General features: G+C 74.4%; 46 protein-coding genes and 1 rRNA gene (1 of these 47 running past the window's edge). 29 read left to right on the forward strand and 18 right to left on the reverse strand.

Annotation, left to right across the window (positions count from 1 at the left end; all coding sequences use genetic code 11):
- The first annotated feature begins 152 nt into the window (after positions 1–152).
- From rrf to PSD17_RS04160, 7 genes are all read left to right on the forward strand, one after another.
- Positions 153–269: ribosomal RNA gene (rrf, locus tag PSD17_RS04130) — 5S ribosomal RNA — on the forward strand.
- Positions 270–573: 304 nt separating this feature from the next.
- Complete coding sequence (locus PSD17_RS04135) at positions 574–1,131, forward strand: single-stranded DNA-binding protein (RefSeq protein WP_339121639.1); 558 nt, start codon at positions 574–576, stop codon at positions 1,129–1,131.
- Positions 1,132–1,222: 91 nt separating this feature from the next.
- Entirely contained in the window at positions 1,223–2,899 is a 1,677-nt protein-coding gene (gene ettA, locus PSD17_RS04140) for an energy-dependent translational throttle protein EttA (RefSeq protein ID WP_013676865.1), read from the forward strand.
- 82 nt (positions 2,900–2,981) lie between these two features.
- Positions 2,982–6,728, forward strand: a complete 3,747-nt coding sequence (locus PSD17_RS04145; RefSeq protein WP_339121642.1) for a hypothetical protein — start codon at positions 2,982–2,984, stop codon at positions 6,726–6,728.
- 72 nt (positions 6,729–6,800) lie between these two features.
- Positions 6,801–11,675, forward strand: a complete 4,875-nt coding sequence (locus PSD17_RS04150; protein ID WP_339121644.1) for an NAD-glutamate dehydrogenase — start codon at positions 6,801–6,803, stop codon at positions 11,673–11,675.
- 43 nt (positions 11,676–11,718) lie between these two features.
- On the forward strand, positions 11,719–12,138 hold the full coding sequence (locus PSD17_RS04155) for an acyl-CoA thioesterase (protein ID WP_013676862.1): 420 nt from the start codon (positions 11,719–11,721) through the stop codon (positions 12,136–12,138).
- A 73-nt stretch (positions 12,139–12,211) separates the two neighbouring features.
- Positions 12,212–12,868, forward strand: coding sequence for a hypothetical protein (locus tag PSD17_RS04160; protein ID WP_339121646.1), 657 nt, complete (start codon positions 12,212–12,214; stop codon positions 12,866–12,868).
- 128 nt (positions 12,869–12,996) lie between these two features.
- Here the strand turns inward: PSD17_RS04160 and PSD17_RS04165 are convergent, their stop codons facing one another.
- The 6 genes from PSD17_RS04165 to PSD17_RS04190 form a co-directional block, all read right to left on the reverse strand.
- Positions 12,997–14,556: a glycoside hydrolase family 13 protein gene (locus PSD17_RS04165; protein ID WP_339121648.1), complete on the reverse strand. Its 1,560-nt coding sequence runs from the start codon at positions 14,554–14,556 to the stop codon at positions 12,997–12,999.
- 68 nt (positions 14,557–14,624) lie between these two features.
- Positions 14,625–15,005, reverse strand: a complete 381-nt coding sequence (locus PSD17_RS04170) for a globin (RefSeq protein ID WP_013676859.1) — start codon at positions 15,003–15,005, stop codon at positions 14,625–14,627.
- A 61-nt stretch (positions 15,006–15,066) separates the two neighbouring features.
- Positions 15,067–16,095 (reverse strand): mechanosensitive ion channel family protein, encoded by a 1,029-nt coding sequence (locus PSD17_RS04175; RefSeq protein WP_013676858.1) that lies wholly within the window; start codon positions 16,093–16,095, stop codon positions 15,067–15,069.
- On the reverse strand, positions 16,092–18,221 hold the full coding sequence (locus tag PSD17_RS04180) for a prolyl oligopeptidase family serine peptidase (RefSeq protein ID WP_339121650.1): 2,130 nt from the start codon (positions 18,219–18,221) through the stop codon (positions 16,092–16,094). Before PSD17_RS04180 ends, PSD17_RS04175 begins: the two co-directional genes overlap by 4 nt.
- A 36-nt stretch (positions 18,222–18,257) precedes the next feature.
- Complete coding sequence (locus PSD17_RS04185; protein ID WP_041762228.1) at positions 18,258–18,929, reverse strand: pyridoxamine 5'-phosphate oxidase family protein; 672 nt, start codon at positions 18,927–18,929, stop codon at positions 18,258–18,260.
- 109 nt (positions 18,930–19,038) lie between these two features.
- Positions 19,039–19,641, reverse strand: a complete 603-nt coding sequence (locus PSD17_RS04190) for an isochorismatase family protein (protein WP_339121652.1) — start codon at positions 19,639–19,641, stop codon at positions 19,039–19,041.
- Positions 19,642–19,889: 248 nt separating this feature from the next.
- On the opposite strand from PSD17_RS04190, the gene PSD17_RS04195 reads away from it, so the two are divergent.
- The 3 genes from PSD17_RS04195 to PSD17_RS04205 are packed head-to-tail and all read left to right on the forward strand — an operon-like array spanning position 19,890 to position 24,078.
- A complete protein-coding gene (locus tag PSD17_RS04195; protein ID WP_339121654.1) occupies positions 19,890–21,029 on the forward strand; it encodes an acyl-CoA dehydrogenase family protein in 1,140 nt (379 codons plus the stop codon).
- A gap of 17 nt (positions 21,030–21,046) precedes the next feature.
- The gene (locus PSD17_RS04200) at positions 21,047–22,963 is read left to right on the forward strand and encodes an AMP-binding protein (RefSeq protein ID WP_339121656.1); all 1,917 of its coding nucleotides are present in this window, start codon (positions 21,047–21,049) and stop codon (positions 22,961–22,963) included.
- 17 nt (positions 22,964–22,980) lie between these two features.
- The gene (locus PSD17_RS04205) at positions 22,981–24,078 is read left to right on the forward strand and encodes a D-alanine--D-alanine ligase family protein (RefSeq protein ID WP_013676852.1); all 1,098 of its coding nucleotides are present in this window, start codon (positions 22,981–22,983) and stop codon (positions 24,076–24,078) included.
- Positions 24,079–24,094: 16 nt separating this feature from the next.
- Here the strand turns inward: PSD17_RS04205 and PSD17_RS04210 are convergent, their stop codons facing one another.
- Both PSD17_RS04210 and PSD17_RS04215 read right to left on the reverse strand, forming a co-directional pair.
- Positions 24,095–24,670 (reverse strand): DUF3515 domain-containing protein, encoded by a 576-nt coding sequence (locus tag PSD17_RS04210; protein ID WP_339121659.1) that lies wholly within the window; start codon positions 24,668–24,670, stop codon positions 24,095–24,097.
- Positions 24,671–24,675: 5 nt separating this feature from the next.
- Positions 24,676–24,912: an Lrp/AsnC family transcriptional regulator gene (locus PSD17_RS04215; protein WP_103382962.1), complete on the reverse strand. Its 237-nt coding sequence runs from the start codon at positions 24,910–24,912 to the stop codon at positions 24,676–24,678.
- A gap of 154 nt (positions 24,913–25,066) precedes the next feature.
- On the opposite strand from PSD17_RS04215, the gene PSD17_RS04220 reads away from it, so the two are divergent.
- Entirely contained in the window at positions 25,067–26,011 is a 945-nt protein-coding gene (locus tag PSD17_RS04220) for a thiamine-phosphate kinase (RefSeq protein ID WP_339121662.1), read from the forward strand.
- Between the two features lie 36 nt (positions 26,012–26,047).
- Here PSD17_RS04220 and PSD17_RS04225 read toward each other — a convergent pair whose 3' ends face one another.
- The 8 genes from PSD17_RS04225 to PSD17_RS04260 all read right to left on the reverse strand — a co-directional run bounded on the left by PSD17_RS04225 (position 26,048) and on the right by PSD17_RS04260 (position 35,719).
- Entirely contained in the window at positions 26,048–27,337 is a 1,290-nt protein-coding gene (locus PSD17_RS04225) for a (Fe-S)-binding protein (protein WP_339121664.1), read from the reverse strand.
- Positions 27,334–28,512, reverse strand: a complete 1,179-nt coding sequence (locus PSD17_RS04230; protein WP_339121666.1) for an FAD-binding oxidoreductase — start codon at positions 28,510–28,512, stop codon at positions 27,334–27,336. The genes PSD17_RS04225 and PSD17_RS04230 overlap by 4 nt, the downstream gene beginning before the upstream one ends.
- A 3-nt stretch (positions 28,513–28,515) precedes the next feature.
- On the reverse strand, positions 28,516–29,967 hold the full coding sequence (locus tag PSD17_RS04235; protein ID WP_339121667.1) for an FAD-binding oxidoreductase: 1,452 nt from the start codon (positions 29,965–29,967) through the stop codon (positions 28,516–28,518).
- A gap of 157 nt (positions 29,968–30,124) precedes the next feature.
- Entirely contained in the window at positions 30,125–30,829 is a 705-nt protein-coding gene (locus tag PSD17_RS04240; protein ID WP_233899137.1) for a GntR family transcriptional regulator, read from the reverse strand.
- Between the two features lie 35 nt (positions 30,830–30,864).
- The gene (locus PSD17_RS04245) at positions 30,865–31,455 is read right to left on the reverse strand and encodes a DinB family protein (RefSeq protein ID WP_339121670.1); all 591 of its coding nucleotides are present in this window, start codon (positions 31,453–31,455) and stop codon (positions 30,865–30,867) included.
- Positions 31,456–31,677: 222 nt separating this feature from the next.
- Positions 31,678–33,057: a (Fe-S)-binding protein gene (locus tag PSD17_RS04250; RefSeq protein WP_013676843.1), complete on the reverse strand. Its 1,380-nt coding sequence runs from the start codon at positions 33,055–33,057 to the stop codon at positions 31,678–31,680.
- On the reverse strand, positions 33,054–34,220 hold the full coding sequence (locus PSD17_RS04255; RefSeq protein ID WP_339121673.1) for an FAD-binding oxidoreductase: 1,167 nt from the start codon (positions 34,218–34,220) through the stop codon (positions 33,054–33,056). The genes PSD17_RS04250 and PSD17_RS04255 overlap by 4 nt, the downstream gene beginning before the upstream one ends.
- A gap of 44 nt (positions 34,221–34,264) precedes the next feature.
- Positions 34,265–35,719, reverse strand: coding sequence for an FAD-linked oxidase C-terminal domain-containing protein (locus PSD17_RS04260; RefSeq protein WP_339121675.1), 1,455 nt, complete (start codon positions 35,717–35,719; stop codon positions 34,265–34,267).
- Positions 35,720–35,988: 269 nt separating this feature from the next.
- Between PSD17_RS04260 and PSD17_RS04265 the strand changes: the two genes are divergently transcribed.
- From PSD17_RS04265 to PSD17_RS04310, 10 genes are all read left to right on the forward strand, one after another.
- On the forward strand, positions 35,989–38,205 hold the full coding sequence (locus PSD17_RS04265) for a malate synthase G (protein WP_339121677.1): 2,217 nt from the start codon (positions 35,989–35,991) through the stop codon (positions 38,203–38,205).
- Positions 38,206–38,441: 236 nt separating this feature from the next.
- Positions 38,442–40,808, forward strand: a complete 2,367-nt coding sequence (mbhE, locus tag PSD17_RS04270) for a hydrogen gas-evolving membrane-bound hydrogenase subunit E (protein WP_234027981.1) — start codon at positions 38,442–38,444, stop codon at positions 40,806–40,808.
- Positions 40,805–41,359, forward strand: a complete 555-nt coding sequence (locus tag PSD17_RS04275; RefSeq protein ID WP_041759984.1) for an MnhB domain-containing protein — start codon at positions 40,805–40,807, stop codon at positions 41,357–41,359. Before mbhE ends, PSD17_RS04275 begins: the two co-directional genes overlap by 4 nt.
- A 17-nt stretch (positions 41,360–41,376) precedes the next feature.
- Positions 41,377–41,826 carry an NADH-quinone oxidoreductase subunit K gene (locus tag PSD17_RS04280; RefSeq protein ID WP_083845478.1) on the forward strand — a complete coding sequence of 150 codons (450 nt, stop codon included), beginning with the start codon at positions 41,377–41,379 and terminating at the stop codon, positions 41,824–41,826.
- Between the two features lie 2 nt (positions 41,827–41,828).
- Complete coding sequence (locus PSD17_RS04285) at positions 41,829–43,355, forward strand: Na+/H+ antiporter subunit D (protein WP_013676838.1); 1,527 nt, start codon at positions 41,829–41,831, stop codon at positions 43,353–43,355.
- A 73-nt stretch (positions 43,356–43,428) separates the two neighbouring features.
- Complete coding sequence (locus PSD17_RS04290) at positions 43,429–43,977, forward strand: Na+/H+ antiporter subunit E (RefSeq protein ID WP_013676837.1); 549 nt, start codon at positions 43,429–43,431, stop codon at positions 43,975–43,977.
- Positions 43,974–44,240 (forward strand): monovalent cation/H+ antiporter complex subunit F, encoded by a 267-nt coding sequence (locus tag PSD17_RS04295; protein ID WP_013676836.1) that lies wholly within the window; start codon positions 43,974–43,976, stop codon positions 44,238–44,240. Before PSD17_RS04290 ends, PSD17_RS04295 begins: the two co-directional genes overlap by 4 nt.
- Positions 44,237–44,614, forward strand: coding sequence for a monovalent cation/H(+) antiporter subunit G (gene mnhG, locus PSD17_RS04300; protein WP_013676835.1), 378 nt, complete (start codon positions 44,237–44,239; stop codon positions 44,612–44,614). The genes PSD17_RS04295 and mnhG overlap by 4 nt, the downstream gene beginning before the upstream one ends.
- A gap of 9 nt (positions 44,615–44,623) precedes the next feature.
- On the forward strand, positions 44,624–45,148 hold the full coding sequence (locus PSD17_RS04305) for a gamma carbonic anhydrase family protein (protein WP_013676834.1): 525 nt from the start codon (positions 44,624–44,626) through the stop codon (positions 45,146–45,148).
- Positions 45,148–45,828, forward strand: a complete 681-nt coding sequence (locus tag PSD17_RS04310) for a uracil-DNA glycosylase (protein ID WP_339121683.1) — start codon at positions 45,148–45,150, stop codon at positions 45,826–45,828. The genes PSD17_RS04305 and PSD17_RS04310 overlap by 1 nt, the downstream gene beginning before the upstream one ends.
- A gap of 208 nt (positions 45,829–46,036) precedes the next feature.
- Here PSD17_RS04310 and rpmB read toward each other — a convergent pair whose 3' ends face one another.
- Positions 46,037–46,228: a 50S ribosomal protein L28 gene (gene rpmB / locus PSD17_RS04315; protein ID WP_013676832.1), complete on the reverse strand. Its 192-nt coding sequence runs from the start codon at positions 46,226–46,228 to the stop codon at positions 46,037–46,039.
- 139 nt (positions 46,229–46,367) lie between these two features.
- Between rpmB and PSD17_RS04320 the strand changes: the two genes are divergently transcribed.
- Both PSD17_RS04320 and PSD17_RS04325 read left to right on the forward strand, forming a co-directional pair.
- The gene (locus PSD17_RS04320; RefSeq protein ID WP_103383607.1) at positions 46,368–48,026 is read left to right on the forward strand and encodes a DAK2 domain-containing protein; all 1,659 of its coding nucleotides are present in this window, start codon (positions 46,368–46,370) and stop codon (positions 48,024–48,026) included.
- A gap of 91 nt (positions 48,027–48,117) precedes the next feature.
- Positions 48,118–50,322: an ATP-dependent DNA helicase RecG gene (locus tag PSD17_RS04325; protein ID WP_339121736.1), complete on the forward strand. Its 2,205-nt coding sequence runs from the start codon at positions 48,118–48,120 to the stop codon at positions 50,320–50,322.
- Between the two features lie 18 nt (positions 50,323–50,340).
- Here PSD17_RS04325 and PSD17_RS04330 read toward each other — a convergent pair whose 3' ends face one another.
- Complete coding sequence (locus PSD17_RS04330) at positions 50,341–51,207, reverse strand: DUF2786 domain-containing protein (protein WP_143770596.1); 867 nt, start codon at positions 51,205–51,207, stop codon at positions 50,341–50,343.
- A 308-nt stretch (positions 51,208–51,515) separates the two neighbouring features.
- Between PSD17_RS04330 and PSD17_RS04335 the strand changes: the two genes are divergently transcribed.
- From PSD17_RS04335 to rpmF, 6 genes are all read left to right on the forward strand, one after another.
- Positions 51,516–54,893: a pyruvate carboxylase gene (locus tag PSD17_RS04335; protein ID WP_339121686.1), complete on the forward strand. Its 3,378-nt coding sequence runs from the start codon at positions 51,516–51,518 to the stop codon at positions 54,891–54,893.
- A gap of 7 nt (positions 54,894–54,900) precedes the next feature.
- Positions 54,901–55,464, forward strand: a complete 564-nt coding sequence (gene rsmD / locus PSD17_RS04340; RefSeq protein WP_013676827.1) for a 16S rRNA (guanine(966)-N(2))-methyltransferase RsmD — start codon at positions 54,901–54,903, stop codon at positions 55,462–55,464.
- A gap of 22 nt (positions 55,465–55,486) precedes the next feature.
- Complete coding sequence (gene coaD, locus PSD17_RS04345) at positions 55,487–55,969, forward strand: pantetheine-phosphate adenylyltransferase (protein WP_013676826.1); 483 nt, start codon at positions 55,487–55,489, stop codon at positions 55,967–55,969.
- 124 nt (positions 55,970–56,093) lie between these two features.
- The gene (locus PSD17_RS04350) at positions 56,094–56,849 is read left to right on the forward strand and encodes a DivIVA domain-containing protein (RefSeq protein WP_339121689.1); all 756 of its coding nucleotides are present in this window, start codon (positions 56,094–56,096) and stop codon (positions 56,847–56,849) included.
- A gap of 80 nt (positions 56,850–56,929) precedes the next feature.
- Positions 56,930–57,508: a YceD family protein gene (locus tag PSD17_RS04355; protein WP_013676824.1), complete on the forward strand. Its 579-nt coding sequence runs from the start codon at positions 56,930–56,932 to the stop codon at positions 57,506–57,508.
- A 63-nt stretch (positions 57,509–57,571) separates the two neighbouring features.
- A protein-coding gene (gene rpmF, locus PSD17_RS04360; RefSeq protein WP_013676823.1) for a 50S ribosomal protein L32 crosses the window boundary here: on the forward strand, positions 57,572–57,671 show its 5' portion. The gene runs 83 nt beyond the window's last position; the window shows 100 of its 183 coding nt (coding positions 1–100); the start codon lies at positions 57,572–57,574; the stop codon falls past the right edge of the window.

The raw sequence follows: 57,671 nt of genomic DNA on the forward strand, positions 1-57,671 counted from the left end.
AATAGGCCGAGGGCTTGCCACAACGTGTTGTTCGCATCCACTGTGTGACCCTGAGCACACAACTCCCCTGATTGTGGGGTGGGTTGGTGTTCTGTCTCGGGTCTCTCCCCTGTTGTTTGGGGGTGGGGGTCGGGTTTTGTTTGGATAGTGTTGTCGGTGGTCATGGCGGAGGGGAAACGCCCGGTCCCATCCCGAACCCGGAAGCTAAGCCCTCCAGCGCCGATGGTACTGCACTCGCCAGGGTGTGGGAGAGTAGGTCACTGCCGGCATCAAATGTGGAATAGGCCCCAGCCTTGATGGTTGGGGCCTATTTCTATTTCTGCACACGGTCGCTTCCGGTGTATTCGTCATCGATCCGGACCGCTCGCGGTCGCGGGCTCGACCCGTGTCCGCATTCGATCGCCTCGCCTATACCGCGGACCCCCGACAGGACCGCTGCTGGCCGGGCCGCGCGACCGGGTGTTGTCCACAGCTCGCCCGGCTGTCCCCAGGTGCAGTGTGAGCAGCCCGGACGGTCGCTGCGGCACACGATGATCGACCTCGTCAACGAGATGGATGACGAGGGAGAGCACCATGAACGAGATTCTCACGACGATCGTGGGCAACGTGGCGTCGGCACCGATGCGCCGGCGCACCGCGGACGGGACGGAGTTGGCCAGCTTCCGCCTCGCCAGCAACGTCCGCCGCTTCGATCGCGACGCCGGTGAATGGGTCACGATCACGACCTCGTACGTGACCGTCACCGCGTGGCGCAAGCTCGGGTTGAACGTCGCGGCCTCGTTCGTCAAGGGCGACCCGGTCGTCGTGTACGGGCGGCTGTCGACCCGCGAGTACGTCGCGAAGGACGGTGGTACCCGCGTCGACGTCGAGATCGACGCCAATGCGATCGGCCCCGATCTCTCCCGCTGCACCGTTGCGGTGGCACGGACGCGCCCGGTGCAGGGCGAGGGGCTCGGGGATACCGGCGGGGGGCCGGACGAGGCTGCGGGCGGGGCGTACACCGCCGAGGACGGCGTGGCGGTCCGTGCCGAGGCGGGTCGCGACGACCTCGACAGCAGCACCGGAGAGGGCGAGGCGGCGTCGGACGACCCGTGGGGCACACCCGCCGTCGAGCCCGCGCTGGCGGGCTGACGTCGGTCGTCGGTGGTGGCCCCGGCGGTTCTGCGGGCCGCCGGGTGCACCGGACAACGGGACGGAGACGGCCGTTACTACCATCGGGACTGTGCCGGAGTTCATCTACACCATGAAGAACGTGCGCAAGGCGCACGGCGACAAGGTCATCCTCGACAACGCCTCGATCAGTTTCTACCCGGGGGCGAAGATCGGTGTGGTGGGCCCCAACGGCGCGGGTAAGTCCAGCGTGCTGCGGATCATGGCGGGCCTGGACCAGCCGAACAACGGTGACGCCTTCCTCGCGCCCGGGGCGACCGTCGGCATCCTGCAGCAGGAGCCGCCGCTCAACGAGGAGAAGACCGTCCTTGGCAACGTCGAGGAGGGTGTCGGCGAGACCAAGGTCAAGCTCGACCGCTACAACGCGATCGCCGAGCAGATGGCCACCGACTACTCCGACGAGCTCATGGAGGAGATGGGCAAGCTCCAGGAGGAGCTCGACCACGCCGACGCCTGGGACCTCGAGTCCCAGCTCGAGCAGGCGATGGACGCGCTGCGCTGCCCGCCCGGTGACCTCCCCGTCACCAACCTGTCCGGTGGCGAGCGCCGCCGTGTGGCGCTGTGCAAGCTCCTGCTGTCCAAGCCCGACCTGCTGCTGCTCGACGAGCCCACCAACCACCTCGACGCCGAGAGCGTGCTGTGGCTGGAGCAGTTCCTCAGCTCGTACCCGGGTGCCGTCCTCGCCGTCACCCACGACCGCTACTTCCTCGACAACGTCGCGCAGTGGATCCTCGAGCTCGACCGCGGACGGACCTTCCCCTACGAGGGCAACTACTCGACCTACCTGGAGAAGAAGGCCGAGCGCCTCGCCGTCCAGGGCAAGAAGGACCAGAAGCTGCAGAAGCGGCTCAAGGACGAGCTCGCCTGGGTCCGGTCCAACCCGAAGGCGCGCCAGGCCAAGAGCCGCTCGCGGCTCGAGCGCTACGAGGAGATGGCGGCCGAGGCCGATCGGCACCGCAAGCTCGACTTCGAGGAGATCCAGATCCCGCCGGGTCCGCGGCTCGGCAACACCGTCGTCGAGGTCTCGCACCTCGACAAGGGCTTCGACGGTCGCCAGCTGATCAAGGACCTGTCGTTCACGCTCCCGCGCAACGGCATCGTCGGCGTGATCGGCCCGAACGGCGTGGGCAAGACGACGCTGTTCAAGACGATCGTCGGGCTGGAGCAGCCGGACTCGGGCGAGGTCAAGGTGGGGGAGACGGTCAAGCTCTCCTACGTCGACCAGAACCGGGCGGGGATCGACCCGAAGAAGAACGTGTGGGAGGTCGTGTCCGACGGGCTCGACCACATCCAGGTCGGGCAGACCGAGATGCCCTCCCGCGCCTACGTGGCTGCGTTCGGCTTCAAGGGGCCGGACCAGCAGAAGCCGGCGGGTGTGCTGTCCGGTGGTGAGCGCAACCGCCTCAACCTGGCGCTCACGCTCAAGCTGGGCGGCAACCTGATCCTGCTCGACGAGCCCACGAACGACCTCGACGTCGAGACCCTCGGTTCGCTGGAGAACGCCCTCGAGCAGTTCCCCGGCTGTGCCGTGGTCATCTCGCACGACCGCTGGTTCCTCGACCGCGTCGTCACCCACATCCTCGCGTGGGAGGGGACCGACGAGAACCCGGCCTCGTGGTTCTGGTTCGAGGGCAACTTCGAGGCCTACGAGAAGAACAAGGTCGAGCGGATGGGGGCGGAGGCGGCGCGTCCGCACCGTGTGACGCACCGTAAGCTCACTCGTGACTGAGAGCGATCCCCGCGTTATGCGGTGATCTTGATGAGGCGAACCGGCGGGTCCCGGGGGCCTGGGTTCCTCGGGAGGCTGCTGCGTGTCGATGGTGAGGTCCGGCCCCTCGGATCAGGGCGCCGGAGCGGACCAGGCGCTGCTCGGTGCGGCGGCCGGTTCACGCTGGTCCCGGCCGGATCTCACTGCGGCCCTCGGTCGCCTCGCTGCTGAGCAGGCAGGCGACGACCGGACGTGGGCCGTTGCCGCCGGCTGGGTACTGCACGGCTGCGCCGCGATCGGCGATCCCCGCGACGAGGCCGCGGCCGTGCTCGACGCGATCGGGCCTGCGTCCGGAGCGCGCTGCGCGGTCGTCCGCGGGCCTGCCGGGGCGCGGCTGCGGGGGGAGCTCGCGGGCGTCGCGCGCGACCACGGCGCGCCCGACGTCGCCCGTCGGCTGCTCGACGAGCTCCTCGCCGACCCCGCGACGCCCACGGACGTCAGGTTCGACGCACTCGTCGCGCGGGCCCGGGCGTCACTCGCCGACGGGCCGGACCGGCTCGAGGAGCTCCTCGCCCCGATCGACGTCGCGGCGCGTGCGGTCCCGGGGCACGCGGCCGAGGCCACGGCAGCCTTGCTGCGCGCCGCCGCCGAGCGCGCCCAGGGTCGTCACCACACCGCGGCCGACCGGGCGCGGACGGCGATGGCGTTGCTGGGCTGGCGGCCCGAGCTGGCGACCACGCCGACCGAGTCCGACCACCTCACGGCTGCCCTCGCGACGCAGTGGATCGGCGCGCTGCTCGACGCGGGCGCGACGGCCGAGGCGCGGCATGCCGCCGACGAGATCGCGCCCAGGCTCGACGCCGACGCCGTGCCCAGCCGTCAGCTCGCCCAGCTCAGGCTGACGTGGGCGCGGGCGGCGTCGAACTCGGCGGGCACGGTCTCCGCGCTCGGCCGGGCGGCGACCGATGCCGCCGCCTCGGGCGCGCCCGATCTGGAGAGCGCATGCCGGGCGGCGTTGGCCGAGCTGCACGAGGCGTCGGGACGGTTCGCGTCGGCACTGGAGGAGACGCGACTGCGGATGAGCGCCGACGCCGAGGACCGCGCCCGTCGTCGGCGGTTCGCATCGGCGTCCGCGCGGCTCACCGACCTCGCCGGCACGGCGCAGGACGTCCCACAGCCGGAGACGCCGGCGCCGGGTCCCCGGACGTCCCTGCCCCCGACGACGCTGCCCGGGACGACCGATCCCGCGGGGCCCAGGACGCCGCCGCGGGGCACGACATTCGCCTCCCTCTACGACGCCGTACTCGCGGAGACGCGGTCGGCGTCGACGTCCGCGCCGACGCCGCCCGGGACGGCCTACCCGGTGCTCGCCGGCACAGTGCTCGACGCGGCGACCCCGATGCGGTACGACCCGTCGATCGGCACCCCGCTGGCGCCGCGTCACCGTCCCGCTCCCGAGGCGACACCCACGGCACGTCCTGCCGCGGCCGAGCACGGATCCGGCAGCGCCACCGCGCCGTCGTCGGGACGGCGCAGGCGCGCCGAGGAGCCGTCCGCCCCACAGGCGCGGTTCACGACGTCGCCGATGGGCGACGCGTTGCTCGACGAGCTGCGCCGCAACGGAACCCTGTCCGACCCTGACTGGGGACAGGCCGACGATGTCTCCCGGTTCCGCGCCCGCAACGGGCAGCGGGTCGGCTCCGCGCCGTCCGCGGCGGAGCCCGGCCCGGAACCACCCCGGGAGGGTCCTGCGCCGGAGTCCGGAAGCGACCGCTACGCGGCCGCGGCCGACTGGCTCGCGTCCGCGATCGCGGACATCGACCGTGTCTGGGGAAAGCCGGACGCGCCGGCAGCGGTGACAGCCGACCACGGCGGTCGTGTGCCGGAGTCGGGGGAGCGGCCCGGCGGCCGACGCCGACGCGCCGTCGAGCCGGAGCCCGCCTCTCCGGCCGGTCCCGACCCGGCGACCGGGCGCGCCGCGGGGACGACGAACGGCCACCGGCACTCACGTCCCGCATCGAGCGACGGCCCGGCCACCGGGGGGCGTCGACGGGCGGCCGCCGCGGAGCCGGGTTCCGCAATCGCCGGGTTTCCCCGCGCCGTCGACGAGGTGCCGGGCGGTGGCCGCACGGTCACGAACGACGCGTCCGGCGGACGACGCCGCAGGCTCGGCGCCCCCGCCGCCGACGCGGGCGGCCACGGCACGACGACCGGCTCCGCCGACCGTGCGGCCTCCCGCGCCCCCTGGGAGGACGGCACGCCCTCGCAGCCCGGCCGAGGCCGGCGCGGGGTGCGGGTCGTCGTCGATCTGGCCTCGGGCGACCAGCGCGTGCAGGGAACGGCCGCGGCGGTCGCGCTCCGGCGGGTCGCGCGGCGGGTCGGAGCGGTGCTGCCCGCGGGTGCCACCTCGCGGACGGGCGACGACGCCGTCGTCGTCGAGCTTCCGGACGCCGACCGGGCGGCAGCCGCCGCGTGGGTCCACTCGGTGCTCGACGACCTCGCGGCGGGTCTCCCACGCTCCGACGACCTCGACGGGGCGCTCCTGCGTGCGAGCGTCGTCGGTGCCGACGGGGTCCGCGGTGCCCAGATCCTGCAGGACCTCGTCCCGCGCCGCGGCGACCCGACGAGCCAGGCGGACCCCTCGGTGGAGCGGATCACCGCGGCGCGGGCCGTCCGCCGGGCGGCACAGGGCCGTCGCGACGACGGACCGGTTGCAGATGCCCGGACCCGCAACGGTGTCGTCGGCGACCGGGCGATCCACGCCGCGGGCGCGGCCGCGCCGGGGCCGGTCGTCGAAGGCCGCGCCCCCCGGTCGGCCGCCGGATCGACGGGGGGCCGCGGCGCCCGTCCGCCGGCCGACGGACCGGTCCCGGGCCGAGTTCCGGAGACGCCGTCGCCGGAGACCCGCGGCCGTCGACGACGGGCCGAGACGGACGCGGTGCCGCCCTGGATTCCGGGTGCGCCCCCGCGGCGCGACGAGAGTCGCCACCAGCAACCCGTCGACGGATCGGGTCGGCACCGCGGCGCGCGGGTCGCTGCGGGCTCCGCCCCCGCGGCCGACGTGGGGAGCGGGCGACATCGCGAACGGGAACGGATCGACGAGCGAGCGCCCCTGACGGGTGCACGGTCCACGTCGGCGCCGCACCGGACTGCCGGGGACCGCCCCGCGCAGCCGGTGCCGGGCGCGGTGCAGGACGGTCGCCGCGCGCGAGCCGATGCCCCGGACGACGCGTCGACCGCCACCGACGCTCGGACGGGGACCGGTGCTGCCGGTCGCAACGGGCACCGGTATGCCGATGAGTGGCCCGGTTCGCAGGCCGCTCCCGCCGCGCTGGTGACCGACGACGCCGGTTCGCACCTCGCGCTCGGGAGCGATGTTCTCCGGCTGTCGCGCTCGGCCTTCGACGCGCTCGATGAGGGTCCTCCCGACGACGCCGGTCCTCCTTCGGGCACCGCCGGTATGGACGACGCGGGCGGTCGGTCGGGCGCTGCGCGTGTGGACGCCGGACTTCCGTCGGGTGCCGCCGGCGTGCCCGACGCCGGGCCCGCGGCCGGAGCGGACGACGCGGACGACGCGGATCTGCCGGCCGCGGCCGGTGTGGACGCCGCCGGTCCTCCTGCAGTTGCCGCCGGGGCGGACGACCCGTTGCGGCCGAGCGGGCACGCGCAGCGCGAACCAGGGGGCCACGACGTCGCGACCGACGATGCCGCGTCCGAGGCCGATCCGTCCGGCGCCGCGGACCGACCGCAGGCCGAGACGGCGCCTCCGGCGGAGGAGGAGCCCGACATCGAGTCGTTGGGGCTCGCGGAGCTCCTCGCCGGGGCGATGGCCGCGTACCGGGGTATGTGACGGCGACGGGTCGGTCGCCCGTCCGGAGCTAGGGTGGGAAGTACCCTCCGACTCGACGGGAGCGTTGCCCTGATGAGCACGACCGGACCCGACACCGGGACCGTCGACCGGACCCCTGCGCTGCGTACCCCGGAGGGCGCCGACGACCTCGGCCGCTTCTACGAGCGCCACGCGACGCTCGAGAGCGACCGCGTCGAGGCGGCCGACCGACCCGGCCTCGCGCGGCTGGCGGTGCTGCACCGGGACCTGGCGTCGCGGCGGGTGACGGGCGAGCCGATCGTCAGGGTCTCCACGGGCGGCCAGCCCGTCGTCGACATCGTCACCGACGACATGCCCTACCTCGTCGAGTCGGTCATGGGTGCGGTCCGGCGCGCCGGCGGGGAGGTGGCGCGGCTGGTGCACCCCATCATCGTCGTGCGCCGCGGGATCACCGGCGAGCTGCGCGAGGTGCTCGCCGACGCCGATCCCGACGCGCCACCTGCCGACGCGCAGCTCGAGTCGTGGATGCACGTCGATCTCGCCGGTCCGGTCCGGGACCCGATCGCGCTGCGCGACGAGGTCCTGACCGCGCTGCACGACGTGCGGGGCGTCGTCGAGGACGGCGAGCGGATGACGCGGACGGCTCGCCGGGTCGCGGACTCCCTCACCGCGTCGCCCGCGCCCGCGCCGACTCCCGCCGGTTCGGCTGCCGCGGGTTCGGCTGCCGTCGGGTCGGTTCCCGCCGGCTCGGCTCCCGCCTCTTCGGTGCTCGACGGGTCGGCCCCCAACGGGTCGGCCGAGTCGGTTCCCGGCGGTTCGGCGCCCCGGACGGAGGACGGCGCGGCCGGCACGCTCGACGGGGCCCCCACCCGGACCGAGGACATCGCCGACCTGCTGCGGTGGCTCGCCGACGGTCACTTCACCTTCCTCGGCTACCGCCACCACGTCGCCGACGCGAACGGCGTCCTGCGGCCCGAGCTGGGGTCGGGCCTGGGCGTCCTGCGTGGTGACGGCGTCGGGGCGGACGCGTTCGCCGGCCGCGGTCACGACCCGCTCGTCTTCACGCGGGCACAGATTCCGAGCCGGGTGCTGCGCCCGGTGCACCCGTGCTTCGTCGGCATCCGGACGTTCGACGCGGACGGCCGCCTCACCGGCGAGCACCGGTTCCTCGGGATGCTCACGGTCTCGGCGGTGCACGAGGACGTACTCGACATCCCGCTGGTGGAGCGGCGGGTCCGGGAGGCGATCCACACCGCAGGCTTCCCGCTGAACTCGTACTCGGGCCAGCGGATGCTCGAGGTGATCTCGGGACTGCCGCGAGAGGAGCTCTTCGGCACCGGCGCGCAGGTGCTGCGCGAGATGGCGGTCGAGGTGCTGGGCGCGGGTGGCCGTCGCGGGGTGCGGGCCTTCCTGCGCCCGGACCCGTACGGGCGCTTCGTGTCCTGCCTGATCTGGGTCCCGCGCGATCGCTACACCACGGCGTCGCGGCTGGCGATGGCAGCGGTGCTGCGCGAACGTCTCGGCGGCGTCGACGTCGACTACACCGCGCGGGTCAGCGAGGCGAGCCTCGCGCTGGTGCAGTTCACCGTGCACCTGGACCCGGAGCTGCCGGCGCCGGAGCTGCCCGACGTCGCGACACTCACCGACGAGCTCGCCGAGGCCGTGCGCACCTGGGACGACCGGCTCGTCGACGCGCTGGGGCCCGTCGCCGTGCCGGAGCTGCTCGCGGGGATCCCGGAGTCGTACAAGGCCGGGGTCGACCCGGAGCACGCCGTCGAGGACCTGCGCCGGCTGCTCGCGCTGGAGCCCGGCGGGTTCGCGGTGCGGCTCTACCGCGTGGGCCAGGACCACCGCTTCACCCTCTACCTGGCCGACGCGCCCGTCACGCTGACCGCGGTGCTGCCGGTGCTGCAGCAGCTCGGCGTCGAGGTCCTCGACGAGCGTCCGGCGGAGTTCGTCCGCCCCGACGGGCACCGGTGCTGGGTCTACGACTTCGGGCTCTCGACCGCAGGCACCCCCTGGCCCGACAGCAGCGACTCGGGCCGCTTCTGCGCGGCCTTCGACGCGGCGTGGCGGAGCGAGGCCGAGACCGACCGCTTCAGCGCGCTGGTCCTGCGTGCGGGGCTGCACTGGCGCGAGGTCGCCCTGCTGCGGGCCTACGGCCGCTACCTGCGTCAGGTCGGCAGCCTCTTCGGACAGAACTACCTGGCCGACGTCCTGCTCGCGCACCCGGACGTCGCGCGCGGGCTGGTCGCGCTGTTCCGCGCCCGGTTCGACCCGCGGCCCGACGCCGACGCCCGCGCCGCCGCGACCGACGATGCACTGCGGCACGTCACATCCCTCATCGACGACGTCTCCGGCCTGGACGCCGACCGCATCCTGCGCGGCTACCTCGGCCTGATCACGGCGACGCTGCGCACCAACTGGTTCCGCGACCGCCCCTACTTCTCGTTCAAGATCGACCCGACCGCGGTGCCGGACATGCCCAGCCCGCGGCCCCGGTTCGAGATCTTCGTGTACTCGCCGCGGGTCGAGGGCGTTCACCTGCGGTTCGGGCCCGTCGCACGCGGCGGGCTGCGCTGGTCGGACCGCCCCCAGGACTACCGCACCGAGATCCTGGGCCTGGTCAAGGCACAGGCGGTGAAGAACGCCGTCATCGTGCCGGTGGGGGCGAAGGGCGGGTTCGTCGTCAAGGCGGCCCAGCCCGGCCCGGACGAGGTCGAGGTCTGCTACCGGACGTTCATCTCTGGGCTGCTCGACGTGACCGACAACCTCGTCGACGGTGCCACGGTCCCGCCGCCGGACGTGGTGCGCCACGACGGCGACGACTCCTACCTGGTCGTCGCGGCGGACAAGGGGACGGCCCGGTTCTCCGACGTCGCCAACGAGGTCGCGGCGAGCTACGGCTTCTGGCTGGGCGACGCGTTCGCCTCGGGCGGGTCCGTCGGCTACGACCACAAGGCCATGGGCATCACCGCCCGCGGGGCGTGGGAGTCGGTCAAGCGGCATTTCGCCGAGCTCGGCGTCGACACCCAGCGCCAGGACTTCACCGTCGTCGGCATCGGGGACATGTCCGGCGACGTGTTCGGCAACGGGATGCTGCTGTCCGAGCACATCCGGCTGGTCGCGGCGTTCGACCACCGGCACGTGTTCGTCGACCCCGATCCCGACCCGGCGCGGGGTATCGCCGAGCGTCGGCGGCTGTTCGCCCTGCCCCGGTCGTCCTGGGACGACTACGACCGGTCCGCGATCAGCGCCGGCGGCGGGGTGTGGCCGCGCACGGCGAAGGCGGTGCCGGTCGGACCGGAGATGCGGGCGGCGCTGGGGCTGCCGGCCGAGGTCCACACGCTCAGCCCCCCGGAGCTCATCCGCGCGATCCTGCTCGCGCCGGTCGACCTGCTGTGGAACGGCGGCATCGGCACCTACGTGAAGGCCTCGACCGAGTCGCACGCCGACGCCGGCGACAAGGCCAACGACGCCATCCGGGTCGACGGTCGCATGCTGCGGGTGAAGGTCGTCGGCGAGGGCGGCAACCTCGGGCTCACCCAGCGTGGGCGGATCGAGTTCGCGCGCGCGGGCGGGAAGGTCAACACCGACGCCATCGACAACTCGGCGGGCGTCGACTGCTCCGACCACGAGGTCAACATCAAGATCCTGCTCGACCGGCTGGTCACCGCGGGCGAGCTCGACCGGCCGGCACGCGACGCGCTGCTCGCCGAGATGACCGACGAGGTCGCCGAGCTGGTCCTCGACGACAACCGGGCGCAGAACGCGGTGCTCGGTGTCGGCCGTTCGCACGCCGCCGAGATGGCCAACGTGCACCGGCGGATGGTCGCGGACCTGGCCGAGCGGACCGGGCTCGACCGCGACCTGGAGGTCCTGCCCGCCGACGACGAGTTCGCCGCGCTGGAGGACGCCGGGCGGGGGCTGACCGGTCCCGAGCTGTCGACGCTGCTCGCCCACGCCAAGCTCGACCTCACCCATCGGCTGCTGGGCACCGAGCTTCCCGACGTGCCGGCCTTCGCCGGCCGGCTGCCGGAGTACTTCCCGACGCCGCTGCGGCTGCGCTATCCGCGACCGATCGCCGGGCATCCGCTGCGCCGGGAGATCGTCGCGACGATGCTGGTCAACGAGATGGTCGACGGCGGCGGCACCTCGTACGCGTTCCGGCTGGCCGAGGAGCTCTCGGCCGGCGTCGACGACGCGGTGCGCGCCTATGCCGTCAGCAACGCGGTGTTCGACCTGCCGGGTCTGTGGGCCGCGGCCCGCGGGGCCGACATCCCCGTCGCGCTGGCCGACCACGTCGTGCTGGAGTCGCGCCGGCTGCTCGACAGGGCATCGCGCTGGTTCCTGACCAACCGGCCGCAGCCGCTCGCCGTCGGCGCGGAGACCGCGCGGTTCGCGGCCACGGTGCAGGCCCTGTCGCGCCGGGTCGGGGACATGCTGCAGGGTCCGGAGGCCGAGGCGGTCGCGGCCCGGGCGGGGTCGTTGCGCGACGAGGGCGTGCCGCCGGAGCTCGCGCGCCGTTCCGCGGAGCTGATGCACACCTTCGGGCTGCTCGACGTCGTCGAGCTCACCGAGCTGTCCGAGCGCGACCGCGAGCCGCGCGAGCCCGACGAGGTCGCGGCGCTCTACTACGCGATGTCCGCGCACCTGGGCGTCGACCTGGCGTTGACGTCGGTCTCGGCACTCGAACGCGGCGACCGCTGGCACGGTCTGGCGCGGCTCGCGCTGCGCGACGACCTGTACGCCTCGCTGCGGGCCGTCACGCTCGACCTGCTGCGCGAGGCCGCACCCGGTACCCCGGCCGACGAGGCGATCGCCCTGTGGGAGCAGGCCAACGCGTCGCGGCTGGTCCGGGCGCGGGCGGCGCTGCACGAGATCGGCGGCAAGAAGAGCAGTGGCGCGCCGTTGGACCTGGCGACGCTGTCGGTCGTGGTCCGGCAGCTGCGCGGGCTCGCGCGCTGAGCCCTGCGACGGTCGGCGCGCGACCACCTGAGAGGGTGGACCCGTGGCTCGTTTCGTCGCGCACGTCCCGCTGCGCTGGACCGATCAGGACTCCTACCGGCACGTCAACCACGCGCGCACGGTGACGTTGCTGGAGGAGGCCCGCATCGCGCTCGTCTTCGACCGGGCCCGCGCCGCGGGCGCCACGTTCTCCGACGGGCTCCTGGTCGCGGGCCTCGAGGTGGAGTACAAGCGGCAGATCCCGTACCGGGCGAAGCCGTTGCGCGTCGTGATGTGGGTACGCGACGTGCGGGCGGCGTCGTTCACGCTCGTGTACGAGATGCACGACGGGCCCGAGGAGACCGATCCCGTCGCGGCCACCGCCCGCACGCACATGGCGCTGTTCGACCTGGACGCCAACCGGCCGCGACGGCTCACGGCCGAGGAGCGGACGTTCCTCGGGGAATGGGGTGACGACGCGTGAGGCAGCAGCAGGCGGCGCTCCGTCGGCACGACGCCCGCCCGCGGCGCCGGGCGGGCAGCGGCGGGGCAGCGCGATGAGCGCGCTCCGGTTGGCGGACAAGACCGAGCGCGACGATCTGGGCGCCTTCACCGCGCGGGTGGTGCGGCTGGACCAGTCGGCACTCGTGCGGCTGCAGTCCCGCGGGGACAAGGTCACCGCGTGGGCGGCGACGCCGTTCGACGTGCTCGCGACCCGCTCGGTGTACGGCACGTGCGAGCCCGCCGAACTGACGGTCCCGGCGCAGGCGCTGCTGACGTCGCTGGCCGTCGAGCGCGGGGAGACCGTCGATCCTGGGCCCGCCGCGGGTCTGTGGGGCGCGGAGCTCCCGCCCGACGACGGCTGGGCCCTCGTCGACCACGTGCCCGCCGCCGAGCTGGAGCGGCTCACCGAGCGCGGGCTGGCGCTGGCGCGCGAGCACGCCGGGCCGCTCGGCCCGCCCGCGTCGCTGCTCGACCAGACGGTGTTGACCGTGCAGGACGGCGCCGGGCCGCCCGTGCGGATCCCCATGCGGTGCCTGTTCGCGTTGTCGGGCATGGGGTTCCTGGGTGGTGCCGACACCGGCACCGAGTCCGAGACCGCCGGCGCCCCGGTCGTGCGGGTGTCGGCCACGGGCTCGTGGCTGCGCATCGACGCCAGGTTCGGTGCCGTCGTCCGCCGCCGCGTGACGTCGCTCCCGCTGTTCACGAGCTGACCCGGGGTCGCGCCCTGTTGCAGGAACGGCACTTTCCTGCAACTGGGCCGCGGGAAAGTGCCGTTCCTGCATCTGGAGGCTCCCCCGGGGCGCCCTGCGTCGGCGACGCCAGGAGCACCCGGGCGGGGTCAGGCGAGCCAGGCCGCGGTGTCCGGGGGGAGTTGGCCGTCCTCGGTCAGGGGGCCGCTGGTGACCAGGACGTCGCCGGGTGGCAGCGGGACCGGGGCGTCGGAGGTGTTGAGGGCGCAGGCGAGCGTCGTCCCGCTGCGCCGGAACGCCAGGCAGTCCGGAGGCGCGCCGTACCACTCGACGCGGGTGCGCCGGTCGTCGGTCGCGGCGAAGCCGGGATGGGTGTGCCGCAGCTCGAGCGCGTGCCGGAACATCGACAGCGTCGAGCCGGTGTCCTCGAGCTGCTCGGCGGCGGTCAGCGCGTCCCAGTCCGGCGGCATCGGCAGCCACGGCTCGCCGGTGCTGAACCCGTATGACGGCGCGCTGCCCTCCCACGGGACGGGGATTCGGCAGCTGTCGCGCCCGCGCTCGGTGTGCCCCGACCGTTCCCACACCGGGTCCTGCAGCGCGTCGTCGGGGACCTCGACGTCGGGCATGCCGAGCTCTTCGCCGTTGTAGATGTAGGCCGACCCCGGCAACGCGAGCACCACCAGCGCCATCGCGCGCGCCCGGGCGAGCCCCACCTCGCCCCCGCCGTAGCGGGTCACGGGGCGGGAGATGTCGTGGTTGGACAGCGTCCACGTCGGCCGGGAACCGACGGCGTCGACGGCCGCGATCGAGTGCTCGACGGCGTCGCGGATCGCCGCGGCCTCGAACGGCGTCTGCAGCAGCCGGAAGTTGAAGCCCTGGTGCAGCTCGTCGGGGCGCACGTAACGGGCGAAGCGCTCGTCGTCGCGCACCCAGATCTCGCCGACGGCCATCCGGCCGGGGTAATGGTCGAGGACGGCGCGGACCATGCGGTGCACGTCGTGCACACCGTCCTGGTCGAAGCGGGGGTCGCCGTCGGTGTTGGCCAGCAGCTCGATGCGCGCGTGCGGGTCGTCGGGCAGGCCGTCGGGCTTGGCCATGCCGTGTGCGACGTCGATCCGGAAGCCGTCGACGCCGCGGTCGGCCCAGAACCGCAGGGTCTTCTCCAGGTCGGCCCACACCTCGGGGTTGGTCCAGTTGAGGTCGGCCTGCTCGGGGGCGAAGAGATGGAGGTACCACTCCTCCTCCCCGACGCGCTCCCACGCCGGCCCGCCGAAGATGCTGCGCCAGTTGTTGGGCGGCTCGTCGCCGTTCTCGCCCTTGCCGGGCCGGAAGTGGTAGCGGGCCCGCTCGGGGCTGCCGGGGGCGGAGTCGAGCGCGGCGCGGAACCACTCGTGCTCCGTCGACGTGTGGTTGGGCACCAGGTCGACGATGATCTTCAGCCCGTGCCGGTGGGCGTCCTCGACGAGCGCGTCGAACGCGGCGAGGTCACCGAAGACGGGATCGACGTCGCGCGGGTCGGCGACGTCGTAGCCGTGGTCGGCCATCGGGGACCGGTAGAACGGGGTCAGCCACAGGGCGTCGACGCCCAGCAACTCCAGGTAGCCGAGCCGGCTGCGCACCCCGGCCAGGTCGCCCACACCATCGCCGTCGGAGTCGGCGAAGCTGCGGACGTAGACCTGGTAGACCACCGCGTCGCGCCACCACTGCACGCGCACATCCTGCCATCCGTGCCCGACGCGGAGCGTGACGATCGGCGCCTCGAAAGGGTGATCGAGCCTCAGAAATCGGCGTTGACCATGCTCGCAGCCGCGTATGTGATGTAGGTCCAGAACTGCTCGGTGTGCGCGGCGTCCATCCCCGACTCGTCGACGGCGACGCGCATGCAGCGCAGCCAGGCGTCGCGCTGCATCGGGCCGATCCGGAACGGTGCGTGACGCATGCGCAACCGGGGGTGACCGCGCAGGTCGGAGTAGGTGCGGGGACCGCCCCAGTACTGCTCGAGGAACATCCGGAAGCGCTCCTCGGCCGGGCCGAGGTCCTCCTCCGGGTACATCGCGCGCAGCATCTCGTCCTCGGCCACCTGCTCGTAGAACCGCGCGACGATCCGGCGGATCGTGTCCGGCCCGACCTCGGCGTAGAAGTTCTGCGGAGTGCTCACACCACCACTATCCCCTGTCGCGGACGGTGGCCTCGCGGCACCGGGCCCCGGGACCGAACGGTCACGTCGTACCGCCGCCCGGACCGGAGATGGCCGCCTTCGACGTGTCCGCGGCGGCCGGGTAGACGACCGGGCGGGGGATCTTGGCGTCGTCGAGCGCGCTGGTGATGGCCGCGTTGAGTGCCCGCTGCACGACGAACTGCCGCCCGGGACTCACCTTGGCCGTCAGTCGCAGGACCATGCCCTCGGCCGTCACCTTGTCGACGCCCAGCACCTGCACGGGCTGGAGCACGTCGTCCTTGACGTCGTCCTGCGCCAGCCGCTCCGTGGACACCCGCGTGACGAGCTCGGTGACCTCGTCGGTGTCGGCGGTGTGCGCGAGCGGCAGGTCGACGACCGCGACGGCGTAGCCCTGCGTCATGTTGCCGACGCGGACGATCTCGCCGTTGCGGACGTACCACAGCGTGCCCTTGACGTCGCGGATCGTCGTGATCCGCAGACCGACCGTCTCCACGGTGCCGACGGCGTCCCCGACGTCGACGACGTCACCCACCCCGTACTGGTCCTCGAGGAGCATGAACATCCCGGAGAGGAAGTCGCGCACCAGGTTCTGCGCGCCGAACCCGACCGCCACGCCGACGATCCCGGCGGAGGCCAGGATCGGGCCGAGCGCGACGTTGAACTCCGCGAGGATCATGATCGAGGCGATCAGCAGCACGACGGCCGACGTGATCGACCGCAGCACCGACCCGATCGTCTTGGCCCGCTGGGACCGGCGGGCCGTCACCGCCTCGACCGAGCCGTTGCGCTGCCGCCGCGGGGACCGGCGGGCGATCGCGCGTGAGAAGCGGTTGTCGACGGCGTTGTCGATCAGCCGGCGGATGGCCCGGTGCAGCAGCCACCGCGACAGGAGCGCGACCAGGACGATCAGCAGGATCGAGAAGGTCTTGGACACGATCACGTCGGCCGACGCGGCGAGGAAGTCGCTGTGGGTCCACTGGTAGAAGCGGGCGCACCACGTCCCCGGGTCCGCGGCGCAGATCGGCTGGTCGGGGAGCAGACCCTCGGCGAGGGCGGCGGTGGCGGTCACGTCAGCTCCAGTCCGGTGTGGGCCGCGAGGAACGCGAGCTGGTCGACGGCGAGCGCGACGGTGCGCGAGATCGAGCGGCCCGCGTGGCCGACGTCGGTCTCGCGACGGATGAGCACCGGGCGGGTGTCGGGGTCGCCCGCGGTGGCGTGCTGCAGCGCGGCGCACATCTTGCGGGCGTGCAGCGGGTCGACCCGGGTGTCGGACTCGAAGACGGTGAACAGCACGGCCGGGTACGTCGTGCCGGTGTGGACGTGGTGGTAGGGCGAGTAGGACAGCAGCCAGCCGAGCTCGGTGGGGTCGGCGGCGGTGCCGTACTCGTCGTTCCACGTGCGGCCCAGCGAGAACTCCTCGTAGCGGACCATGTCCAGCAGCGGCGCCGAGCAGACCACGGCCCGGTACAGGTCGGGCCGCTGGGTGAGCGCGGCGCCGACGAGCAGGCCGCCGTTGGACCCGCCGGTGATCGCGAGCCGGTCGGGACTGGTGACGCCGTCGGCGACGAGCCGCTCGCAGGCCGAGTGCAGGTCGTCGAACACGTTCTGCTTGTTCGCGCGGTTCCCGGCGAGGTGCCAGGCCTCGCCCTCCTCGCCGCCCCCGCGCAGCGACACCAGCGCGTAGACGCCGCCCGCCGCGACCCAGGTCAGCGCGGTCGGGGTGTAGGCGGGCTCGCGGGTGATGCCGAAGCCTCCGTAGCCGGTGACCAGCGTCGGGACCGGCCCGGCGGGTGCGTCGGCCGGCCGGATGACGAACATGCGGACGGTCGTGCCGTCGGCGGAGGCGAACTCGACCTGCTCGGTGTGCACGTCGGGGACGTCGACCTCGCCGGGCGCGGCCTCGGCGAGCACGGTCCGGCCGGTGGCGCGGTCGTAGCGCTGCACCTGGTAGGGCGTGACGAGGTCGGTCCAGCCGATCCACAGCCTGCCGTGCTCGGCAGGGGTGTCGCGGTCGGCGACGGTCAGCCCGGACACCGAGCCGGTGCCGGGCAGCGGGACGGTCCCGCGCGGGGTGCCGTCGAGGGCGTGCAGGGCCAGCTCCGCGACCGCGTGCCGGGCGCGGGCGAGCACGAGCAGCGGCTCGCCGCCGGGGTCGTCGGGTGCGGGTTCGAGCCGTCGGACCGCCTCCAGCACCGACTCCGGGTCCTCGGGCACCAGCTCGCGCCAGTGCTCGCGCTGCGGCCGTTCGGGCTCGGTGACGCACAGCCGCCAGCGCGGGGCGCCGTCGGTCGTGAGGACGTAGAGCAGCCCGTCGCGCTCGACCCACGGCACGGCCTGCACGTCGTCGTCCTGGGTGAGGAGCGGGACGAGCTCGCCGGTACCCCTGCCGTCGAGGGAGGCGATCCACACGCTGTCGCGGCGCGCGGTCCCGACGTTCGCGGTGACGACGAGCCAGCGCCCGTCGCGCGAGACCCGCACGCCGTAGTAGCTGTGCCCCTCGTAGAGCCCGGGGCCATCGAGCAGCACGTCGGTCGAGGTGTCGGTGCCGATGCGGTGCCGCCAGATGCGCCGGTGCAGGTTCTCCTCGCCGGCCGGCACGTCGTCGTCGGCGACCTTGCGCACGAAGACGATCTCCTCACCGCCGGGCAGCCACGCGACGTCGGCGTAGCGGCACCGGTCGATCGGCTTCTCGACGAGTTCCCCGCTCGCGACGTCCATGACGTGCAGGACCGAGTTCTCGTCACCGCCACGCGAGACCTGGTAGGCGAGCCGCCGGCCCTCGAGGTCGGGCACCCAGGCGTCGAGCGTCGTCAGCCCGTCGGGGTCGAGCGCGACGGGGTCGAGCAGGACCCGCTCGACGGTCGTGCCGTCGGGGCCGGGCTCGCGCACGAGCACGACGGCGTGTTCCTGGCCGGGCGAGCGGCGCACGAGGAAGGCGCGCCCGGCGCGCCAGAGCGGCGCGGACACCGAGCCGGCGTCGAGCAGCCCGCGCAGCCGCGTCGCGAGCGCGTCGCGACCCGGCAGCGCCGTCAGCCGGGCGGCGGTGAGCTGGTCCTGCGCCGCCGACCATGCGACGGTCCGCGGATCGGCCGGGTCCTCCAGCCAGCGGTAGGGGTCCGCGACGTCGTGGCCGTGGAGGCGCTCGACGAGGTCGAGCCGCTCGGCGGGCGGGTACGGGGAGTCGGCACTGCTCACGCGCGCCGAGGTTACGGGAGCCGTCCCGACGTCCCGTCACCCCTCGTGAGCAGCGTGGACCCCCGGTCGTGGCCGCGCGGAGACGTGGTCGGGGGTCGGGGTGCCGGGCGCGAGGTCGGGCGCGGGCTCGGCCTCGCCCCAGACCATGCGCACCGGCAGCACCCCGGCCCAGTACGCGGGGTTCGCGACGTCCTCGGCGTCGTCACCCGGCGGACCGGTGCGCACCTTGACGCTGGCCTCGGCGAGGTCGAGGGCGAGCACGGTGGTCGCGGCCAGCTCCTTGCGGTCGGGGAGCCGGGCGTGGGTCCACGACCCGGGCGCCAGCTGTTCGACGAGCGCCCGCAGCCCGTCCAGCCGCTGCTGCTCGTCGGTGACCAGCCGCGCCGTGCCGTGCACGACCGCGCTGCGGTAGTTCATCGAGTGGTGGAACACCGAGCGGGCGTAGACGACCCCGTCGAGGTGGGTGACCGTCACGCACACCGGGATACCGGTCGCCGCCGCGCGCAGCGTCGAGGCACCGGTGGAGCCGTGCAGGTAGAGGGTGTCGCCGTCGCGCCCGTAGCCCGTCGGGAGCACGACGGGCGCGCCGTCGAGCACGATCCCGAGATGGCAGACGAGCCCGGCGTCGAGGACGGCGTAGAGGTCGGCGCGGTCGGTCCGGGCGCGCTCGGACAGCCTGCCGAGCGTGCTGCGAGGGGTGGACGACAGCGGGACCTGCGACGGCGGGACCTGCGACGGCGGGACGTGCGACGGCGGGGTGGACGAGGAGGCGCTCACCCGCCGATCCTGCCTGCGGGCCCGGGCGCGACGGAAGCCCTCATCCGGACAAACGGGCGAGCGCCTCGCCGAGATCGACCACGTCGGCGCAGGTGGCGGCGATGTCGGCGAGGTTCCCCTCGTGCAGCCCGACGGTCCGGTCGGTGCACGCGTCCCGCACCACCAGCGGCCGGAAGCCGGCGGCGCGCGCGTCGGCGGCGGACGCGCGGACGCAGCCCGACGTCGGCACCCCGCACACGACGAGCGTGGCCACCCCCGCGGTCGCCAGCGCCGGTGCGAGGGTGGTGCCGAGGAACGCCGACGCGTACCGCCTCACCACGACCGTCTCACCCGGCACCGGCGTCAGCGGCGGCGCGATCGCGCCCCAGTCGCCCGTGGCGCCCTCGGCGAACACGGCGCGCGCGGGCACCTTGCGGACGAACAGGCCGCCGTCGGCGAGGTCCGCCGGGTACCGCACGACCGCCCACACGACGGGATGCCCGCCCGCGCGCGCGGCGTCGACCAGCGCGCCGCACCCGGCGAGCGCGGGGCCGGGGTCGGGCAGGGCGAACGGCCCGTCGGGCTCGGTGTAGGCGCGCACCATGTCGACGACGAGCACCGCAGGTCGGGGGACCCGGCCCGACCGCGGGGGGATGCCGGTCATCGCGCCTCCAGTGTCCCCCGCACCGTAGATCGCGCGGGCCGCGGGCCGCGACGGACGTTCGGCGCCGCGGCCGCGCGGCCCGGGTCCGCAGGCGCGCCCCGGCCGGGTGGCTCGGACCCGGCGCGGCCGTGTCCCCGAGCGGAACGGTCCGAACCGTGCGACACGGGTGATCCGGACAGGACCGCGCGCCGCGGCCTCGGACGTCGTACTGTCCGATCGACCGACGATCTTCCTCGGGGGTGCCGACGATGTCCTGGGAGCTCGACGACGAGCACCGCGAGTTCCGCGACGTGTGCCGCGGGTTCGTCGACAAGGTGGTGCGCCCGGCCGTCGACGCCGCCGAGGCCGCCGGCACGTTCCCGGCGGAGCTGTGGAAGCCGTTGGGCGACGCCGGGATGCTCGGCCTGGTCACCCCGCCCGAGTTCGGCGGCTCCGACGGCGACGCGCTGGCAGTCGCGATCTTCGCCGAGGAGATCGCCCGCGCGAGCGGCGGGATCGCCGTCACCGCGCTGGTCAGCGCCTACATGGCCGGGACGCACCTGGTGCGCTACGGCTCGCCCGCGCAGCAGGACCGCTGGCTCGCGGCGATCGCCTCGGGCGAGGCGGTGGCCGCGATCGCGGTGACCGAGCCGGACACGGGATCGGACGTCGCGCGCATCCGGTCGACCGCCCGCCCCGCCGACGACGGCTGGGTCCTGGACGGCCGCAAGATGTTCATCACCAACGCCGGCATCGCCGACGTGCTCGTCGTCGCGGCCCGCACCGGCGAGCCGGGTCGGCGCGGCGTCACCCTGTTCGAGGTGCCCGCGGGGACGCCGGGCCTGTCGTTCAGCAGGCCGCTGCCGAAGATGGGCTGGCACTCCTCGGACACCCGCGAGGTCGTCCTCGACGGGGTCCGGGTCCCGTCCGACGCCGTGGTCGGGGCCGTCGACCGCGGCTTCTACCAGATCATGGAGGGCTTCCAGCTCGAGCGGATCGCGTTGGCGGCCATGGGTCTCGGGCACGCGCAGGAGTGCCTGGACCTCGCGCTCGGGTACACCCGGGAGCGGGAGGCGTTCGGCGCGCCGCTCACCCACCTGCAGACGATCCGGCACCGCCTCGCGCTCATGGAGATCGAGCTCGACGCCGCCCGGCTGGTCACCCACCAGGCCGCCGCCCGGCTCGACTCCGGGCACCCCGAGGCCGGGCGGTCCGTGGCCCGCGCCAAGTACCTCGCCGCAGTGGCCGCCAACCGGATCGTCGACGACGCCGTGCAGCTCTTCGGCGGCGCCGGGTTCGTCGAGGAGTCGCCCGTGGCCCGGCACTACCGCGACGCCCGCATCCTGCGCATCGGCGGTGGCACCGACGAGATCCAGCTCGAGATCCTGACCCGCGGGATGGCGGGATAGAGACCAGGAGGACGACGATGTCCGACGACAGCCTCGCGCAGCTGCTCGACACCCCGCTGCGACCGCTCCCTCCGGGGTGGACGGTGGCCGACCGCGTGGAGTCGCTGGCGAAGGCCCGTGCGCTCGAGCCCGACGACTACTGGGAATGGGTCGCGCGCCAGCAGCGGTGGACCCGGGAGTGGGACACCGTCCGGACGGGCGGCGTCTCCGATTTCCGGTATTTCGAGGGCGGTCTGATCAACGTCGCGGACAACTGCGTCGACCGCTGGGCCGAGGACCCCGCGACGGCCGACCGTGCCGCGATCGTGTGGGAGGGCGAGCCGGGCGAGGTCCGCACCGTCACCTACGCCGAGCTCGCCGACGAGGTCTCCCGGCTCGCGGCCGGGCTGCTCGACCTCGGCGTCGGGGAGGGCGACGTCGTCGCCGTCTACATGCCCAACCTCGTCGAGGCGTTCACGACCATCCACGCCTGCAACCGGATCGGCGCCGTCTACACGGTGCTGTTCTCGGGGTTCGGCGAGGAGGCGGTCGCGTCGCGGCTGCAGGCGGCGCGGGCGGCGGTGGTCGTCGTGGCGGACGCGTCGTACCGGCGGGGGCGCCGGGTGCAGTTGCTGTCGACGTTGCGCTCGGCCCTCGCGAGGTGCCCGAGCGTCCGGGCGACCGTGGTCGTCGACCGGACCGGCGACGGCGTCGCCCTGCGGGAGGGGGAGCGCTCCTACGCCGACGTGCTCGCCGCCGGCGCGGGCGGGACTCCCGCCGTCCCGTTGGACCCCAACGCCCCGTCGTTCCTGATCTTCACCTCCGGCACCGAGTCGCGGCCCAAGGGCGTGGTGCACTCGGTCGGCGGTTTCCTGCTCGGGTCCTGGGCCAACGCGCACTGGCAGGTCGGCCGCGAGGACGGCGACGTCTACTGGGTCGCCGCCGACGTCGGCTGGCTGACCTTCCCGATCCAGGCCGTCGTCGGGGGCCTGGCGTGCGGGATGACCGTCGCCTGCTTCGAGGGCGCGCTCGACACCCCGACCCCCGCGCGGTTCTACGAGATCTGCGAGCGGCACGCCGTCACCAAGATCCTGGCGGCGCCGACGCTGATCCGGATGCTGCGCAAGTTCGGCGACGACCTCGCCGCGGCCCACCCGCTGCCCGGGCTGAAGCTGATCACCGCGCAGGGCGAGCCGCTCGACGGCGACACCTTCGCCTGGGCCACCGACACCTTCGACGTGCCCGTGATCAACGCCTACGGCCAGACCGAGACCGGCTCGACCTGGACCTACCCCGTCTACGGCGTCGACCCGCTCAAGGCCGGCTCCGCCGGGACGCCGGTGCCCGGGCACACGTTCGCGATCGTCGACGACTCCGGTGAGCCCGTGCCCCCGGGCGTCAAGGGCAACCTCGTGCTGACCGGCCCGTTCCCGACGTTGTGCCGCACGGTGTGGGGCGACCACCAGCGCTACCTGGACACCTACTTCGCGAAGTTCCCGGGCAGCTACGCCACCAACGACGAGGCCGTCCTCGACCACGACGGGCACATCTGGGTGCTCGGCCGCGCCGACGACGTCATCAACGTCGCCGGGCACCGCATCTCGACGATGGAGATCGAGGCCGTCGTGACGTCGGACCCCGACGTCGTGGAGGCCGCCGTCGTCGGGGTGCCGGAGGAGACGAAGGGGACGGTGCCGATCGCGTTCGTGACGCTGCGTTCGTCCTCGGACGACGGGGTGGCCGACCGGATCCGCGCCCTCGTCGCCGGGGAGATGGGCGGGTACGCCCGGCCCGACCGCGTCTACGTCACCCCGGCCATGCCGAAGACCCGCACCGGCAAGACGATGCGCCGGCTGCTGCGCGACGTCGTCGTGCACGGCGGGCCGACCGGCGACACGTCGGCGATGGAGGACCCGGCGGCGCTGGAGGCGGTGACCGAGGTCGTGCGCGGGTAGCCCTACGCTCGTCCCTCATGGGTGAGCGCAGGACCAGGGTCGCGGTGGTGTTCGGTGGCCGCAGCTCCGAACACACCATCTCGTGCGTGTCGGCGGGCAGCGTGCTCGCCCACCTCGACCGCGACCGGTTCGACGTGGTGCCCGTCGGCATCACGCCGGACGGCGCCTGGGTGCTCGGCACCGACGACCCCGCCCGGCTGCGCATCGACGGCCGCACCCTGCCCGTCGTCGACGGGACCGGCGCCGCGCTCGCCCTGCCCGGCGACCCGACCCGCGGCGGCCTCGTCCGCCTCGACCGCGACCGGGCGGGCGAGGTGTTCTCCGGTGTCGACGTCGTCTTCCCCGTGCTCCACGGACCCTTCGGCGAGGACGGCACGATCCAGGGGCTGTTCGAGATGGCCGGGCTGCCCTACGTCGGGTCCGGCGTGCTCGCGAGCGCCGCGGGCATGGACAAGGAGTTCACCAAGAAGCTCCTGGCCGCCGAGGGGCTCGCGGTCGGGTCGCTGGTGGTGCTGCGGCCGGGCACGCAGTCGCTGACCGCGGCGCAGCAGGAACGCCTCGGGCTGCCGGTGTTCGTCAAGCCCGCGCGCGCCGGGTCGTCGGTCGGGATCACCCGCGTCACCTCCTGGGACCGGCTCGACGAGGCCGTCGCGGCCGCCCGCGTGCACGACCCCAAGGTGCTCGTCGAGGCCGCGATCGTCGGTCGTGAGGTCGAGTGCGGCGTCCTCGAGTACCCCGACGGCACCGTGCGGGCGAGCCTGCCCGCGGAGATCCGGCTCGTGTCCGGGTCGGCGGAGTTCTACGACTTCGACGCCAAGTACCTCGACGACGCGTGCGAGTTCGACATCCCCGCCAAGCTCGACGACGACGTCACCGAGCGGGTGCGCGACCAGGCGGTGGCCGCGTTCCGGGCGCTGGACTGCCAGGGCCTCGCGCGGGTGGACTTCTTCGTCGGCGACGACGGCGCGCCCGTCGTCAACGAGGTCAACACGATGCCGGGGTTCACCCCGATCTCGATGTACCCGCGGATGTGGGCCGAGACCGGTGTCGACTACCCGACCCTGCTCGCCACGCTCGTCGACACCGCGCTGGCCCGCGGCACCGGGCTGCGCTGAGCCGCGGCGGTCGCCGTCAGCGGACGGCGATCGGCGTGGCGGGCATCGTCGCGGTGATCGCGTCCGAGATCGCCTGCAGGGGACCGCTGCCGACCGTCGCGGGCGTCGTCACGGCGACGTAGGTCGGGCGGTCGACCGCCACCCAGCTGGACTGCACGGGATCGGGGACGTCGTCGGGGAGCTGCAGCCAGCTCACCCCGTCGACGACGACGAGCGCCGAGGTCGGCGTCAGCTCCGCGGGCCGGGGGAGCCCGCAGCGCAGGACGACGGGGCGCGACGGTGCCGCCCAGGCGCGCACCCCCGCCGGGGCGGGGTCGGCCAGCGGCCGTGTGGCCAGTTGGCCGTCGCCGCCGGGGAGGGTCGCGGGCAGCGCGGCGAGCAGGGCCGTGCACTGCGGGCCGCTCGCGTCGGGGGCGTCGACGGGAGCCGCGGCGAGCGGGGTGGTGTCCGTCGTGGGGGGTAGGGGCTTGCCGGCGTCCCGGTTGACGATCGCGAGGACGGCGACCGCGACGGCCAGCAGCACCGGCAGCGCCACGGCCACGACGACCGCGGGCGAGCGCGGTGTCCGGACGTCGGTCCCCGCCTGCCGCACGACGCTCAGCCCAGCTTGACGACCGGGCAGGTCAGCGTGCGGGTGATGCCGCTGACGCCCTGGACCTGGGCGACGACGAGCTGGCCGAGCTGGTCGACGTCCTCGGCCTCCGCGCGGACGATCACGTCGTACGGCCCCGTGACGTCCTCGGCCGACACCACCCCGGGGATGCCGGCGATGGCGCTCGCCACGGAGGCCGCCTTGCCGACCTCGGTCTGGACCAGGATGAAGGCCTGAACCACGGCGTGCTCCTCTCGGGTGCGCGCTGCCGGGCAGCGCAGCCGCGCCGCACGGGCGCGACGGGTCGTGTCGAGCTGGAAAGTCGGAAGTCAAACCGTACCGGAGGTAGCCGCAGTGCCCACATCGTCGGCCTCCCCGTCAGAGGGAACCGAGGCGATGAACACACTTCGCGACGTCGGCGAGTTCGGCCTGATACGGCGCGTGACCGCGGACCGGGTGCAGCCCGGTACCACGCTGCTCGGGCCGGGCGACGACGCCGCGGTGGTCGAGGCGCGGGACGGCCGGGTCGTCGCCTGCACAGACGTCCTGGTCGAGGGCGTGCACTTCCGGCTGGACTGGTCGGCGCCGGACCACGTGGGGCGCAAGGCCGCCGCGGCCAACCTGGCCGACGTGGCGGCGATGGGCGCGGTCCCGACGGCGCTGCTCGTCGGGCTCGCCTGTCCCCGCGACACACCGGTGGAGACGTTGGAGGGCATCGCGTCCGGGCTGTGGGCGGAGGCGTCGTCGGCGGGCGCGGGGGTCGTCGGCGGGGACGTGGCCGCCGGGCCCGCGATCGTGCTGTCGGTGACGGCGTTGGGCTCGCTGGAGGGCCGTCCGCCGGTGACGCGGGCGGGCGCGAAGCCGGGCGACGTCGTCGCGCTGTGCGGGCGGATCGGCTGGGCGGCGGCGGGGCTCGACGTGCTGCACCGCGGGTTCCGGTCGCCGGTCGCGGTCGTCGGGGCGCACCGGGTTCCGGAGCCGCCCTACGCCGCCGGACCGCAGGCGGCGCGGGCGGGCGCGACGTCGATGATCGACGTGTCCGACGGGCTGCTCGCCGATCTCGGGCACCTCGCCGCCGCGTCCGGCGTGACCGTCGACGTGTCCACGTCGGCGCTGGTCGTCCCGCCGCGGCTCGTCGAGGTCGCGTCCGCGCTGGGTGTGGACCCGCTCGAATGGCTGCTGACCGGCGGTGAGGACCACGCGCTCGCGGCGACCTTCCCGCCCGGTGCCGTCCCCGAGGGCTGGACGGTGATCGGCGGGGTGACCGAGGGGGACGCCGCGGTCCTCGTCGACGGCGCCCCGCACGAGGGCGCCGCCGGCTGGGACCACTTCGCCGGGTGACCTCGTGGGTGGCGTTCCACCGGCCGGGGGCGCCACTCACACGGGGTCGCAGCCCCGGATCGACGCGTCGACCAGCTGCACCGGGTGCAGCACCGGGATGCCGGCGTCGAGGAAGCGGCGGATCTGCAGCAGGCAGCCCGCGTTCGCCGTCACGACGACGTCCGGTGCGACGGCCTCCAGGTTCGCCGCCTTGCGCTGCCCCAGCTCCTCGGCCGTCACGGGCTGCACGAGGTTGTAGATGCCCGCCGATCCGCAGCACAGCTCGGCCTCGGCGACGTCCTGCAGCTGCAGGCCGGGGATGGCGCGCAGCACCGCGCGGGGCTGCTCGCGGACGCGCTGGGCGTTGGCGAGGTGGCAGGCGTCGTGGTAGGCGACGCGCGCCGCGACGGGGTGTCGCGGGGCCTGCGGGGGGAGCTCGGCCAGCAGCTCGGTGACGTCGCGGACCGTGGCGCTGAACGCGGCCGCGCGCTCGGCCCAGGCGGGATCGTCGGCGAGCAGCGCGCCGTACTCCTTGAGCGTCGACCCGCACCCGGCGACGTTGGCGACGACGACGTCGAGCCGGTACCGCTCGAACATCTCGATCGTCGCCCGTGCCCGGGCCAGGCCCTCGTCCTCGCGCCCGGCGTGCACGGACAGGGCGCCGCAGCACTGCACGTCGCGGGGGACGAGCACGTCGCAGCCCTCGGCGGCGAGCACGCGCACGGTGGCGGCGTTGACGTCGCCGAAGAAGACCCGCTGCGCGCAGCCGGCCAGCAGCCCGACGCGCAACCGCGCCGCGCCCGGCGGCCGCGTCCGTTCCGGGGTCCGGGCCAGCAACGCGCGCACGGTGACCGGCGGCAGCAGCGACTCCAGCGCGCGCAGCCGCGCGGGCAGCCGGTCGAGCAGCCCGAGCCGGCGCACGAGCGCGCGCAGCCCCGACCGTTGGTAGACCAGACCGCCGAGCGCGGCCACCCGCAGCCGGTTCGGGTACGGGAACAGCGCGAAGACGAGCCCGCGGAACAGCCGGTCGGCCCGGCTGCGCGCGACGTTGCGCTCGACCTGCGGGCGGACCGACTCGATCAGCCGGTCGTACTGCACACCCGACGGGCACGCCGTCACGCACGCGAGGCAGCCGAGGCACGAGTCGATGTGCTCGCCGAAGGCCTCGTCGACCCCGATCGTGCCCTGCGCGGCCAGGTCCATGAGGTAGATGCGCCCGCGTGGGGACTCCGTCTCGGTGCCCGTCACGGCGTAGGTCGGGCAGGTCGGCAGGCAGAAGCCGCAGTGCACGCAGTCGTCGAGGACCTCGCGCTGCGGCGGGCGGCGGGCGTCGAACGACGTGCTCACGCGGGGACTCCTTCGGTGGCGGGGACGTCACGGACGGGGGCGAGCCAGGGGGAGAGGCGACCTGCGCCGAACCGGCCGGTCGGGTCGAACCGCTGCTTGACCGCCCGCAGCAGGGCCACCGCGGCCGGCGGCGGCCCCCACAGCGGGGCGTCGGGGTCGAGCCCGTCGTGGCGCAACACCGTGACCGCGGGTCCGGCCGCGGCGTGCGCGGCGGCGAGGACGGCGGCGTGGTCGCCCCCGGTGAGCGCGACGGTGTGCACACCGGTGCCGACGCCGCTGCTGACGGCCAGGTCGGCCCCGGCCCGCGCGGCCGCGGCGGCCAGCGTGGCGACGAATCCCGGCCCGTCCGAGGGCAGCGTGCCGGCGCGCAGCACCGTCGTCCCGGGCGCCGCGGGGTCGGCGACGGCGTCGACGCCGGCCCACGCCGCGACCTGCGCGTCGTCGGACAGGATGGTGCCGCCGACCGCCTCGACGGCCCCGGCCCGTGCCAGGACCCCCTCCTCGGTGCCCTCGAGCCGCACCAGCAGCCCGGAGTCCGGCGTCCACTCCAGCGCGGCCGGCTCGATGCCGCGGCCCAGCAGGTCCGTGCCGGTGCGGGTGGCCTCCTCGGCCGGGCCCGGGACCGCGACGGTGACGACGTGCCGCGGCAGCGGGTGCAGCCGCAGCACGACCTCTGCGACGACGCCCAGCGTGCCGAGCGAGCCGTGGAACAGCTTGGCGAGGTCGTAGCCTGCGACGTTCTTGATGACGTGCCCGCCGGAGTGCGCGACGGTGCCGTCGGCGAGCACGACCGTCGCCCCGATGACGAGGTCGCGCAGCACCCCGAACTGCTGACGGGCGGGACCGCCGTCGGCCGTGGCGAGCAGCCCGCCGACGGTGGCGCCACGGCGGCCGCGGGCCGGGTCGAACGCGACGCGCTGCCCCGTCAGCTCGGCCTGGACCTGCGTCAACGGGGTGCCGGCGCGGACGGCGACGGTCATGTCGGCCGGGTTGTAGCGCAGCACGCCGGACAGCCCGGTGGTGTCGACGACGGCGTCCGCCGGGTCGGGCCTGCCTCCGGTGGTCGCGGCCGTGCCGGCGCCCTCGACGAGCAGCCGCGCGTGCGAGGCGGTGGTGTCGGCGAGGACGGCTCGCAGCTCGTCGACGTCGGACGGGGTGAACCGGGTCGTGGGCATCGGTCAGATCCGCTCGATGAGGCCCGCCGCCTCCAGCGGGTGCGGACGATGGGGGCCGGGACGCTCGCCGCACAGCCGAGGGGTGGGCAGCAGCTTGCCGGGGTTGCAGACGTCGTCGGGGTCGAAAGCCCTGCGCAGCAGCGTCATCGTCGCGAGGTCGGCGTCGTCGTACTGGCGCGGCATCGAGCACGCCTTGTCGGTGCCGATGCCGTGCTCGCCCGAGAGCGACCCGCCGAGGTCGACGCACAGCTCTGCGATCGACGACGACAGGTGCTCGGCGCGCTCGTGCTCGCCGCGCGCCTCGCTGTAGAGGACCAGCGGGTGCAGGTTGCCGTCCCCGGCGTGGAACACGTTCGCGACGCGCAGGCCCGCCTCGTCGGCCAGCTCACCGATCCGGGTGAGCGCCTCGGCGAGGCGCGTGCGCGGGACGACGCCGTCCTGGACGAAGTAGTTCGGGCTGATCCGGCCGACGGCCGCGAACGCCGCCTTGCGCCCCTTCCACACCGCGGCGCGCGCCTCGGGGGTCGGCGCGACGTGCACCTTCGTCGTGCCGTGCTCGTGGCAGAGCCGTTCGACCTCGGCGAACTGCGCGGTGACCTCGGCGGGCGGGCCGTCGAGCTCGACGATCAGCGCGGCCGCCGTGTCGCGCGAGTAGCCCGCCGACACCGCGGCCTCCACGGCCTCGATGGCCAGCGCGTCCATCATCTCCACCGCCGCCGGCACGATCCCGGCCGCGACGATCGCGGTGACGGTGTCGCCCGCCTGCTCGACCGACGGGAAGTCCGCGACGAGCGTCCGCACCGCCGCGGGCCTGGGCAGCAGCTTGACGGTGATCCGGGTGACGATCCCGAGCGTGCCCTCCGACCCGATGAACGCCCCGAGCAGGTCGTACCCGCCCTGGTGCGGCGCGGGCCCGCCGAGCGTCGTCACGGTCCCGTCGGGCAGCACGACCTCGATCTCGTGGATGTGGTGCACCGTGAACCCGTACTTGAGGCAGTGCGCCCCTCCCGAGTTCTCGGCGACGTTGCCGCCGATCGTGCACACCTGCTGGCTCGACGGGTCGGGGGCGAAGTAGAGCCCGTGCGCCGCAACGGCTCTGCTGATGTCGAGGTTCGTCACGCCCGGTTCGACGACGGCCCGCCGGTTCACCGGGTCCACCGAGACGACCGCGCGCAGCCGCTGCAGGGAGATCACCACACCGTCGGCCACCGGCAGCGCCCCGCCCGACAGGCCGGTGCCCGCGCCGCGCGCGACGAACGGCACCCCGTTGCGGGCGCAGACCCGGACCGCGGCGGCGACCTGGGCGGTGTCGCGCGGGAGCACGACGCACGCCGGGACCACCCGGTAGCCGGTCAGGCCGTCGCATTCGTAGGCGCGCAGCGAGACCGGGTCGGCGAGCACGGCGTCCGCGCCCAGTGCGGCGACCAGCTCCGCCTGCAGTGCCACGCGGTCCATCGAGCCTCCTGCTCGTGCACAACTGAGATACAAGTTGTGTGCGACGGTAGCCGGACGGTCGTGCGGTGGACAAGACCCTGGTGACGAGGGGCCGTCGCGGCGACGCGCGAGGGCCGTGCGGGCACCTCGGGGCGCGCTCCCGCGTAACGGGGCCCGGTCAGTCGGCGGTCAGGAGCGTCGGGTCGGGGGAAAGGCCCAGTGCCATGACGGTGCCCGAGAGGTGCGCGCGGACGCCGTCGAGCAGCGCGTCGGCGTCGCCGTGCCCGACCGCGGCCGCGATGCGCTCGTGCTCGGTGACGATCGTCGCCGTCCGCCTCGGGTCGCGGACCGCGGACTCCCCGATCATCCGCAGCTGCCTGTCACGCAGCGACGAGTAGACGTCGGCCAGGATCGGGTTGCCCGCGGCCTCGACGATCACGGTGTGGAAGGCGCGGTCCGCGTCGAGGAACCCGCGCAGGTCGGCGCCCGCGGCGCGCTGCCGGTCGAGCTGGACGCCGAGGGCGGTGACGACCTCGGCGCGGGCGGTCGCGTCGCGTCGGCAGACCGCGCGGGCGGCGAAGTGCTCGATGACCAGCCGGGCCTCCATCACCGCCCGGACCTCCTCGGGCGAGACCGGGACGACCAGCGCCCCGCGCTGCGGGTAGAGCCGCAGCAGCCCCTCGGCCTCCAGCCGCAGGAAGGCCTCCCGGACCGGCGTGCGCGACATGCCCAGTGCGGCCGCGACCTCGCCCTCGCTGATCAGCTCGCCGCCGCGGAAGTCACCGGTGAGGATGCGGTCCTTGACGTACTCCAGCGCCCGCAGCTTGGCCCCGCCACGGCGCGGCGCGGGGTCGTTCGCTGCGGCGCCGACCGCCACCCGCACCACACTCCTGCCGCTGCTTCCCGGTGCCGCGGACCCTACCGCGCGCGCCGGCCGCCGCCCTCGCGCCGCGACCGGTACAGGTCGCGCAGCAGCAGGACCTCCGCGGCGTGGTGGATCGCCTCGCGGTTGATGTGCAGCACCAGCTCCGACATCGTGTGCTCGGCCCACATTCCCTCGGCCGGTCCGACGGGGCGCGCCAGCGCCGCGTCGTCGAGCCCGCCGACACCGGCCGACCAGCCCGCGTGGACGTCGTCGAGCTGTGCGAGCGCCTCGTCGGCGGTGCCGGCGTACGGGAAGTCGTCGTACCCGATCGGCGGGCCCCCGAAATGGCTCGCGACGCGCATCCCGAACACCCCGACGATGACGTGCGCCAGCCGCCAGCCGATCGTGGTGACGGGCGGCGGATCGGGCTCGGGGAACTCGAAGTCGACGGTCCACGGCCCCGAGCCGGGCTGGGGCGCCTGCGCCGCGGGGTCGCGCCGGCGGACGTTCCAGCAGTTCGGCGCGGGCTCCCACAGGTACTCGTCGTCGGTCAGCCCCGCCAGCCTGGGCCGCACCAGGTTCGTCCAGTGCCGGTCGAGCTGGGCGAGCAGCTGCGCGGCGAGGTCCGGTCTCGTGGCGGGCACCCGCCGACCGTAGGGCCCCACGCGCGCCCCCGCCCGCAGGAGCGCCGGTCCGTGCCCCCACCCGGGCGCAACCTCACCGCTCTCCTCGGCGCTTGGGGCGACGGTGGGGTTGCGCTCGGGCCGGGGTGCGCAACCTCGCTGCTGTCCCGGGCGCGCGGGGCGACCGTGGGGTTGCGCTCGGCGTCCGGGTGCGACGTCGGCGCCGGGTGCGCGGGGGTGACGTCAGCGGCGGGGCAGCGGGACCCCGCGGATGCTCGCGTCGAGCAGCTGGACGGGGTGCAGCAACGGGACCGCGCCGTCGAGGTGCTTGCCCATCTGCAGCAGGCAGCCCGGGTTCGCGGTGACGACGACGTCGGGCCGCACCGACCGCACGTTGGCGGCCTTGCGGGCACCCAGCTCGTCGGCGGCGTCCGGCATGACCATGTTGTAGATCCCCGCGGATCCGCAGCACAGCGCGGCCTCGGGGATGTCGACGACCTCGACGCCGGGGACGCTGCGCAGCACGTCGCGCGGCTGGACGCGGACGCCCTGGGCGTGCCCGAGGTGGCAGGCGTCGTGGTAGGCGACGCGCGCCTGGACGGGGTGCCGCGGGGCCCGGGGCTCGTCGGCGAGGAGCTCGGCGAGGACCTCGTGGACGTCGCGCACGGAGTCGGAGAACGTCCGCGCGCGCGAGGCCCACGCCGGGTCGTCGGCCAGCAGGTGCCCGTACTCCTTCATCGACGACCCGCACCCGGCGACGTTGGTGACCACGTGGTCGACCCCGGAGGCGAGCAGCCGCTCGAAGGTCTCGATGGTGCGGCGGGCGCGGGCCAGCGCGGCGGGCTCGCGCCCGGCGTGCAGCTCCAGCGCCCCGCAGCACTGCTGGTCGCGGGGGACGATGACGTCGGCACCCTCGGCGGCGAGGACGCGGACGGTGGCCTCGTTGACGCGGTGGAAGAACACGTCCTGCACGCAGCCCGACAGGAGGGCGACGCGGGCGCGGCGCTCGCCGACGGCCGGGGTGACCGCGGGCAGGGTGGCGAACGCGTCCTTCACCGTCACCGGCGGCAGCAGCGACTCCAGCGCCGCGAGGCGGGAGAACCGGGTGCCGCGCAACCGTTGCGTACCGCCGTCGACGAGCTTGCGGACGGCCGGGACGCGGGCGAGCCGCTGGTAGAGGGCACCCGGCAGGGCGGCGGCGCGCAGCCGGCGCTTGTAGGGGAAGAGCGCGAAGACGGCGTCGCGGAAGAGCTTGTCGTCGCGGTCCCGTGGGACGTTGCGCTCGACCTGCGGGCGCACCGACTCGAGCAGCCGGTCGTACTGGACCCCCGAGGGGCACGCGGTCACGCAGGCCATGCAGCCCAGGCAGCGGTCGATGTGCGTCGCGAACGAGCCCTCGAGCGCGATGTCGCCCTTCTCGGCGAGGTCCATCAGGTAGATGCGCCCGCGCGGGGAGTCCATCTCCTCGCCCCAGAGCTGGTAGGTCGGGCAGGTCGGCAGGCAGAACCCGCAGTGCACGCAGTCGTCGAGCAGCTCGCGCTGCGGCGGGCGCTGCTCGTCGAACGCGCTGGGGCCCGTGCGCGGCAGGTTGGTGTCGGCCGAACCGGCCGGGGTGGACGTCATCGGGAGTTCTCCAGTGGCCAGGGGGCGAAGCGGCCCGGACCGAGCCGGCCGTCGGGGTCGAAGGCACGTTTGACGTTGCGCAGCATCGCGATCGCCGACGGCGGCGGACCCCAGGCCGGGCCGCCGAAGCCGGCGGGCCGGTCGCGCAGCACCGACGTCCCACCGGCGGCGTGCACCGCGAGGTGTGCCGACTCGACGGCGTCGGCGTCGGCGGGCAGCGCGACCGTCGCGACGCCCGTCCCGAGCCCGACCGTGACGCCGGCGCCGGGGCCGTCGGCACCCGGGAGCGCGCCGACGATCCCGCCGATCCGCGACGGCCGTGCCCCGATCCGCAGGACCGCCTGGCCGGGACGGCCGCGGACGGTCGACGCGTGGGCCTCCCACTCGCCGGCGTCGGCCTCGGCGGCACCGGGCCCGAGCGTGTCGACGAGCCGCTCGACCCGGGCCGGCAGCGCCGCGGCGGTGCCCTCGATCCGGGCGAGCAGCCGGCCGTCGGAGGTCGCCGGGCCCGAGCCCACCGAGCACCACTCCAGCGCCGCGGGTTCCAGCGGTCGCGCGAGCACCCGCGCGGCGTGTGCGACGGCCTCGTCGAGCGGGCAGTCCAGCACGACGGTCGCCGACGCCGCGGGCACGGGGTGCAGCCGCAGCACGACCTCGGCGACGATCGCGAGCGTCCCGTACGACCCGTGCACGAGCTTGGCCAGGTCGTAGCCGCTCACGTTCTTGATGACGTGCCCGCCGGTGCGCGCCACGGTCCCGTCGGCCAGCACGATCGTCATGCCGATGACCAGGTCGCGCAGCGTGCCGTGGACCAGTGCGCCGGGCCCGGCGTCGGCCGTGGCGACGAGCCCGCCGACGGTCGCGCCGCGGGCCACGCGGGCGGCGTCGAACGAGACCTGCTGGCCGTGGCCCGCGAGCTCGGCGGCGAGGTCGCGCAGCGGGGTGCCGGCCTTCACGGCCACGGTCATGTCGCCGGGGTTGTGGACGACGATCCCGGAGAGCCCGCTGACGTCGACGACGGTGTCGACGTGCTGCAGGTCGCCCGCCCACGCGGCGGCCGTGCCCGCGCCCGCGACGGCCAGCGGCCCGGCGGAGTCGAGGACGGCGGCGCGCAGCGCGGCGAGATCGGTGGGGCGGACCGTGGTGGGGGTCGCGCGCGTCATCGGGGCAAGTCCTTCGAACGAGACGGTCGGAGCGAACGGGACGGTCAGAGACGGTCGATCAGGCCCGACTCCTCCAGGGGGTGCGGCCGGTACTTCCCGGGCCGTTCCCCGCACAGCCGCGGCGTCGGCAGGACCTTGCCGGGGTTGCAGATGCCGTCGGGGTCGAACGCGGCGCGCACGCGGCCCATCGTCGCCAGGTCCTCCTCGCCGAACATCCGCGGCATCGAGCACGCCTTGTCCGTACCGATGCCGTGCTCGCCCGACAGCGCCCCGCCGAGCTCGACGCACAGCTCCGCGATGGAGCCGGAGAGGTGCTCGGCGCGCTCGGTCTCGCCCGCGGCGGCGTTGTAGAGCACCAGCGGGTGCAGGTTGCCGTCGCCCGCGTGGAACACGTTGGCGACGCGCAGCCCGGCCTGCTCGCCCATGTCCGCGATCCGGGCCAGCACCTCGGTGAGCCGGGTCCGCGGGACGACGCCGTCCTGCACGAAGTAGTCGGGGGAGATGCGGCCGACCGCGGCGAACGCGGCCTTGCGCCCCCGCCAGATCGCGGCCCGCTCCTCGCCCGAGCCCGCGATGTGCAGCCGGGTGCAGCCGTGCCGGTCGCAGATCGCCTTGACCTGCTCGAACTGCACGTCGCACTCCTCGGCGGGCCCGTCGAGCTCGACGACGAGCGCCGCGGGCACGCCGACCGTGTAGCCGGCGTGCACGGCCTCCTCGGCGGCCTCGATCGCGAGCGTGTCCATCATCTCGACGGCGGCGGGCACGATCCCGGCGGCGACGATGTCGCTCACGACGTCGCCCGCCGCGGCGACGGACGGGAAGTCGGCGAGCAGCGTGCGGACCGTCTCGGGGACCCGCAGCAGCCGCACGGTGATCGACGTCGCGATGCCGAGCGTGCCCTCCGACCCGAGGAAGACCCCACGCAGGTCGGGACCCGCCTGCTCGGCGGAGTCGCCGCCGAGCGTCACGACCGAGCCGTCGGGGAGCACGACCTCCATCGCCAGCACGTGGTTGCTGGTGAACCCGTACTTGAGGCAGTGCGCGCCGCCGGAGTTCTCGGCGACGTTGCCGCCGATCGTGCACACCTGCTGGCTGGACGGGTCGGGGGCGTAGTAGAGGCCGTGCGCCGCGGCGGCCGCGGTGATCTCCAGGTTCGTCACGCCGGGCTCGACGACCGCGCGCCGGTCGACGGGATCGACGTCGAGTACCCGCTTGAGCCGCGACAGCGAGATGACGACGCCGTCGGCGACCGGCAGCGCACCGCCGGACAGCCCCGTCCCGGCCCCACGGGCGACGAACGGCACCCGGTGCTCGGCGCAGGCCCGCACGGCGGCGGCGACGGCCGCCGCGTCGCGGGGGAGCACCACGAGATCGGGGACGACGCGGTACCCGGTGAGCCCGTCGCACTCGTACGCGCGGCGCCCGACCGGGTCGTCGACGACGTTCTCCACGCCGACCGCCCGGGCCAGCGCGGCCCGCGCCGCATCGTCGAGCGCCATGGGGCCTCCTCGCGTCCGATCGCCGCCCGGCGGCCCCCGTCGGGACCGTCGGAACGCCACGGTAACGCCCGCCGCGACCACGTGCCGTCACCGCACGAGCGCGATCGCCCGCGCGGGGCCACACTGCTGAACCGGGCGTGCAGTGCCCGAACTCACACCAGGAAAGGGATCGCGAAACTTCCGCGTTGCGGAAGCGGGAATCCATTGTTAGACCCGTTGACGACGAGTTGTCGACGACGAACTGGACGTGGCGACAGAAGGGCGGACCCATGGCCGCAACACCGACCGCTCGCGACACCGGCCGGACGGCCGGGGCGCAGGACGCGGGCCTGCAGGTCGACCCCGCACTGGACAGGTTCGTGACCGAGGAGCTGTTGGCCGGTCTCGACGACATCACCCCGGCGCGGTTCTGGTCCGCGCTCGCCGAGCTCCAGGCCGACTTCGCGCCGCGCGTGCGTGAGGTGCTGGAGCGCCGCGACGCGCTGCAGGCCCGGATCGACGGCTGGCACGCCGAGCACCCGGGCCCGGTCACCGGCGCGACCAGGGACGCGTACGCGCGCTTCCTCACCGACATCGGCTACCTGGAACCGGAGGCGCAGCCTCGGCTCACGGTGACGAACGTCGACCCGGAGATCGCCGAGGTGGCGGGCGCCCAGCTCGTCGTGCCGGCGACGGTGCCGCGCTACGCGCTCAACGCCGCCAACGCCCGCTGGGGCTCGCTGTACGACGCGCTCTACGGGACCGACGTGCTGCCGCTGGACCACGAGCTCGCGCCCGGGTACGACGAGCGGCGCGGCGCCCAGGTCATCGCCGAGGCCGACCGCCTGCTCGACGAGCTGTTCCCGCTGGCCGACGGCTCGCACGCCGACGTCGACGCGTACACGGTCGCCGACGGCGCGCTCGTCCCCGCGCTGGCCGATCCGGCCGGGTTCGCCGGGCACCGCGGCGACGCGGCCGAGCCGACAGCAGTCCTGTTGCGCCGCAACGGGTTACACGTCGAGCTCCGGATCGACCGGGCACACCGCGTCGGGCGCGGTCATCACGCGGGCGTCGCCGACGTGGTGCTGGAGTCGGCGGTCACGACGATCGTCGACCTCGAGGACTCCGTCGCGACCGTCGACGGCGAGGACAAGGCGAGCGCCTACCGCACGTGGCTCGGCCTGATGACCGGGAACCTGGTCGCCAGCTTCGAGAAGGGCGGCCAGACCGTCACCCGGCGCGCCGAGCCCGACCGCGACCACACCGCGCCCGACGGTTCGACGGTCACCCTGCCGGGACGGTCGGTGATGCTGGTGCGCGTCGTCGGCCACCACATGACGACCGACGCCGTGCGCACCGCCGCCGGGGACCAGGTCGTCGAGGGGCTGCTCGACCTGCTCGTCGCGGCCACCGCGGCGCTGCACGACCTGCGCGGCCTCGGGCCGCACCGCAACTCCCGCACCGGCAGCGTCTACGTCGTGAAGCCGAAGCAGCACGGCTCGGCCGAGGTGGCCCTGACCGTCGAGATGTTCGCGGCGGTCGAGCGCGCGCTGGGGCTGCCCGAGCGGACGCTCAAGGTCGGCGTCATGGACGAGGAGAAGCGGACGTCGGTCAACCTGGAGGCCTGCATCGCCGCCGCCCAGGACCGGGTGATCTTCGTCAACACCGGCTTCCTCGACCGCACCGGCGACGAGATCCACACCTGCTTCGCGGGCGGCCCGGTGGTGCGCAAGGGCGACATGCGGTCGGCGACGTGGTTCGGCGCGTACGAGGACCGCAACGTCGACGTCGCGCTGCGGGCCGGGTTCGCCGACGTCGCCCAGATCGGCAAGGGCATGTGGGCCAAGCCCGCCGCGATGCGCGAGATGCTCGAGGCCAAGATCGAGCACCCGCGCGCGGGCGCCGACACCGCGTGGGTGCCCTCGCCCACCGCCGCGACCCTGCACGCGCTGCACTACCTGCGCGTCGACGTCGGCGAGCGGCAGCGCGAGATCGCGGCGCGTCCCCTGACCGACCGCGCGCTGCTGCTGGAGCCGCCGCTGCTCGGCCCGGGGTCGACGGGCCCGGGGTCGACGGGGCGGCCATCGGCCGACGACGTCCGTCACGAGCTGGAGACGAACGCCCAGTCGATCCTGGGTTACGTCGTGCGCTGGGTGGGGCTGGGCATCGGGTGCTCGACGGTGCCGGACCTGGAGGGCGTCGGGCTCATGGAGGACCGCGCCACGCTGCGGATCTCCAGCCAGCTCATCGCCAACTGGCTCGCGCACGGCATCGTCGACGAGCAGACGGTCCGGGAGACGTTCGCCCGGCTCGCGGCCTTCGTCGACGAGCAGAACGCCCGCGAGCCCGGCTACCGGCCGATGAGCGACGACCTGGAGGCGAGCGAGTCGTTCCAGGCCGCGCTGGAGCTGGTGTTCACCGGTCGTGAGGAACCGAACGGCTACACCGAGCGGGTGCTCACCGCGTGGCGCCGCAAGGCCAAGGAGAACGCGGGCCGGCAGGCCTGATCCGGGCGGGGTCGCGGTGCCGCCGGCCGCGGTGCCGCCGCCCCGTCCGCGTTTCGGCCGGTAGGGTGGGCGGGGTCGGGCGGTATCCGGTCCGACAGCCCACCCGAACACCGACCCGACGGTGACCCGACCGCCGGGCCGGTACGGTCCGCACCCCGAGGCGGCCCGTGCCGTCCGCACGGCCCACCTGTGATCACGCCGATCGCACGGGCCGCGGGACGCCGCAAGGAGGTTCCTTGCTGCTCGCGCTCGTCGCCGCCCACCTCGTGTTGGCCTGCGCCCTGCCCGCGGTGGCCGCGCGCAGCACGCGCGCCGCGTTCGGCCTGGCCGCGGTCCTGCCCGCGGTGACGCTGGTGTGGGCCGCGGCGATGGCGCCGGCGGTGCTGGGCGGCGCGGCCGTCGAGGAGAACCTCGCGTGGGCGCCTGCCCTGCACCTGACGTTCGACGTCCGACTCGACGCACTCGCGCTGGTCATGATCGTGCTGGTCTCGGGGGTCGGCGCGGTCATCCTGGCCTACAGCGCGTTCTACTTCGGCCGGCGCAGCCCCGACGCGAGCCGGACCTCCGCGCTGCTGCTGTTCTTCGCGGGCGCGATGCTGGGCCTCGTCGTCGCCGACGACCTGCTGACGCTCTACGTCTTCTGGGAACTGACGTCGATCGCGTCGTTCCTGCTCGTCGGGCAGAGCGGGCTGCACCGGGCCAACCGCCGGGCCGCGGTCCAGGCGCTGCTGGTGACGGTGTTCGGCGGGCTGTCGATGCTCCTCGGGTTCGTGCTCGTCGGCGAGTCCGCGGGCACCTACCGGATCTCGGCGATCGTGGCCTCGCCGCCGACGGGCGGGGCCGTCACGGCGGGCATCGTGCTGATCCTGCTCGGCGTGCTGACCAAGTCGGCGCAGGCACCGTTCCACCCGTGGCTGCCCGCGGCGATGGCCGCCCCGACGCCCGTCAGCGGCTACCTGCACGCGGCGTCGATGGTCAAGGCCGGGGTCTTCCTCGTGGCGCGGCTCTCCCCGGCGTTCGCGAGCAGCGCCGAGTGGTGGCTGCCGCTCGTCGTCCTCGGGCTGGCGACGATGCTCATCGGCGGCTGGCGCGCACTCGGCGCGACGGATCTGAAACGGCTGCTGGCTTTCGGCACCGTCAGCCAGCTGGGCTTCCTGATGGTGCTGTTCGCCGTCGGCGGCAGGCTCGCCGCGGTCGCGGGGGCCGCGCTGCTGCTGGCCCACGGGCTGTTCAAAGCGACGCTGTTCCTGGTCGTGGGCACCGTCGACAAGGTCACGGGCACCCGCGAGATCGGTGCGCTGTCCGGGCTGGGCCGGGCGATGCCGGGGCTGGCGGCGGCGTCGGCGCTCGCGGCCGCGTCGATGGCGGGCATCCCGCCGCTGCTGGGGTTCGTCGCCAAGGAGGCCGCGTTCGAGGCGTTCCTGCTCGAGGGCGGCCTGCGCGGCGGGGTCGTCGAGGTGGGGCTCGTGGCCGGGTCGGTGCTGACCGTCGCCTACAGCGCGCGGTTCCTCTGGGGCGCGTTCGCGACGAAGCCGGGCGTCGACCCGGTGACGCCCGCACCCGCGTCGCCGGGACTGACCGTGCCGCTGTGGATCACCTCCCTGGCCGGCCTGGTGCTCGGACTGGTGGCGCCGGTCGCCGCCGTCCTCGCCGAGGCCTACGGCGACACGCTGCCCGCGCGCACCGCCGAGGAGGCCGGCTACCACCTCGCGCTCTGGCACGGCTTCAACCTCGCGCTCGGGCTGTCCGCGGTCGCGCTCGCCGGCGGTCTGCTGCTGCACACCGGCCGCGACCGCGTCGCGGCACTCACCCGGCGGCTGCACCACCGCGTGTCGGCGCAGCGCGGCTACGAGCTCGTCGTGTCGGGCCTCGAACGCCTCGCGGTGCTCGTCACCGGCCGGCTGCAGGTCGGTTCGCTGCCGGTCTACCTCGCCACCGTGCTGCTCATGGTCATCGCACTCCCCGGCATCGGGCTCGTCCTCGGCTGGGCGTGGCCGGCCGACGTCCCGGTCGTGCACGAGTGGATCCAGATCCCGCTGGGGATCGTCGTCGTCGCCGCGGCGCTCGCGATGGTCCGGGCCCGGCGCCGGTTCACCGCCGTGCTCCTCGTCGGCGCCGTCGGGTACGGCATCGGCGGGCTGTTCATCGTCGACGGGGCGCCCGACCTCGCGCTCGCGCAGTTCCTCGTCGAGACGCTCGCCCTCGTCGCGTTCGTCTTCGTGCTGCGCAGGCTGCCCGCCCACTTCACCGAGCGCCGCCGGCCACGCCGCGCGATCCAGGTGCGGAAGGGCGTGCTCGCCGCGATCGCGGGGATCACCGTCGGCGTCTTCGGGATCGTGCTCTCCGGCGCCCGCACCGCACCCGCGACGGCCAGCGAGGAGTTCGTCCGGCTCGCGCCCGAGACGGGGGCCACCAACATCATCAGCGCGATCCTGGTCGACTTCCGCGCGCTCGACACCGTCGGGGAGATCACCGTGCTGCTGGTCGCGGCGTCGGGCACCGCGAGCCTCGTGCTCGCGACCCGCCACGACCGCAGACGTCGCGGCAAGGTCCGCGCGAGCGGGTCGGGCACCCCGGCCCACGAGAAGGAGGTGTCCGGATGAGTGCCGAGGACACCCGCGTCCCCTGGCCGCGGTGGGACTCGCCCACCGAGGACTGGATGCTGCCCGGCGACTGCCCGGTCACATCCGAGCGCACCCTGCTGCTCGAGCTCGCGGCCAGGATCCTCTTCCCGGCGGTCCTCGTCTTCTCGCTGTACCTGCTGCTCGTCGGCCACTACGGCCCCGGCGGCGGCTTCTCCGGCGGGCTCGTCGCCGGGCTGGCGTTCGTGCTGCGGCACATCGCGGGCGGCAGCAGCGAGGGGGCGGAGATCGGGGCGCGGATCCGGGTGCGGCCGCCGGTGGTCGTCGGGGTCGGGCTGTGCGTGGCCGTGGTGACGGCGCTGGTGCCGGCCGCGTTCGGGGCACCGGTGCTGTCGTCGACGAAGGTGTCCGTGCACGTCCCGCTGCTCGGGGAGTTCGAGATCGTCTCCAGCCTCGCCCTCGACGTCGGCGTCTACCTGCTGATCGTCGGCGTCGTGCTGGACCTGCTGCGGTCGCTGGGCAGCGGGATCGAGCGCGACGCCCTCGACGCCGAGTCGGAGGCCGCTTCGTGACCACCGTCAGCCTCGCGATGGCCGTCGTCGTCGCCGCCCTCTACGCCGTCGGGTTCTACCTGCTGCTGCAGCGCTCGCTCATGCGCGTGCTGCTGGGCGTCGTCGTGCTCGGCCACGGCGCGAACCTGTTGCTCCAGCTCACCGGTGGTCCGCCGGCGCGGCCACCGATCCTCGGCGGGTCGGCCGAGGGCTCGGCGCCGCTGGCCGACCCGCTGCCGCAGGCACTCGCGCTCACGGCCGTCGTCATCACGTTCGCGATGACGACCTACCTGCTCGCGCTCGGCTACCGCTCGTGGGTGCTCGTGGGCCACGACGAGGTGCAGGACGACCTCGAGGACCGCCGGATCGCGCGCCGGCGCACGCCGACGGCGTCGATGGGCGAGGAGGCCGACGAGCAGGGCGACGAGGTGGGTGTGGACCCCGGCTCGGCCGCGGCGTCCGGCGACCCCGTGGGGGACCGGTCGTGAGCATGCTGCCGGCACTGCCCGTGCTCCTGCCGCTGCTGGGAGCGGGCGCGACCGTCGTCGTCGGACGGTGGGCCTGGGCGCAGCGGGTCATCGGCGTCACCGTGCTCGCCGCCGTCTCGGTCGTCGCGGCCGTGCTGCTGGTCATGGCCGACCGCGGGGGGCCCGTGGTCGCCGAGATCGGCGGCTGGGCCGCGCCCGTCGGGATCGTGCTCGTCGCCGACCGGCTCTCCGCGCTGCTGCTGCTGATCTCGACGGTCGTCACCCTCGCGGTGCTGGTCTACGCGATCGACCAGCGGATCGCCGACTACGGCAGGCGCACCGCGTCCACGACGTTCCACCCGATCTTCCTGGTGCTCTCGGCCGGGGTGTCGCTCGCGTACCTGACCGGCGACCTGTTCAGCCTCTTCGTCGCGTTCGAGATCATGCTCGCCGCGTCGTACGTGCTGATCACCCGCCGCACCGACGCGCGGCGCATCCGCTCCGGGATGACGTACGTGATCATCAGCCTGACGTCGTCGCTGCTCTTCCTGACGACGGTCGCGCTGGTGTACGCGGCCACCGGCACCGTCAACCTCGCCGACCTCGCCGAGCGCGTCGCGGCGCTGCCCACGGGCCTGCAGACGGTCCTGGCGCTGCTCGTGCTCGTCACCTTCGGGATCAAGGCGGCGATCGTGCCGCTGCACTTCTGGCTGCCCGACAGCTATCCCAACGCTCCCGCCCCCGTCACGGCGCTGTTCGCGGGCCTGCTCACCAAGGTCGGCATCTACGCGCTGCTGCGGACCCGGACGCTGATCTTCCCGGAGGGCCACCCGTCCGTGCTGCTGCTCGTGCTGGCCTCGGTGACGATGATCGTCGGGGTGCTGGGCGCGCTCGCGCAGAACGACCTCAACCGGATCCTGTCGTTCCTGCTGGTCAGCCACATCGGGTTCATGATCTTCGGGCTCGCGGTGACCGACGCGGCGGGTGCCGGGGGGACCGCGCTCTACGTCGTCCACCACATCACCGTGCAGGCCACGCTCTTTCTCGTCTCCGGGCTCATCACGCGGCGCACCGGCACCGTGTCGATCGACGCCATGGGCGGTCTGGCGAAGCGGGCCCCGCTGCTCGCGGTGCTGTTCGCGATCCCCGCGCTGACCCTGGCGGGGGTGCCGCCGACGTCGGGGTTCGTCGCCAAGCTCGCGCTGCTGCAGGCGGGTGCGGGCGACGGGGTCGCGACGAGTGTCGTCGCCGGGATCGTCATCCTCGCCAGCCTGCTGACGCTCTACGCCGTCGTGCGGGTGTGGGTGCGGGTGTTCTGGGGCGAGCCGCGCGAACCGCTGCCCGACAACGACCCCGACGACGACCTCGTCGTCGGGACCGCGCGCACGGCCACCCCCATGTACGTCGCGACGGCAGCGCTCGTGGCCGTGAGCCTCACGATCGCGGCCGCGGCCGGGCCGCTGTCGGCGGTGACGACCCGCGCCGGGGACGACCTCGTCGCCCGCACCCCGTACCTGGGTGCGGTCCTCGGACAGGAGGGTGCCCGATGAGCGAGCGTGCGAGAGACGCATCGACACGGCGCCTGCGCGCAACGCCGGGCCCGCGCAGCGGGGGAGTGCGATCATGAGTCACCGGGTGCGGCAGGTGTTCTGGCTGACCGTCGTCTGGGTGCTGCTGTGGGGGACGCTGCGGCCCGCGACGATCGTCGGCGGGGTGCTCGTCGCCGTGCTGGTGGCGTGGCTGTTCCCGTTGCCGCCCATGCGCGACCCGATTCCGGTCCGGCCGCTGCGGCTGTTGTCGCTGGCGTCGTTCGTGGCGCTCGACCTGCTGCGGTCGGGGGTGCAGATCGGGTGGGAGACACTGCGCGGCGGCGGCCGTGGGCCGGCGGCGGCGATCATCGCGGTGCCGTTGCTGGCGCACTCGGCGCGGGTCGTCGCCGTGCTCGCCGGGGCGGTCGCACTCACCCCGGGCAGCTACGTCCTGCAGATCGACCGGACCCGGGCGACGTTCTGGGTCTACGCGCTCGGCGTCGGTGGCGACGGCGCCGTCGAACGCGTCCGCCGCGAGGTGCTCGTCCTGCAGCGCAAGGTGATCGCCGCCCTCGGCACCGCCGACGAGCTGGCCGCGAGCGACCGCGGGCTGGCCGCGGCCCGGTACAGGAGCGCCCCATGACCGTCGTGTTCACCCTGACCCTGGCGATGCTCGCCGCCGCCGCCCTGCTGACCACGCTGCGGCTGCTGCGCGGGCCCACCACCCTCGACCGGATCACCGCGCTCGACGTCCTCGTCGTGGTCATCGTCTGCGGGGGCGCGGTGTACGTCGCGGTCAACCGGGACAGCTCCAACATCCCGCTGCTCGCGGCCGTGGCGCTGATCGGCTTCGTCGGCTCGGCGACGGCGGCCCGGCTCGTCGAACGACGGGAGCGGCACCGGTGAAGGACATCGTGACGTCGGTGCTGCTGCTCACCGGCGCGGCGGCGAGCCTGCTCGGCGCGCTCGGGCTGGTCCGGTTCCCCGACGTCCCCTCGCGGCTGCAGGCCGCCACGAAGCCGCAGACGCTCGGGCTGCTGCTCATCCTCCTCGGCACGGCGGTGCAGGTGGAGTTCGAGAGCGCCGCGACGCTGCTGCTGGTCATCCTGTTTCAGGTCATCACGGCGCCGGTGCTGTCGCAGATCGTGGGGCGCTCGGCCTACCGGTCGGGGACGCTGCGCCGGGACACGCTCGTCGTCGACGAGCTCGCCGACCCCATGGCACGCGACGACGACCCGCCCGGCCCGACCCCGCGAGGCGGTGGCGGAGGGCCGTCCTAAGCTCGCCGGGTGCCCATCTACGCTCTCGGCGACCTGGTGCCCGACATCCACCCCGACGCCTACGTGCACCCCGACGCCGTCGTCATCGGCGACGTGCGGCTCGGGGCCGAGGCATCGGTGTGGCCCACGGCCGTGCTGCGCGGCGACGACGGCTACATCGTCGTCGGTGCCCGGACGAGCATCCAGGACGGGACGATCATCCACACGACGGCACGGCAGCCGACCCTGATCGGCGACGAGTGCACCGTCGGGCACAACGTCCACATCGAGGCCGCGACGATCGGCGACCGGGCGCTCATCTCGTCGGGGTCGGTGGTGCTCAACGGCTCGACCGTCGGCAAGGGCGCGGTCGTCGCCGCCGGCGCCGTCGTGTCGCCGAACGCGGTGATCCCGGACCGGGCGATGGCGCTCGGCGTGCCCGCGCGGGTCCGCGAGGGCCACGAGGTGCCCGACGACCAGTGGGAGTACGCGGTCGGGTCCTACGTCGAGCGCAGCAGGCGGTTCCGCGCCGGGCTGCGGCGGCTGGAGCCCTGATGCCGGCCAAGCCCCTGCACGAGGTCGTCGAGGCCGGGTGGGCGCAGGCGCTGGAGCCGGTCGCGCCCGTCATCGCCGCGATGGGCGAGTTCCTGCGCGCCGAGATGGCCGCGGGCCGCCGTTACCTGCCGGCCGGGGCGAACATCCTGCGCGCCTTCACCCAGCCCTTCGACGACGTGCGGGTGCTGATCGTCGGGCAGGACCCGTACCCGACGCCGGGGCACGCTGTCGGGCTCTCGTTCTCCGTGGCGCCCGAGACCCGCCCGGTGCCGCGGTCGCTGGCCAACATCTTCCGCGAGTACTCCGACGACCTGGGCCATCCCACGCCCTCGACGGGCGACCTGACGCCGTGGGCGCAGCAGGGCGTGCTGCTGCTCAACAGGGTGCTGACGGTCGAGCCCGGCACCCCCGGCTCGCACCGCGGGAAGGGCTGGGAGGCGGTCACGGAGCAGGCGATCCGCGCCCTCGTCGCGCGCGACGCCCAGCCCATGGTCGCGATCCTGTGGGGCCGCGACGCCCGCAACCTGTTGCCCCTGCTCGACGACGTGCCGTGCATCGAGTCGGCCCACCCCAGCCCGATGTCGGCCGACCGCGGCTTCTTCGGCTCCCGGCCCTTCTCCCGCGCCAACGACCTGCTCGAGGAGCTCGGCGGCGAGCCGGTCGACTGGAAGCTGCCCTGACCGCTCGCCGGGCCTGCGCGCCGGTTCGTGAGCGGGTCGTGAGATCGCGGCGGCGCGCAGGTGACACGTCCGGGGGCGGAGCCGGCGCACGCCGCGGTCGCCGGTCCTGACGCGTCCTGCCGCCCGTCCTGGGGTCCGCGGCGGGCCCGGACGTGCGAGAGGGCGGCCCCGATGTCCGGGACCGCCCTCGCGCAGAGGTGCTGTGGCGTCAGCCGCGCGTCACCTTGCCGGCCTTCAGGCACGAGGTGCACACGTTCTGCCGGCGCTTGTTGTTGCCGGCGTCGCGGGTGCGCACGGTCTGGATGTTCGGGTTCCAGCGGCGGTGGGTGCGGCGGTGCGAGTGCGAGACGGACATGCCGAAGCCCGGACCCTTGCCACAGACGTCGCAGACGGCAGCCACGTCGGTCACTCCTAGCGGGTAGACGAGATGTTCTCGGTGCGGGGCCACGACGCGGACGTGCGCCGGTACCCCGTAAGTGCCTCCAGGGTACCCAGCCCGCCGGACGCGTCGCACACCCCCCGGTCGCTACCCTCCCGATGTGCCCTCGATCATCGACGCGGCCCTGCTCGGCCGGTGGACGGCGGCGTCCACGGCGGCCCTCGAGCGGCGGTGCGCGGAGATCGACGACATCAACGTCTTCCCGGTCGCCGACGGCGACACCGGCACCAACATGCTGCTGACGATGCGCGCGGCGGGCGACGAGCTGCGCCGCCGCTTCCGCGAGGACGGCTGGCCGCCCACGCCCGACGGCCCGGGGTGCGCGGAGGCCGCCGCGGCGCTGGCCAGGGGGGCGCTCGTCGGCGCCCGGGGCAACTCCGGGGTGATCCTCTCCCAGGTGCTGCGCGGGATGGCCGAGGCGATCGCGGACGCGGCCGGTGCCGTCGACGCCGGGGCCCTGCGCGCCGGGCTGGAACGCGCGCACCGGCTCGCCCGGGCGGCCGTGGCCCGGCCGCGGGAGGGCACCGTCCTGAGCGTGCTGCAGGCCGCCGCCGAGGCCGCCCGCGACTGCGGGGGCGACTCCGAGCGCGAGGTCGCCGCCGCTGCCACCGCGGCCGCCGTCGCAGCCCTGCGGATGACCACGGGGCAGCTGCCCGAGCTGGCCGCGGCGGGCGTCGTCGACGCGGGCGGGTACGGGCTGGTGGTCGTGCTCGACGCGCTGGCCACGGCGCTGGGCAGGCCCACCGACGAGGCGCCGGACGTGCCGCGCTCGCGGGTCAGGGCCGCGCGCGGGGCGGAGGCGCTCACGACGAGCCGGGAGAGCGGCGCCGACGCCTTCGCCTACGAGGTGATGTTCCTGCTCGACGGCACCGACGACGAGCGCGTCGCCGCACTGCGTGCCGACCTGACGGCGGTCGGCGACTCGGTCGCCGTCGTCGGCGACGGGACGGCGGGCGGGACCGGCCTGTGGAACGTCCACGTGCACTGCAACGACATCGGCGCGGCCGTCGAGGCGGGGATCGAGGCGGGGCGCCCGCACCGGGTCACGGTGATGCGCTTCGAGGACCAGGTGCCCGCCGCCGACGGGGGCCGGTTCACCCGCGAGCGCGCGGTCCTGATGGTCGTGGAGGGCGACGAGGTCGCGGAGCTGGCCAGGGAGTCGGGTGCCGACGTCGTCGAGCGGACCGGCACGCCGCCCGGCGCCGACGAGCTCGTCGCGGCGCTGGCCGGGACGCGGGCGCGGCACGTCGTGCTGCTGCCCGACGACCCGGAGGTCACCGCACACGCGGAACGCGCGGCGTCGGCGGCCCGGCGCGACGGGCAGGAGGTCGTCGTCATCCCGACGTCGTCGGTGCTGCAGGGACTCTCGGCGCTCGCGGTGCACGACCCGGCCCGCCGGCCGGGCGACGACGTCGTCGCGATGGCCGAGGCCGCGGCGGGTACCCGGACCGGGGGGCTGCTCGTCGCGGAGTCGGAGGCGCTGACCTGGGTGGGCCAGTGCGCGCCCGGCGACGTGCTGGGCATCAGCGACGGGGAGGTCGTGCTGATCGCCCCGGACCTCTCCGTCGGTGCGCTGTGGTTGGCTCACCGCATGCTGACGGCCGGGGGCGAGCTGGTGACCGCGCTGCTCGGCGCCGACGCGGACGCCGACCTGGGCGAGCGCCTGGCCGAGGACCTGCGGCGCACCCACCCGGAGGTCGACGTGCTCGTGTACCGCGGCGGCCAGGCCGACTACCCGCTGGTGCTGGGGGTCGAGTGAGGGTGCTCCGGGACGGGGATCGGGACGGGGATCGGATGACGGGGATCGGATGACGCTGCGGATCGCCGCGCCCTCGGGCGGCGGCGTCGACATGGACACCCGGCTCGACGGGCCGCTCGGCAAGCGCGCCGCCGAGGCCCTCGCCGCCCGGCTCGACCTGCACACGGTCGGCGACCTGCTGCGGCACTACCCGCGCCGCTACGTCGACCGCGGGAAGCTCTCCGACATCAGCGGGCTGGAGATCGGCGAGCACGTCACCGTCGTCGCCAAGGTGGAGAAGGCGACGTTGCGCGACATGCGCAGCCGTCGCGGCAAGCTGCTCAACGTCGTGATCCGCGACGACAAGGGCGGCCGGCTCTCGTGCACGTTCTTCAACGGCTACAAGGTCTCCCACGTGCTCACGCCCGGGGTGCGGGCGCTGTTCTCCGGCAAGGTCGGGGTCTTCCAGAGCCAGCTGCAGCTCACCCATCCCGAGTTCGAGCCGCTGGAGGAGGGCGAGGACGTCCGGCCGTTCGTGTCGGTCTACCCGGCGGTCGACAAGCTCAACTCCTGGGACATCGCCCGCTGCGTGCGCCAGGTGCTCGACCAGCTCGACGACCCGACCGACCCGCTGCCGGAGGACATCCGTCGCCGGGAGAAGCTGCCGGAGCTGGGCCGGGCGCTGCGGCGCATCCACCTGCCCGAGACCGAGGCCGACCACCACGCGGCCCGCGCCCGCCTGGTCTGGGACGAGGCGCTCGGCGTCCAGCTCGCGCTGGCACTGCGGCGCCGGCACGCCACCGAGCGGCCCGGCACGGCGAGCCCGCCGCGGGCGGGCGGCCTGCTCGACGCGTTCGATGCCCGGCTCCCGTTCGCGCTCACCGACGGTCAGCGCGCCGTCGGCACCGAGATCGCGGCCGACCTCGCCCGCGAGACGCCGATGAACCGGCTCGTGCAGGGCGACGTCGGCGCGGGCAAGACGGTCGTGGCGCTGCGGGCGATGCTGCAGGTCGTCGACAGCGGGCGGCAGGCCGCGATGCTGGCGCCGACGGAGGTGCTCGCCGCCCAGCACGCCCGGTCGCTGCGGTCGCTGCTCGGCCCCCTCGGCCGGGCGGGCGAGCTCGACGGCGCCGAGGAGGCCACCAGGATCACCCTGCTCACGGGCTCGCTGGGCACCGCGGCGCGCCGGCAGGCGATGCTCGACGTGCAGTCGGGCGCGGCGGGGATCGTCGTCGGGACGCACGCGCTGATCCAGGACAAGGTGAGCTTCGCGGACCTGGGCCTCGTCGTGGTCGACGAGCAGCACCGGTTCGGCGTCGAGCAGCGCGACGCGCTGCGCGGGCGCGGCGAGCGCACCCCGCACATGCTGGTCATGACCGCGACGCCGATCCCGCGGACCGTGGCGATGACCGTCTACGGCGACCTCGAGGTCTCGGCGCTCACGGAGCTGCCCCGGGGCCGCTCGCCGATCAGCACGACGGTCGTGCCCGCGGGGGAGAAACCCGCGTGGCTGGAGCGGGTGTGGCAGCGCATCCGCGAGGAGGTCGCCGACGGTCACCAGGTCTACGTCGTGTGCCCGCGGGTCGGCGGCGACCCCGCGAAGGCCGACGACGGCGATCTCTTCGAGGGCGAGCTCGTCGACCTCGACGACCCCGACCCCGACGTCGGTGGAGGCGCCGGCTCCGACGACGGGGCCCGCCGCCCGCCGCTCGCGGTGCTGGAGGTCGCGCCGAAGCTCGCCGAGGGTCCGCTCGCGGGGCTGCGGCTGGGGATCCTGCACGGCAAGCTCCCGGCCGACGAGAAGGACGCCACGATGCGGGCCTTCGAGGCGGGGGAGATCGACGTCCTGGTCGCGACGACGGTGATCGAGGTCGGCGTCGACGTCCCCAACTCGACGGGGATGGTCATCCTCGACGCCGACCGGTTCGGCCTGTCACAGCTGCACCAGCTGCGCGGCCGGGTCGGCCGTGGCGAGGCGCCGGGCGTGTGCCTGCTCGTCACCGACGTGCCCGCCGGCACCACGGCGCGCGAGCGCCTCGACGCGATCGCGTCGACCACCGACGGTTTCGAGCTCGCCCGGCTCGACCTGGAGCTGCGGCGGGAGGGCGACGTGCTGGGCGCGGTGCAGTCGGGCAAGCGGTCGACGCTCAAGCTCCTGTCGCTGCTGCGCCACGAGACGGTCATCGAGAAGGCGCGGGTGTACGCCACCGACATCGTCGACCACGATCCCGACCTGGCCGGGCACCCGGGCCTGCGGACGCTCGCGCGCCAGGTCGTCGGCGACGAGGAGCAGGCCGAGTTCCTGTCGAAGGTGTGAGCCCTGCCGGCGCTCAGCTCAGGCGGAGAGCTGCCCGCGCGACTCGGCGTCGAGGGCGGCCACCGCCGTCTTCGGCAGGTGGATGACGCCGGCACGGTCGAGCCTGCTCAGCTCGGAGCGGGCCTTGGCGTAGGCGGCGAGCCGCTCGGCCTCGCTGTCGGAGTCGCGGGCCGTCGTCAGGAGCTTGATGATCCGCTCGACGCTGCCGCGCTCCTCGGGCGTGAGGTTCGACAGCCGGATGCGCTCGGCGGCGTCGATCGCGGCCCGCCACGCCCGGTCGGCGCGCTCGACGGCCGCGATGAACGACCGTGCGTGCTCCGGGGGCGGCGGCGCGTCGGTCTCCAGGGCCTGGGCCTCGGCGAACGCGTCGACGAACCGCGCGGTGCTGGGGACGGTGACGTCGCACAGCGCGGGCAGCCGCAGCACGGCCATCGGGTCGCACTCGTAGGCGGCGTAGTGGGTGCGCAGCGCGTCGAACCGCTTCTTGGCCACCTGCCACGGCGGGGGCTGCGGGGCGCGCGGCGGCACCGGGCGCGCGGCGACCCGCGGTACCTGGGCGGCGGCCATCCGACGCCGGCGGTGGCCGGTGGCCGCGATGCTCACGAAGATCAGCAGCGGGAAGATCATGCCACTGGTCGCCCAGCCCATGAACAGCAGCGGCGGCGCGGCCATGATCAGGATGAGGGGCAGGAGCGCGAGCACCGTCGGGACGCGCGGGCCGACCGGCCGGCCGTAGTGCGCGAACCCGTGGCCCTGCAGCGGCCCGGCGCCGGGCCTGCCGCGGTAGCGGCCGTACGGCGGCGGGCCGAAGCCGCCGTGCCGCATCCGTCCCGGCGGCGGGACCGACCTGGCCGCCCACCCTGCTCGCGCGCGAGACCGTCCCATGCCTCCTTGGTACCCGATGAGGTGGTCGTCGCGCATCGTCGTGACCGGGGAATCGGCGTACGGCCCCGCTGGTCCGAGCGGGTAGCGCGCGATACGCGGCGTTCGTGAGGGTCGCCCGGTCGGACGTGTGCCGAGCGCATGCGGATCGGTTCCGGGCCCGTGCGTCGCCCGGGGACGCTCCGGGAGCAGCCCCCGGAGGGGGTGACGGGCCGCTCTCGTGGCGGCCCTGACCGGCGCACCATGAGACGATCTCGCGCGTCCCGGGCGCCACCCGTCCCGGACACCAACCCCCAGACCCAGGGAGTCCGATGTTCGGCAAGGTGCTCGTCGCCAACCGGGGCGAGATCGCGATCCGCGCGTTCCGCGCGGCCTATGAGCTCGGGATCGCGACCGTCGCGGTCTACCCCCACGAGGACCGCAACTCGCTGCACCGCGCGAAGGCCGACGAGTCCTACCTCATCGGCGAGCGCGGCCACCCCGTCCGGGCCTACCTGTCCGTCGACGAGGTGGTGGCCGCAGCCCGGCGCGCCGGTGCCGATGCGATCTACCCCGGCTACGGCTTCCTGTCGGAGAACCCCGATCTCGCCGAGGCGTGCGAGGCGGCGGGGATCGTGTTCGTCGGGCCGCCCGCCGAGGTACTGCACCTGACCGGCAACAAGGCCCGCGCCGTCGCGGCGGCGCGCGAGGCCGGTGTGGCGGTCCTGCGTTCGAGCGAGCCGGGCACCGATGTCGACGCGCTGGTCGCCGCCGCCGACGAGATCGGCTTCCCGATCTTCGTCAAGGCCGTCGCCGGTGGTGGCGGGCGCGGCATGCGCCGCGTCGCGGAGCCGGGAGACCTGCGGGACGCGATCGAGGCGGCGATGCGCGAGGCCGAGTCGGCCTTCGGCGACGCGACGGTGTTCCTGGAGCAGGCCGTGGTCAACCCGCGGCACATCGAGGTGCAGATCCTCGCCGACGGCCAGGGCGACGTGGTGCACCTCTACGAGCGCGACTGCTCGGTGCAGCGGCGCCACCAGAAGGTCATCGAGATCGCCCCGGCGCCGAACCTCGACCCGGAGCTCCGGGACCGGATCTGCGCCGACGCGGTCGCGTTCGCCCGCCACATCGGCTACGTCAACGCGGGCACCGTCGAGTTCCTGCTCGACGAGCGCGGCAACCACGTCTTCATCGAGATGAACCCGCGCATCCAGGTGGAGCACACGGTCACCGAGCAGGTCACCGACCGCGACCTGGTGATCGCGCAGCTGCGCATCGCGGCGGGGGCGACGCTGCCGTCGCTGCGGCTCACCCAGGACCAGGTGACGCTGTCGGGTGCGGCGCTGCAGTGCCGCGTCACCACCGAGGACCCGGCCAACGGGTTCCGCCCCGACACCGGGACGATCAGCGCGTACCGGTCCCCGGGCGGCCCGGGCGTGCGGCTCGACGGCGGCACGACCCACACCGGGGCCGAGGTCAGTGCGCACTTCGACTCGATGCTGGTCAAGCTGACCTGCCACGGCCACGACTTCTCCAACGCGGTGCGCCGGGCGCGGCGGGCGATCGCGGAGTTCCGCATCCGGGGGGTGTCGTCGAACCTGCCGTTCCTGGCGGCGGTGCTCAACGACCCCGACTTCCAGCAGGGCCGGGTCACGACCAGCTTCATCGAGGACCGGCCGCACCTGCTCAACGCCCGCCCGTCGGCCGACCGCGGCACGCGGCTGCTCAACTACCTCGCCGACATCACCGTCAACAAGCCGAACGGGCCGCGGCCCAAGGTCGTCGAGCCCACCGACAAGCTGCCGCGGGTCGACCTGAAGGCCCCCGCGCCCGACGGGTCGCGCCAGCTGCTGCGCGAGCTCGGGCCCGAGGGCTTCGCGGCGCGGCTGCGCGAGCAGACCGCCGTCGCCGTCACCGACACGACGTTCCGCGACGCGCACCAGTCGCTGCTGGCGACGCGGGTGCGGACCCGTGACCTGCTCGCGGTCGCCCCGTACGTGGCGCGGACGGCGCCGCAGCTGCTGTCGCTGGAGTGCTGGGGCGGGGCGACCTACGACGTCGCGCTGCGGTTCCTGGCCGAGGACCCGTGGGAGCGGCTGGCGGCGCTGCGCGAGGCGGTGCCGAACGTGTGCACGCAGATGCTGCTGCGCGGGCGCAACACGGTCGGCTACACGCCGTACCCGACCGAGGTGACCGACGCGTTCGTCGCCGAGGCGGCCGCGACGGGGATGGACATCTTCCGGATCTTCGACGCCCTCAACGACGTCGAGCAGATGCGCCCGGCGATCGCCGCGGTCCGCGAGACCGGGACCAGCCTCGCCGAGGTGGCGCTGTGCTACACCGCGGACCTGTCCGACCCGGGCGAGACGCTCTACACGCTGGACTACTACCTGCGGCTGGCCGAGCAGATCGTCGACGCGGGCGCGCACGTCCTGGCGATCAAGGACATGGCGGGCCTGCTGCGCCCGCCGGCGGCGCGGACGCTGGTCACGGCGCTGCGCGAGCGGTTCGACCTGCCGGTGCACCTGCACACCCACGACACCGCGGGCGGCCAGCTCGCGACGTTGACGGCGGCGATCGACGCCGGGGTCGACGCGGTCGACGCGGCGGTCGCGAGCATGGCGGGCACGACGAGCCAGCCGTCGCTCTCCGCGCTGGTCGCGGCCACCGACCACACCGAGCGGGAGACGGGCCTGTCGCTGCAGGCGGTCGGCGACCTGGAGCCGTACTGGGAGGCGGTCCGCAAGGTCTACGCGCCGTTCGAGTCCGGGCTCGCGTCCCCGACGGGTCGGGTCTACCACCACGAGATCCCGGGCGGGCAGCTGTCCAACCTGCGCCAGCAGGCCATCGCGCTCGGCCTGGGCGACCGCTTCGAGCTGATCGAGGACTGCTACGCCGCGGCCGACCGGATGCTGGGCCGGCTGGTGAAGGTGACGCCGTCGTCGAAGGTCGTCGGTGACCTGGCGCTGCACCTGGTCGGCGCGGGCGTCGACCCGGCCGACTTCGAGTCCGACCCCGCCAAGTTCGACGTGCCCGACTCGGTGATCGGCTTCCTGCGCGGCGAGCTGGGTGACCCGCCCGGCGGCTGGCCCGAGCCGTTCCGGACCCGGGCGCTGGAGGGGCGCAAGCCCGAGCACGAGCCGGCCGAGCTGTCGATCGACGACCGCCGCGGGCTGCGCGAGGACCGCCGCCGCACGCTCAACCGGCTGCTGTTCCCCGGCCCGACCAAGGAGTTCGAGACCCACCGCGAGGACTACGGCGACACGAGCGTGCTGTCGAGCAAGGACTACTTCTACGGTCTCGAGCCCGAGGTCGAGCACTCCGCCCCCATCGACCGCGGCGTCGACCTGATCATCGAGCTGGAGGCGATCTCCGAACCCGACGAGCGCGGCATCCGCACCGTGCTGACCACGCTCAACGGCCAGCTGCGCCCGGTCTCGGTGCGCGACCGCTCGGTGGCCACCGACGTCAAGGCCGCCGAGAAGGCCGAGCGCGGCAACGACCGCCACGTCGCCGCCCCGTTCGCGGGCGTGGTGACGCTCCAGGTCGGCGAGGGCGACCAGGTCGACGCCGGGCAGACCGTCGCGACGATCGAGGCCATGAAGATGGAGGCGTCGATCACCGCGCAGAAGGCGGGCACCGTCGAGCGGCTCGCGATCGGGAAGGTCCAGCAGGTCGAGGGCGGCGACCTGCTGCTGGAGATCTCGTGACGGGGCCGTGACGCGGATCATCGCCGGCCGGGCCGGGGGGCGGCGCCTCGTCGTGCCGCCCCGCGGCACCCGGCCGACGTCCGACCGCGTGCGCGAGGCACTGTTCAGCGCGCTCGACGCCGACCCGGGCCTCGACGGCGCGCGCGTGCTCGACCTCTGCGCGGGCTCGGGCGCGCTCGGGTTGGAGGCGCTGTCGCGCGGCGCGGCGCACGCGGTGTTCGTCGAGTCCGACAAGAAGGCGGCGAACATCCTGCGGCGCAACGTCTCCGAACTCGGGCTCGGGGGAGAGGTCGTCGCCGCGACGGTGGCGGCGGCGCTGGCGGGCGCCCCGCGCGGGCGTTTCGACGTCGTGCTCGCCGACCCGCCCTACGCCGTGCCCGACACGGAGATCGCGGCCTGGCTCAGCGCGGCCGCCCGCGGCGGCTGGCTGGCCGAGCAGACGGTCGTCGTCGTGGAGCGGGACGCCCGGTCCGGGTCGTTCGGCTGGCCGGAGGGTTTCGAGGGGCGGCGTGAGCGCCGTTACGGGGACACGGTGCTGCACGTCGGGGTCCGGTACGGTCCGGCCTCGTGATCTCCCCGACGCAGGTCGTGCGATGAGGCGCGCCGTCTGTCCCGGTTCGTTCGACCCGGTCACCCTGGGCCACCTCGATGTCGTGGGACGGGCCGCGGGCCTGTTCGACGAGCTGGTGGTCGCGGTGCTGATCAACAAGCGCAAGCAGGGCCTGTTCACCGTCGAGGAGCGCATGGCGATGCTCCGCGAGACGACGGCGGACCTGCCCAACGTCCGGGTGGACGCGTTCCACGGCCTGCTGGTGGACTACTGCACCGCCAACGACGTGCGGGCGATCGTCAAGGGTCTGCGCGCGGTCACCGACTTCGACTACGAGCTGCAGATGGCGCAGATGAACCAGCGGCTCTCCGGTATCGACACCCTCTTCATGTCGACGACGCCGGAGTTCAGTTTCCTGTCCAGCTCGCTGGTCAAGGAGGTCGCGACGTACGGCGGCGACGTCGCGCACCTGCTCCCGCCGACCGTGCACCGGCAGCTGCTCGACCGGCTCGCCGAACGGGCGTAGCGAGCGGAGCACGACGACTACCCGATCGCGTTGGCGCGCAACCACAGATCACCCGGTCGGAACTTGACACGCGGAGCAGCGGCAATACGGCGTCCGGACGTGGGGTGGTGCGAGGATGCGGGGCGTGTACCGGGTCTTCGAGTCGCTCGACGCGTTGGTCACCGTCGTGGAGGAGGCGCGCGGCCTCCCCATGACCGCGAACTGCGTCGTGCCGCGTGGTGACGTCCTCGAACTGCTCGACGACGTCCGGGAGGCCATCCCCGGCGAGCTCGACGACGCGCAGGACGTGCTCGACCGTCGTGACGAGATCGTCGGCGAGGCCCAGCAGGAGGCCGACGACACCCGCGCCGCCGCCACCGAGGAGGCCGAGCGGCTGCTCACGCAGGCGCGTGAGGAGGCCGAACGGCTCGTCGCGCAGGCCTGCGAGGAGGCCGAGGAGACCGTGGCGCAGGCCCGCCACGAGGCCGAGCGCACCGTCGCAGAGGGTCGGCGCATCCACGCCGAGACCACCGACCGGGCCCGCGCCGAGGCCGAGCGGCTGGCCGAGGCCGGCCGCGCCGCGCACGACCGCTACATCGCCGACGGCCAGGCCGAGCAGGCACGCCTGGTCTCGCAGTCCGACGTCGTGCTGGCCGCGCGGGCGGAGGCGGCCCGGATCGTGGACACCGCCGACGCCGAGGCCGACCGGCTGCGCCGCGAGTGCGACGGCTACGTCGACGCCAAGCTCGCCGAGTTCGAGGACAGCCTGACCAGGGCGCTGCGCACCGTCAGCAGGGGCCGCAGCCAGATCTGGCGCGACGGCTCCCCCAACGGCGCCCCGGCCCCGTCGCTCGGGCGCAACGGCAACGGCAGCGGCACGGGCATGGACCTGATCGACTAGGCCGGACCCCGGCCCGGCCTCTCCGCCGGGTCCTCCCGGCCCGGCCCGTCGCTGGTCGGCGGACTATCCTGGCGCCGGCCATGAAGAACACCGACACCAGGCCCGCGAAGCACGAGCCGCAGAGCCCCTGGGCGTTCAGCACCCGGGAGCTCGGCCGGCGCGCCGGGGCCATGCGCACCGTCTCCCGCGAGGTCCCCGCCCCGGCCTCGCCCGGCGTGATCGGTCTCGAGGGCGTCCTCGAGGTGCCCGCGGACAGCCCCGTCGCGCTGCAGCTGTCGCTGGAGGCGGTCAGCGAGGGCGTCTACGTCTCGGGAACCGCGTCGGTCGGGCTGGCCGGCGAGTGCTCGCGATGCCTCGACGAGCTCACCGACGAGCTGACGGTCCGCATCGGGGAGCTCTACGCCTACCCCGACAGCGTCACCGAGGAGACCACGGACGCCGACGAGATCCCGAGGCTGGTCGACGAGTCGGTCGACGTCGAGCAGGCGGTCCGCGACGCGGTCGTCCTCGAACTGCCGCTGGCCCCGCTGTGCAGGGACGACTGCCCCGGGCTGTGCGCCGAGTGCGGTGGACGGAAGGCCGATCTCGGGCCCGACCACGGGCATGAGACACTGGACCCTCGTTGGTCCGCGCTGCGCGAGCGGATGTCGTCGGACTGACTGCTCAGGCCCGCCTGACGCACCCCTAGCACGATCACTGACACCAGTACTGAGGAGATCTCCGTGGCCGTACCCAAGCGCCGGATGTCGCGGTCCAACACGCGCTCTCGCCGGGCGCAGTGGAAGGCGACCGCGCCGACCCTCGTCGCCTGCTCCAACCGGG

The sequence above is a fragment of the Pseudonocardia sp. D17 genome (genome assembly GCF_036984265.1).
GTDB lineage: Bacteria > Actinomycetota > Actinomycetes > Mycobacteriales > Pseudonocardiaceae > Pseudonocardia > Pseudonocardia benzenivorans.

What these genes read in the sequence shown, in the direction of transcription:
- PSD17_RS04135 (WP_339121639.1), top strand. Translation starts at nt 574, where the DNA reads ATGAACGAGATTCTCACGACGATCGTGGGCAACGTGGCGTCGGCACCG.
- PSD17_RS04150 (WP_339121644.1), top strand. Translation starts at nt 6,801, where the DNA reads ATGAGCACGACCGGACCCGACACCGGGACCGTCGACCGGACCCCTGCG.
- PSD17_RS04160 (WP_339121646.1), top strand. Translation starts at nt 12,212, where the DNA reads ATGAGCGCGCTCCGGTTGGCGGACAAGACCGAGCGCGACGATCTGGGC.
- PSD17_RS04190 (WP_339121652.1), bottom strand. Translation starts at nt 19,641, where the DNA reads ATGACCGGCATCCCCCCGCGGTCGGGCCGGGTCCCCCGACCTGCGGTG.
- PSD17_RS04195 (WP_339121654.1), top strand. Translation starts at nt 19,890, where the DNA reads ATGTCCTGGGAGCTCGACGACGAGCACCGCGAGTTCCGCGACGTGTGC.
- PSD17_RS04200 (WP_339121656.1), top strand. Translation starts at nt 21,047, where the DNA reads ATGTCCGACGACAGCCTCGCGCAGCTGCTCGACACCCCGCTGCGACCG.
- PSD17_RS04205 (WP_013676852.1), top strand. Translation starts at nt 22,981, where the DNA reads ATGGGTGAGCGCAGGACCAGGGTCGCGGTGGTGTTCGGTGGCCGCAGC.
- PSD17_RS04220 (WP_339121662.1), top strand. Translation starts at nt 25,067, where the DNA reads ATGAACACACTTCGCGACGTCGGCGAGTTCGGCCTGATACGGCGCGTG.
- PSD17_RS04230 (WP_339121666.1), bottom strand. Translation starts at nt 28,512, where the DNA reads ATGCCCACGACCCGGTTCACCCCGTCCGACGTCGACGAGCTGCGAGCC.
- PSD17_RS04235 (WP_339121667.1), bottom strand. Translation starts at nt 29,967, where the DNA reads ATGGACCGCGTGGCACTGCAGGCGGAGCTGGTCGCCGCACTGGGCGCG.
- PSD17_RS04250 (WP_013676843.1), bottom strand. Translation starts at nt 33,057, where the DNA reads ATGACGTCCACCCCGGCCGGTTCGGCCGACACCAACCTGCCGCGCACG.
- PSD17_RS04255 (WP_339121673.1), bottom strand. Translation starts at nt 34,220, where the DNA reads ATGACGCGCGCGACCCCCACCACGGTCCGCCCCACCGATCTCGCCGCG.
- PSD17_RS04260 (WP_339121675.1), bottom strand. Translation starts at nt 35,719, where the DNA reads ATGGCGCTCGACGATGCGGCGCGGGCCGCGCTGGCCCGGGCGGTCGGC.
- PSD17_RS04265 (WP_339121677.1), top strand. Translation starts at nt 35,989, where the DNA reads ATGGCCGCAACACCGACCGCTCGCGACACCGGCCGGACGGCCGGGGCG.
- PSD17_RS04275 (WP_041759984.1), top strand. Translation starts at nt 40,805, where the DNA reads ATGAGTGCCGAGGACACCCGCGTCCCCTGGCCGCGGTGGGACTCGCCC.
- PSD17_RS04280 (WP_083845478.1), top strand. Translation starts at nt 41,377, where the DNA reads ATGGCCGTCGTCGTCGCCGCCCTCTACGCCGTCGGGTTCTACCTGCTG.
- PSD17_RS04285 (WP_013676838.1), top strand. Translation starts at nt 41,829, where the DNA reads ATGCTGCCGGCACTGCCCGTGCTCCTGCCGCTGCTGGGAGCGGGCGCG.
- PSD17_RS04290 (WP_013676837.1), top strand. Translation starts at nt 43,429, where the DNA reads ATGAGTCACCGGGTGCGGCAGGTGTTCTGGCTGACCGTCGTCTGGGTG.
- PSD17_RS04295 (WP_013676836.1), top strand. Translation starts at nt 43,974, where the DNA reads ATGACCGTCGTGTTCACCCTGACCCTGGCGATGCTCGCCGCCGCCGCC.
- PSD17_RS04310 (WP_339121683.1), top strand. Translation starts at nt 45,148, where the DNA reads ATGCCGGCCAAGCCCCTGCACGAGGTCGTCGAGGCCGGGTGGGCGCAG.
- PSD17_RS04325 (WP_339121736.1), top strand. Translation starts at nt 48,118, where the DNA reads ATGGACACCCGGCTCGACGGGCCGCTCGGCAAGCGCGCCGCCGAGGCC.
- PSD17_RS04330 (WP_143770596.1), bottom strand. Translation starts at nt 51,207, where the DNA reads ATGGGACGGTCTCGCGCGCGAGCAGGGTGGGCGGCCAGGTCGGTCCCG.
- PSD17_RS04335 (WP_339121686.1), top strand. Translation starts at nt 51,516, where the DNA reads ATGTTCGGCAAGGTGCTCGTCGCCAACCGGGGCGAGATCGCGATCCGC.
- coaD (WP_013676826.1), top strand. Translation starts at nt 55,487, where the DNA reads ATGAGGCGCGCCGTCTGTCCCGGTTCGTTCGACCCGGTCACCCTGGGC.
- PSD17_RS04355 (WP_013676824.1), top strand. Translation starts at nt 56,930, where the DNA reads ATGAAGAACACCGACACCAGGCCCGCGAAGCACGAGCCGCAGAGCCCC.